The 57,671-nt window shown below is 64.2% G+C and carries 45 protein-coding genes and 2 tRNA genes (1 of these 47 running past the window's edge); 6 read left to right on the top strand and 41 right to left on the bottom strand.

The features are described 5' to 3' along the window. The 4 genes from VJ923_RS04180 to VJ923_RS04165 all read right to left on the bottom strand — a co-directional run. A protein-coding gene (locus VJ923_RS04180; RefSeq protein ID WP_326438862.1) for an AMP-binding protein crosses the window boundary here: on the bottom strand, positions 1-1,757 show its 5' portion. Its footprint begins 34 nt before the window's first position; 1,757 of the gene's 1,791 nt are visible here — the first part of the coding sequence; it begins with the start codon at positions 1,755-1,757; the stop codon falls past the left edge of the window. Between the two features lie 121 nt (positions 1,758-1,878). After that, positions 1,879-2,463, bottom strand: coding sequence for a helix-turn-helix domain-containing protein (locus VJ923_RS04175; RefSeq protein ID WP_326438860.1), 585 nt, complete (start codon positions 2,461-2,463; stop codon positions 1,879-1,881). Positions 2,464-3,011: 548 nt separating this feature from the next. Beyond that, positions 3,012-3,503 (bottom strand): hypothetical protein, encoded by a 492-nt coding sequence (locus tag VJ923_RS04170; protein ID WP_326438858.1) that lies wholly within the window; start codon positions 3,501-3,503, stop codon positions 3,012-3,014. 14 nt (positions 3,504-3,517) lie between these two features. Continuing rightward, positions 3,518-5,056, bottom strand: coding sequence for a molybdopterin-dependent oxidoreductase (locus tag VJ923_RS04165; RefSeq protein ID WP_326438857.1), 1,539 nt, complete (start codon positions 5,054-5,056; stop codon positions 3,518-3,520). A gap of 267 nt (positions 5,057-5,323) precedes the next feature. Here VJ923_RS04165 and VJ923_RS04160 point away from each other — a divergent pair, with 267 nt between their 5' ends. Beyond that, complete coding sequence (locus VJ923_RS04160; RefSeq protein ID WP_326438856.1) at positions 5,324-5,968, top strand: hypothetical protein; 645 nt, start codon at positions 5,324-5,326, stop codon at positions 5,966-5,968. Here VJ923_RS04160 and VJ923_RS04155 read toward each other — a convergent pair. The 5 genes from VJ923_RS04155 to dnaG form a co-directional block, all read right to left on the bottom strand. Then, a complete protein-coding gene (locus VJ923_RS04155; RefSeq protein ID WP_326438855.1) occupies positions 5,940-7,346 on the bottom strand; it encodes a helix-turn-helix transcriptional regulator in 1,407 nt (468 codons plus the stop codon). The genes VJ923_RS04160 and VJ923_RS04155 overlap by 29 nt on opposite strands. A gap of 48 nt (positions 7,347-7,394) precedes the next feature. Then, positions 7,395-9,140, bottom strand: a complete 1,746-nt coding sequence (locus VJ923_RS04150) for a transcription antitermination factor NusB (RefSeq protein ID WP_326438854.1) — start codon at positions 9,138-9,140, stop codon at positions 7,395-7,397. Then, a complete protein-coding gene (gene fmt, locus VJ923_RS04145; RefSeq protein ID WP_326438852.1) occupies positions 9,133-10,062 on the bottom strand; it encodes a methionyl-tRNA formyltransferase in 930 nt (309 codons plus the stop codon). The genes VJ923_RS04150 and fmt overlap by 8 nt, the downstream gene beginning before the upstream one ends. A gap of 1 nt (position 10,063) precedes the next feature. Continuing rightward, positions 10,064-10,606, bottom strand: a complete 543-nt coding sequence (gene def / locus VJ923_RS04140; RefSeq protein ID WP_326438850.1) for a peptide deformylase — start codon at positions 10,604-10,606, stop codon at positions 10,064-10,066. A gap of 103 nt (positions 10,607-10,709) precedes the next feature. After that, complete coding sequence (dnaG, locus tag VJ923_RS04135; RefSeq protein ID WP_326438848.1) at positions 10,710-12,584, bottom strand: DNA primase; 1,875 nt, start codon at positions 12,582-12,584, stop codon at positions 10,710-10,712. 112 nt (positions 12,585-12,696) lie between these two features. Here dnaG and VJ923_RS04130 point away from each other — a divergent pair, with 112 nt between their 5' ends. Beyond that, complete coding sequence (locus tag VJ923_RS04130) at positions 12,697-13,923, top strand: deoxyguanosinetriphosphate triphosphohydrolase family protein (protein WP_326438846.1); 1,227 nt, start codon at positions 12,697-12,699, stop codon at positions 13,921-13,923. A gap of 146 nt (positions 13,924-14,069) precedes the next feature. Here the strand turns inward: VJ923_RS04130 and rnhA are convergent, their stop codons facing one another. The 7 genes from rnhA to ilvD all read right to left on the bottom strand — a co-directional run bounded on the left by rnhA (position 14,070) and on the right by ilvD (position 22,104). Beyond that, positions 14,070-14,549 (bottom strand): ribonuclease HI, encoded by a 480-nt coding sequence (rnhA, locus tag VJ923_RS04125; protein WP_326439087.1) that lies wholly within the window; start codon positions 14,547-14,549, stop codon positions 14,070-14,072. Positions 14,550-14,643: 94 nt separating this feature from the next. Continuing rightward, a complete protein-coding gene (locus VJ923_RS04120) occupies positions 14,644-16,191 on the bottom strand; it encodes a helix-turn-helix transcriptional regulator (RefSeq protein WP_326438844.1) in 1,548 nt (515 codons plus the stop codon). 107 nt (positions 16,192-16,298) lie between these two features. After that, on the bottom strand, positions 16,299-16,574 hold the full coding sequence (gene tatA, locus VJ923_RS04115) for a twin-arginine translocase TatA/TatE family subunit (protein WP_326438842.1): 276 nt from the start codon (positions 16,572-16,574) through the stop codon (positions 16,299-16,301). A gap of 282 nt (positions 16,575-16,856) precedes the next feature. Continuing rightward, positions 16,857-17,852, bottom strand: a complete 996-nt coding sequence (gene ilvC / locus VJ923_RS04110; RefSeq protein ID WP_326438840.1) for a ketol-acid reductoisomerase — start codon at positions 17,850-17,852, stop codon at positions 16,857-16,859. A gap of 81 nt (positions 17,853-17,933) precedes the next feature. Next, complete coding sequence (ilvN, locus tag VJ923_RS04105; RefSeq protein ID WP_326438838.1) at positions 17,934-18,416, bottom strand: acetolactate synthase small subunit; 483 nt, start codon at positions 18,414-18,416, stop codon at positions 17,934-17,936. Beyond that, complete coding sequence (ilvB, locus tag VJ923_RS04100) at positions 18,416-20,434, bottom strand: biosynthetic-type acetolactate synthase large subunit (RefSeq protein ID WP_326438836.1); 2,019 nt, start codon at positions 20,432-20,434, stop codon at positions 18,416-18,418. Before ilvB ends, ilvN begins: the two co-directional genes overlap by 1 nt. Then, complete coding sequence (gene ilvD, locus VJ923_RS04095) at positions 20,431-22,104, bottom strand: dihydroxy-acid dehydratase (RefSeq protein ID WP_326438834.1); 1,674 nt, start codon at positions 22,102-22,104, stop codon at positions 20,431-20,433. The genes ilvB and ilvD overlap by 4 nt, the downstream gene beginning before the upstream one ends. Positions 22,105-22,646: 542 nt before the next feature. Here ilvD and VJ923_RS04090 point away from each other — a divergent pair. Together VJ923_RS04090 and VJ923_RS04085 are read left to right on the top strand one after the other, a co-directional pair. Continuing rightward, positions 22,647-23,582: a hypothetical protein gene (locus tag VJ923_RS04090; protein WP_326438832.1), complete on the top strand. Its 936-nt coding sequence runs from the start codon at positions 22,647-22,649 to the stop codon at positions 23,580-23,582. Positions 23,583-23,815: 233 nt separating this feature from the next. Further along, positions 23,816-24,370 carry a gamma carbonic anhydrase family protein gene (locus VJ923_RS04085; RefSeq protein ID WP_326438830.1) on the top strand — a complete coding sequence of 185 codons (555 nt, stop codon included), beginning with the start codon at positions 23,816-23,818 and terminating at the stop codon, positions 24,368-24,370. A gap of 46 nt (positions 24,371-24,416) precedes the next feature. On the opposite strand, the gene VJ923_RS04080 is transcribed toward VJ923_RS04085, so the two are convergent. The 4 genes from VJ923_RS04080 to VJ923_RS04065 form a co-directional block, all read right to left on the bottom strand. Further along, the gene (locus VJ923_RS04080) at positions 24,417-25,250 is read right to left on the bottom strand and encodes a purine-nucleoside phosphorylase (protein WP_326438828.1); all 834 of its coding nucleotides are present in this window, start codon (positions 25,248-25,250) and stop codon (positions 24,417-24,419) included. After that, positions 25,247-26,368 carry a N5-glutamine methyltransferase family protein gene (locus VJ923_RS04075; RefSeq protein WP_326438826.1) on the bottom strand — a complete coding sequence of 374 codons (1,122 nt, stop codon included), beginning with the start codon at positions 26,366-26,368 and terminating at the stop codon, positions 25,247-25,249. The genes VJ923_RS04080 and VJ923_RS04075 overlap by 4 nt, the downstream gene beginning before the upstream one ends. A gap of 210 nt (positions 26,369-26,578) precedes the next feature. Next, positions 26,579-27,652: a peptide chain release factor 1 gene (gene prfA, locus VJ923_RS04070; RefSeq protein ID WP_326438824.1), complete on the bottom strand. Its 1,074-nt coding sequence runs from the start codon at positions 27,650-27,652 to the stop codon at positions 26,579-26,581. 99 nt (positions 27,653-27,751) lie between these two features. Beyond that, complete coding sequence (locus tag VJ923_RS04065; RefSeq protein WP_326438822.1) at positions 27,752-29,140, bottom strand: cation:proton antiporter; 1,389 nt, start codon at positions 29,138-29,140, stop codon at positions 27,752-27,754. Between the two features lie 282 nt (positions 29,141-29,422). On the opposite strand from VJ923_RS04065, the gene trxA reads away from it, so the two are divergent. Both trxA and trxB read left to right on the top strand, forming a co-directional pair. Next, positions 29,423-29,731, top strand: coding sequence for a thioredoxin (gene trxA, locus VJ923_RS04060; protein WP_326438820.1), 309 nt, complete (start codon positions 29,423-29,425; stop codon positions 29,729-29,731). Between the two features lie 184 nt (positions 29,732-29,915). Further along, positions 29,916-30,926 (top strand): thioredoxin-disulfide reductase, encoded by a 1,011-nt coding sequence (trxB, locus tag VJ923_RS04055; RefSeq protein ID WP_326438818.1) that lies wholly within the window; start codon positions 29,916-29,918, stop codon positions 30,924-30,926. Positions 30,927-30,938: 12 nt separating this feature from the next. Here trxB and panF read toward each other — a convergent pair whose 3' ends face one another. The 21 genes from panF to VJ923_RS03950 form a co-directional block, all read right to left on the bottom strand. Beyond that, the gene (panF, locus tag VJ923_RS04050; RefSeq protein ID WP_326438816.1) at positions 30,939-32,423 is read right to left on the bottom strand and encodes a sodium/pantothenate symporter; all 1,485 of its coding nucleotides are present in this window, start codon (positions 32,421-32,423) and stop codon (positions 30,939-30,941) included. Next, the gene (locus VJ923_RS04045) at positions 32,416-32,715 is read right to left on the bottom strand and encodes a DUF997 family protein (protein ID WP_326438814.1); all 300 of its coding nucleotides are present in this window, start codon (positions 32,713-32,715) and stop codon (positions 32,416-32,418) included. Before VJ923_RS04045 ends, panF begins: the two co-directional genes overlap by 8 nt. Positions 32,716-32,880: 165 nt before the next feature. Next, complete coding sequence (gene thrS, locus VJ923_RS04040; protein ID WP_326438812.1) at positions 32,881-34,800, bottom strand: threonine--tRNA ligase; 1,920 nt, start codon at positions 34,798-34,800, stop codon at positions 32,881-32,883. Between the two features lie 165 nt (positions 34,801-34,965). Continuing rightward, positions 34,966-35,469 (bottom strand): zinc ribbon domain-containing protein, encoded by a 504-nt coding sequence (locus tag VJ923_RS04035; protein WP_326438810.1) that lies wholly within the window; start codon positions 35,467-35,469, stop codon positions 34,966-34,968. Positions 35,470-35,536: 67 nt separating this feature from the next. Beyond that, entirely contained in the window at positions 35,537-38,212 is a 2,676-nt protein-coding gene (locus VJ923_RS04030) for a valine--tRNA ligase (RefSeq protein WP_326438808.1), read from the bottom strand. Positions 38,213-38,325: 113 nt separating this feature from the next. Then, a complete protein-coding gene (clpX, locus tag VJ923_RS04025; protein WP_326438806.1) occupies positions 38,326-39,720 on the bottom strand; it encodes an ATP-dependent Clp protease ATP-binding subunit ClpX in 1,395 nt (464 codons plus the stop codon). 6 nt (positions 39,721-39,726) lie between these two features. Further along, positions 39,727-40,359 (bottom strand): ATP-dependent Clp endopeptidase proteolytic subunit ClpP, encoded by a 633-nt coding sequence (gene clpP / locus VJ923_RS04020; protein WP_326438804.1) that lies wholly within the window; start codon positions 40,357-40,359, stop codon positions 39,727-39,729. A 339-nt stretch (positions 40,360-40,698) separates the two neighbouring features. After that, on the bottom strand, positions 40,699-42,093 hold the full coding sequence (gene tig, locus VJ923_RS04015; protein WP_326438802.1) for a trigger factor: 1,395 nt from the start codon (positions 42,091-42,093) through the stop codon (positions 40,699-40,701). Positions 42,094-42,320: 227 nt separating this feature from the next. Further along, positions 42,321-43,598 carry a serine/threonine transporter SstT gene (gene sstT, locus VJ923_RS04010; protein ID WP_326438800.1) on the bottom strand — a complete coding sequence of 426 codons (1,278 nt, stop codon included), beginning with the start codon at positions 43,596-43,598 and terminating at the stop codon, positions 42,321-42,323. Positions 43,599-43,678: 80 nt separating this feature from the next. Continuing rightward, a tRNA-Leu gene (locus VJ923_RS04005) sits at positions 43,679-43,764 on the bottom strand. A gap of 155 nt (positions 43,765-43,919) precedes the next feature. Next, positions 43,920-43,994, bottom strand: a tRNA-Asn gene (locus VJ923_RS04000). Between the two features lie 92 nt (positions 43,995-44,086). Next, a complete protein-coding gene (locus tag VJ923_RS03995) occupies positions 44,087-46,261 on the bottom strand; it encodes a THUMP domain-containing protein (RefSeq protein ID WP_326438798.1) in 2,175 nt (724 codons plus the stop codon). Positions 46,262-46,283: 22 nt separating this feature from the next. Further along, positions 46,284-46,994: a response regulator transcription factor gene (locus VJ923_RS03990; RefSeq protein WP_326438796.1), complete on the bottom strand. Its 711-nt coding sequence runs from the start codon at positions 46,992-46,994 to the stop codon at positions 46,284-46,286. Further along, positions 46,987-48,798 carry an ATP-binding protein gene (locus tag VJ923_RS03985; RefSeq protein WP_326438794.1) on the bottom strand — a complete coding sequence of 604 codons (1,812 nt, stop codon included), beginning with the start codon at positions 48,796-48,798 and terminating at the stop codon, positions 46,987-46,989. Before VJ923_RS03985 ends, VJ923_RS03990 begins: the two co-directional genes overlap by 8 nt. A gap of 8 nt (positions 48,799-48,806) precedes the next feature. Beyond that, positions 48,807-49,475: a TorD/DmsD family molecular chaperone gene (locus VJ923_RS03980; protein ID WP_326438792.1), complete on the bottom strand. Its 669-nt coding sequence runs from the start codon at positions 49,473-49,475 to the stop codon at positions 48,807-48,809. 102 nt (positions 49,476-49,577) lie between these two features. Then, a complete protein-coding gene (locus VJ923_RS03975) occupies positions 49,578-50,195 on the bottom strand; it encodes a 4Fe-4S dicluster domain-containing protein (RefSeq protein WP_326438790.1) in 618 nt (205 codons plus the stop codon). Between the two features lie 14 nt (positions 50,196-50,209). Further along, a complete protein-coding gene (locus VJ923_RS03970) occupies positions 50,210-52,840 on the bottom strand; it encodes a DMSO/selenate family reductase complex A subunit (protein ID WP_326438788.1) in 2,631 nt (876 codons plus the stop codon). 203 nt (positions 52,841-53,043) lie between these two features. Next, entirely contained in the window at positions 53,044-54,309 is a 1,266-nt protein-coding gene (rpoD, locus tag VJ923_RS03965) for an RNA polymerase sigma factor RpoD (protein WP_326438786.1), read from the bottom strand. Positions 54,310-54,639: 330 nt separating this feature from the next. Continuing rightward, complete coding sequence (locus tag VJ923_RS03960) at positions 54,640-55,095, bottom strand: hypothetical protein (protein ID WP_326438784.1); 456 nt, start codon at positions 55,093-55,095, stop codon at positions 54,640-54,642. Then, positions 55,082-55,555 carry a DUF3990 domain-containing protein gene (locus tag VJ923_RS03955; RefSeq protein WP_326438782.1) on the bottom strand — a complete coding sequence of 158 codons (474 nt, stop codon included), beginning with the start codon at positions 55,553-55,555 and terminating at the stop codon, positions 55,082-55,084. Before VJ923_RS03955 ends, VJ923_RS03960 begins: the two co-directional genes overlap by 14 nt. Positions 55,556-55,696: 141 nt before the next feature. Continuing rightward, a partial coding sequence (locus VJ923_RS03950; RefSeq protein ID WP_326438780.1) for a BspA family leucine-rich repeat surface protein occupies positions 55,697-57,671 on the bottom strand: 1,975 nt, incomplete at its 5' end.

Genomic DNA, 57,671 nt, shown 5'->3' with positions numbered 1-57,671 from the left:
TGCTGGGTCTTGTCGGCCTCGCGGATGGCCGCGCGGCGGATCTTCCCGTTCACCGTGCGGGGCAGATCGTCGACGTACTCGATGATGCGCGGGTACTTGTAGGGGGCCGTCTGGCGCTTCACCCACTTCTGCAGCTCCTCGGTCAGCGCGTCGGTGCCCTTCCAGCCGTCGGCGAGCACCACGGTGGCCTTCACGGCGAAGCCCCGCACCGGGTCGGGCACGCCGGTGACGGCCACCTCGCGCACCGCGTCGTGCTCCAGCATGACCGACTCGATTTCGAAGGGGCCGATGCGGTAGCCGCTCGACTTGATGACGTCGTCGTTGCGGCCCACGTACCAGTAGTTGCCCTCCTCGTCGCGCCAGGCGGTGTCGCCGGTGTGGTACCAGCCGTCGTAGATGGCCTCGGCGGTCTTCTCGGGGTTGCGGTAGTACTCCACCATGATGCCCGCCGGATGCGGGTCGCAGCCGATGCAGATCTCGCCGGTCTCGCCGGTGTCGCACTCGGTGCCGTCGCCGCGCAGGATGGCCATCTTGTACAGCGGCACGGGCTTGCCCATGGAGCCGGGCCGCGGCGTGGAGTTGGTGAGGTTCGCCACCGTGAGGGGCGTTTCGGTCTGGCCGAAGCCCTCGTAGATGGTAAGGCCGGTGTGCTCGCGCCAGAAGTCGAACAGATCGGGGTTCAGCGCCTCGCCGGCCGTGGTGCAGTACTCCAGGCTGGACAGGTCGAAGGCGTCCACGTCCACCTCGGTCATGAGGCGGTACATCGTCGGCGGGCAGCAGAGCGTCGTCACGCCGTAGCGGCCTATGAGAGAGAGGATCTCCGCCGGGTCGTAGCGGTCGAAGTCGTAGGTGAGCACCGCGGCCTCCATGAGCCACTGGCCGAAGAACTTGCCCCAGACCGCCTTGCCCCAGCCGGTGTCGGCGATGGTGAAGTGCAGCCCCTCGGGGTTCACGTTGTGCCAGTGCTTGGCCGTGATGAGGTGCGAGAGCGCGTAGCCCGAGTCGTGGAGCACCATCTTGGGGTTGCCCGAGGTGCCCGACGAGAAGTACATGAGCATGGGGTCGGCGCCGGCGGTCTCGCGGCGGGCGAGGTCGGACGCGGCCGCGCGCACCTCGCTGTTGAAGTCGCGCCAGCCCTCGCGCACGGCGGGAGCGGCGCAGATGCCCTCGGGGCCCGAGAGCGCCTCGCCGACAAGCTCGCCGGCGGGGGCGACCCAGCTCCCGTTCTTGTCGCGCGGGGTGAGGCCGGCGCCGGCGGGGTTCACGAGGATGAGCGTCTCAACGCTCGGGCACTCGTCCACGACCGCATCGATGGTGGCGGCGATATCTCCGGCCGAGGTGGCGATGATGGCCTTGATGTCGGCCCCGTTCAGACGGTAGGTGAGGTCGTGCTCCTTCAGCATGAAGGTGGCGGGCACGGCCACGGCCCCCAGCTTCTCTAAGGCGAGCATGGTGAACCAGAACTGGTAGTGGCGGCGCAGGACGACCATGACGTAGTCGCCGCGGCCGATGCCGCAGGAGGTCAGGAAGTTGGCCGTCTTGTCCGACCACGTCTTCATGTCGGCGAAGGTGAAGGTGTGCTCCTCCCCCTCCGGGTTGCACCAGACCATGGCGATGCGCTCCGGGTCGTTCACGGCGATGTCGTCCACCACGTCGTAGGCGAAGTTGAAGTCCTCGGGCATGGTGACGTCGAATTTCGTGAGCAGGCCGTTCTCGTCGTAGGCCTCGTCCACGTAGCGCAGGTTGATGTTTCTCATGATGGTATCCTCGGTGAAGTCTCAGAAAGGGCGAACGATTATCTTCGGGGTTCGGCGACGCCGGATGCGCGGGCGCGGCGGGCCCATAGGGCGCTGGCCGCGCGGGTGCGAGTCGGGCCGCCTAGATAATCTTCTCCCCCTCGGGCTTCATCACGATGGCGAGGAACACGCAGGGCGCGCCGCCGGTGGCCACCATGCCGTGGCCGCGGCCGGAGTCGTACATGACCACGTCTCCCGGGTTCAAAATCTCCTCGTGGTCCTCGTAGGCGAAGCGCATCTGCCCGGAGATGATGAAGTCAAGCTCCTGGCCCTCGTGGCGCGACAGGTGCACCGGCACGTCCTGCTCCTCCTCCAGGTAGGGGGCCGTGACCACGAAGGGCTCGGCCAGCTTGTGGCGGAAGTGCGGCGCCTTGTGCAGGTACTCGAAGCCCGCGCGGCGCTTGATGGAAAGGCCCGCGCCCTCGCGGGTGAGCGAGTAGCCCGTCAGATGCGGGTTCTCGCCGGTGAGCAGCTCGATGACATCGACGCCGAACTTCTCGGCGCACTTGTACAGGAAGGTGAACGACAGGTCCTCTTCCCCGCTTTCCTGGGCGGCGTACTCGGCGGTGGTACGGCCCGTGGCCTCGGCCATCTCCTGCAGGGTAAGATCCATGTCCTCGCGCAGAGCGCGGATGCGCCCCGCCACCTCTTTGATATTCGGCTCCACGACCTGCGACCTCCTTATCGGTTATCGGAAATATCGGTGGCTAGCCATTTTACTGACATCGCGACGGTCAGTATTTCAAATCGATGAAAAAGTCGGTGATGCGCCCATAGTTTTTCCCATAACCCCGCCATAGCCAGATGCGAAAACGAGGGCATTCGCAAAAGAAGGTGGACGCAAAAACGAAGATGTGACGTTACATCTTCGTTTTCTTGGCCGCATTCGAACCCCAAAAGCCCGAAATCGCGCCCTCGTGGCCGCAAACGAGAGGTTTTGCCGTTACATCCTTCAATTCGCGGCCACTTTCGCTCGGCGCTGCGCCCGCCGGGGAGCGCCCATTCGGGGTACAGGGGAAAGAGCGAGTCAAGCGAGGCCGCTCCCGCTTCGGAGAGGGGCGAGTCAAGGAAGGCCGTTCCTCGCTTCGGAAAAGCGCGAGCCGGGGGAGGCCGCTCCCGCTTCGGAGAGGGGCGAGTCAAGGAGGGCCGCTCCTCGCATCGGAGAGGAGCGGCCCCAGCGTGGCTACTTCGCGTAGCGGAGAAGGGCGAGTGCGCTTACGCCATAGCCCCTGCCGCCTGAGCTATCGATTCCAGAGAAACGCCAGACGCGCCCACGTTGGCAACCGCTCCGCCGCCTGGGATGTTCGATGCGCAGGCGCAGGCCATCAGCGAGCCAACGGCGCCCTGTTCTTCGATCAAGTCGTCGATCGTGCCGTCAATCTTCGTGACCCCATTAACGGATACTGCAAGATCGGAGCAGCCATTAACGGCGTAATCCGGCAGAGATGCGCAAAGAGAGCTCGCTGCCTTGAGGAAAACTTGGGAGAATTCGCTCGTTGACGTGACGGCCGACTGGCTGAAGGAGAAGTCGCCCTCAACTTTCGCGGGAGCCTTCTCGGCATCGTTCTGATGTGCGGCTTCCTGTGCAACCATGACGAAATCGGTCGATTCCTGGGCGAGCAGCGGAGACGCGAGCGCAACGCCAGAAGTGGCGAGAACTGCTGCGCCAAGCACTGCAGATGAAGCCTTTACGATAGTGCATTTCACGATTTTCAACCCCCTTACTCTGTCACAGTGAGAATGACGCTGGCATTTTGAGGTTGCTCAGTGCCGCCTTCGTCGATGGCCTTGCTGTGCAGGATATAGGTGCCAGCCTCCTGGGGCGTCCACGTGGCATCGAAATAGACCCACTGGTCCCCGTCGTAATCGTCTGGTACATCGACATAGATCCAATTCACGCCATAGTCGGCACTGAAGGCGATCTGCTTGATATCATGCCCCTCATGCTTCCAGACATAGGCCCATCCATTCATTTCGATGGGTTCGCCGACCTTATACTCGAGACCATCCTTGTTCGGCGTAAACCAGCCAGAATAGACACCCTTTCCTTGCGCCTGCACGGCCGGCATGAGCATCCCTCGACCGAACATCGCAGGCACCTCAGAGCTGAAGTTCAGCTCAGTAACCCACTTGTTCCAGAAACCGCCGCCGACGCCGGGCAGCACATAGGTCGCCGGATAGCCCTGGTCGGCCGTCAGATCATGACCCCAGTACTCATAGGCAATCATCGCGTTCTGCTCAAGAACAAAGTCGGCGTACGTGCTTTCGCCGAAGGGCGAAGAGCACCAGCCGTCGGCACTTTCGGGACGCAGGGAAACCACATCGTCCTTCAGGCCGCCGCACGCCTCGACGATATCCTTCACAAGGACGCCCTTTACGGGAATGTTGCCGATTTGGACGCCATCGATGCCCTGGGCAAGGCAGGACTGAGTCACTACGCGCTCGGTCACCGGCAGCGCCTTCAGCTCGTCCATGGTGAACTCGCGCTCATTCACCACACCAGTGACTTTGAGGGTCCACGTGTCGGTCGACAGATCGGGAACCTCGTAGTTGTTGGCTACGAACATATCCTCCTCGTCGGAAACAGGCTGGGACAGCGTCACGTCGATATCGAAGTCAGCCAGAGACGTAACGCCTACCATGCTATTGGCAGGCTGCTGACGGCCCATGAGCCATTTCTGCACGTTCGGCTGAGCCGAGTTGTAGTAGCCGCCGAGCTGATCGGTGTACTTGTAGTCGTCCCACAACACGATGTTGTCATCGTTGTCAAGCGCATGGCAGCTCCAGCAGTTGCCCGCTTGCTCATTGACGAACGTCTCGTTGCTGTAGTGCGCGCTGTGCAGAAGATCGCCCAATTTCGGCCCCGCCAGCGGTACAGCGGACGTATGGCATTCAATGCAGTCGCGGATAGCGGTGCTCTGACCGTAACCCGGCTTCGCTGTCATCAAGTGCGGCATGGGACTCACGTCCTTTATGACGCTCCACAGGTCGGGATGGCACGAGTTGCACCCGCGATTGCCCTCGTTGACGTACACCTCGTTGAAGTGCGTGTCGGCAAGCACGCCGCTATCGTTGGTCAAAAAGTTTGCGAGCCCTGTCTCGGCCAGCTCGGGCTCGCTAGCTGCCGACTCCGCAACGGCCGGAGCGACCTGGGGCTGGCATCCGAAAAGTGCCAAGCCCGCCATGGCCGTCATCGCTGCTATGACAAGAAGCGCAACTGCCGCCTTCCGCATACGACGCGGCCTGTTCTCTTTCTTCACTTTCTCTCACCTCTCTTTCGCCTTCTTCCATAACTCAGGCCCCTCTTTCCTCCTTTCCCTCTCCATTCGATCCTCTCGTCGGACCGATCCAAGGGCCTGCTGCCGTCAGTGTGCGCATGGGAGCCTCAACGCGCATCGGCTTTTTCGATTGATTGTCATCTCCCTTGCTCTACGACAGGGGTAAACCATATCGACAGATTTTGTCGATGTGCTCCTAGCGGGGAATTGGTAGGCTTCCGATAAGATCGAGAGACCAGGAGGAATCCCATGAACCGCCCTTCAGAAAACATCCTGCGCCTGACAAAGAGGGCCTCGCTCCTCGCAATCGCCGCAGTCATATCCGTGCTCACCTGCGCATGCACGACTGCGGAGAGCATCGCTCGACCCCAACCCGCGCTCGGCGACGACTACGCCATAGCTCTGGAGGCTGCCCGCGAAACTCGAAGCGACGCGACGCTCGTTGGCGTGACTATGAAAGATGCTGCCTCGGACGCACCTGCATCATGGTGCTACGTGTTCGGCTCGGAAGAGGCCGGATGCTTCTACGTGGTGAACCTCGACACAGGCGATCCGACGGTGGTCCCCTCCATGGAGTCGCATTGGCGATCCGAGATATGGCAGCGGGTGGCCGAGGCCTCGCCCACTGTCGATGCGGACGAGGCTTACGGAAACGTATGCGACGAATATCTCGGCGGGCGCTGCAATCAGAGCTACCGGATGAGCTACTTCGCTTACGCGCCTGCCGACAACGATACCGCTGAGCTATCGAACGAGTGGATCATATCGGTGTTCGATCCGGATGAAGAGGGCGAAGATGCCGGAAGCGGGGAGGCGGCCGACGAGCAGTTGCCTCCCTCATCGCGGTCATTTTCCGTAGATGCGGTTACAGGCGCTGTTTCGCCTCTGCAATGAGCTTGCTCAGGTCATTGTAGGTGTGAATACCCATCTTCGTGTAGATGTGGTTTATATGGGTGCGCACCGTTGAGTAGGATATCGTGAAGGCATCCTGTATCTGGGCAACGCGGTAGCCCCGCGCAAGCATGGAGAACACCTCGCGCTCACGGTCGGTGAGTCCGTACTCGTCGCCGAGCTTTCCGAGCAGCTCCTCGAAAGGAGCGCGCCGCGACCGTTCGACCTTATCCTCATCGAAGGACAGCAGACCCCACAACGTGAGCATCTGGTGATTGTTGAGCAGAGTCAAACGCGTGGTGTAGAGAAGCGTGAAGGAAAGCGCCGTGGCGGCGGCAAGCCCTGCTGAGCCCAGAAACCCCTCCACGTGCTGGGCAAGCACCGTCGCGACGGCAAATCCCGCGCACGACGCAAGTTGCGAGACCGCCAAACCTTGGGCAGCCACGATGGAGAACAATTCGGGCACCTTCCAAGAAATCTCGAAATAGACCGTTGCCATAAAGAGCAGGAACACGTTGAACCCCGCCACGAATAGGACGTTGCTTGCGAACGGAATGCCTCCGACGGCCCAGGGCAACAAAAGCATCCCCACCACAAGGAAGGCCACCGAGCAATCGGAGGCCGTGATGGTAGCCTCAGATACATGGATGAGCTGCCTTACCAGGATAAGCAGCACCATCGAGGCCAAAGCAGTTCCGACGAACTCGGGTCCCACGCAGAGGACATCGCTGGCAGCCCTGCTCATAAACGATCCGGACACCCCCGCCATAAAGCCAAAGACGAAAAGAAAGCCAACCAATGCTCCGACTATGCTGCCCGGTATGAGATAGGGCTTCTGCTGTCTCGCAATTGCAGCCTCAGTGCGGTCTCCGCTACAGACCCTGCTGGTCTTGCGGTACAGGCAGAGTGACGCGAAAGATACCCCGACGAGAAGCAGGGGCGGCGCAGCGCTCCAGAGAAAGGACGACGCGAAGAGCCCCGCATCCACCACAGAACCGACCAATGCGCTTCCCGCCAGCAAATAGTAGGCATCACTCCGCGCGCAGGCCGCATAGCGCTCCCACCATGCGATGCAGGCGGCCCCGCTGGCGAAACCGCACAGAATCACCGCCGGCACCGTAGTGGAAGCAGCACTGCCGGGGGCGAGAAGGAGCATTGCGCCGAATGCGCATCCGAGAAAAGTCAGGGAGGTGACACGAGGTTGAGACGACAAGGGGCCCTTCAACCTCACAATCAGGGCCATCGAGAAGAACCCGGCAATAAGGCTCCCCGAGCAGATGGCCTGAAAGAGCAGGGGGTCGGAATGACCAGCGACTTCATTGAGATGCAGCAGATACATCTTGACGAAATTCAGAAAAGCAACGCTTAAGCCGCCTCCCACAAGATTGCATTTGTGCGTTCTCAGCCACTCCCCCACCCTCATGACAACCTAGGCCTTCCGGCGCAAGAGGGCAAGGAAGTGGGCGTCGGGGCCGGACGGGACGAGGGTGGTGGAGAAGAAGGGGGTTTGGATGCCCAGCTCCGGGTTGTCGTAGGGGACAAGCTCGAAGGCGGCGCCGGCATCGCTTTCGAGGAACTTCTCCACGGCATCGGCGTTCTCCTCGTGAGTGATGGTGCAGGTAGCGTAGGCCAGAATGCCGCCGGGGGCCACATGCGCCGCCGCCGAGGCGAGAAGCGCCCGGTCGAGCTCGGCCTGCTCGGCGATGGTGCCGCGGCGCAGGCGCCAGCGGATGTCGGCATGGCGGCGCAGCGTGCCCAGGCCCGTGCAGGGAGCGTCGATGAATACGACGTCGAAGGTGCGCTCGCCCACCACGGCCGCAAGGTCACTTCCGTCGCCGGTGAGCGCCTCGGCCACGTTCGCGCCGTACTGCTCGGCGCGCTCGCGCAGAAGCTTCGTCTTGAAGGCGTGGTTGTCCACGGTGACGTAATCGGGGATCTGCTCGCCGAAGCGGCGGCACGCGCAGCTCTGGTCGAGGATGGTCTTGGTGGCCCGCCCCGCGCCGACCTCGAGGAACGAATTCGGAAGGCGCTCTCCCACCACCAGGCTCGCCACGGCCTGGGAGGTGGCATCGGAGACGAGGAGCAGCCCCTGGTTGAGCATGCGGCGCACGCGGCCGTCGAGCAGCACCGTGCCCGAGGCGAGGCGGTAGCAGCCGGCCACGACGCGGCCGCCCACCACGACGGGCTCGGGCTCGCCGTGGGCATCGCGCAGCACGGAGACGACCTCATCGTCGGTCGCCTTCGCCGCGTTCACGGCCACAAAGACGGGGGCGGGCTCGTTGGAGGCCTTCATGAAGTCGTGGGCGCCCTCAGGCCCCAGCTCCTTCAGCAGCCGCTCGGCGAGCCATACCGGAAAGCCGTGCAGGCGCGCGTAGGCGGCCAGATCGGTGCGAGGGTCGCCGAAGGGGAAGGATTCCTTGGCGCGCACCACCCGGCGCAGCACCGCATTGGCCAGGCCACTCGCCCGCGGGGCCACGGAGCGCACGAGCTCCACCCCTTGGTCGACGGCGGCGTGGGGGCTTTTCTCCAGGTAGATGATCTCGTAGACCGATAGATCCAGGGCATCGCGCACCGCCGGCGAGACGTCGTCGGGGGAATCCATGCAGGAGTCGAGGATCTCATCGAGCGTGCCGCGCGTGGAGACGACGCCGAGCACAAGGCGGGTGGCGAAGGCGCGATCCTCGCGAGAGAGCCGCGACTCGTCGATGGTCTTGGCGATGACCTCCTGCGCGAAGGCGTCGCGCTCGCGCAGCTGATGGATGGCCGAGAGCGCCAGCTCGCGGGCGGAGGTGGCGCGCTTTCCATAGCTTTTGCCCTTGCGCTTATCGTGCTGGCGGCGGGCGTCCTCGGCGCGCGCGGGGCGCTCGTCGCGCCGTACGCTGTCGGGACGGGGAGCGCCGCCGGAACGGGGGCCGCTGTCGAGACGGGGACCGGCGGGACGGGAGGCGCTGTCGCGGCGGGGGCCGCCGGAACGGGGACCGCGATCCGGCTTGCCGCTCTTGCCCTCCTTCTGGTCCTTGCCGAAACGGGCGGGACGGCTCTTGTCGAAGGGGCGGTTCTTGTCGCCGCGCGTCGAACGGCTCTTATCGAAGGGGCGGCCCTGGGCGGTGCGGTCTCCCTGGGAGGCGCGGTCGTAGGCGCGGCGCTGATTGTGGGCGCGATGATCGTTACGCACAGGTCCACACCCCCTCGCCGGCGCGAAGGGCCGGCACACCGGCGGCAAACGCCGTGGCGGCCATGGCCTTCTTCCCATCCGGCTTCAGCTCGGTCACTTCCAGGGCACCGTCGGCAAAGCCGAGGTAGAGGCGCTTGGCGATGAGCGCGGCGGCGCCCTCGGGCACGGTCGCGCCTTCGGCCGGCGAGGCGGCGAGCACCGTCACCGTCTTGCCGGCGATGGAGCACTTGGCCGGATGGGCCTCGTTTGAGGCGCGCACCTTGCGCCAGGCTAGGCTGGCGCCCTCGGCCGGGTCGAGGTTCAGCTCGCCCTTGGCGATCTTCTCGGCGTAGGTGACCTGCGCCTCGTCCTGGGCAACCCAGCGGAGGTTTCCGGCCTCGGCCTGGGCGAGCGCCGTCAGAAGCGCGCTGGCGCCAAGGGCGGCCAGCTCGTCGGTGAGCTCGGCGGCGGTGAGCGCGCCGGCGGGCACCGAGCGGCACACGCAGAAGTCGCCCGTGTCGAGCCCCTCCTCCATGGCCATGATGCACACGCCGATCTCCTCGTCGCCGGCCAGGATCGCCCGCTCGATGGGGGCGGCCCCGCGCCAGCGCGGCAAAAGCGAGCCGTGCACGTTCAGACAGCCGTAGCGCGGCAGCTCGAGCACTTCCTTGGGAAGGATGGCCCCGTAGGCGGCCACGCAGATGGCATCGGGCTTAAAGGCGGCGAGCTCGGAGAGCGCCTCGGCGTCCCGCAGGGTGCGGGGGCACCGCACGGGCAGGCCGCGGCGTTCGGCCACCTCCTTCACCGGCGAGGGCACAAGCGCCCGGCCGCGGCCGCGCACGGCGTCCGGCCGGGTGTAGACGGCCACCACCTCGTGACATTCGGCCACTTCGTCTAAGATCTCGGCCGCGAACTGCGGCGTTCCCATGAAGACGACGCGCACGCTACTTCACCTCGATATCGGTGTCGCCGGGTCGCGCCCCGTTGGCCTTGGCCTCCTCGTAGGCGCGCAAAGCCTCGATGCGGGTCACCGGATCGCAGCTCTCGAAGAGCGTCTTGCCGTTCAAATGGTCGATCTCGTGCTGCAGGCAGCGGCCCAGCAGGCCGTCGCCCTCGATCTCCCACAACTCGCCGTCCAGATCGTAGTACTGGACGCGGGCAAAGGGCTGGCGCTTCACGGGAACGGTGACACCCGGGCACGACAGGCAGCCCTCGCCGCCCTCCTCCGGCTCGCCGGATAGCTCGACGATTTCGGGGTTCACGAGCACGATGGGGTTCTTCTCCCCCTTCTCGCCGTCCCAGTCAACATCGATGACGATGAGGCGCTTGGTGACGCCCACCTGGGGCGCGGCGATGCCGCAGCCGTAGTTCTTGTACATGGCGTGGGCCATCTGCTTGGAGAGACGCTTGAGAGACTTGTCGGTAAGGTCGCACGGCTCGCAGACCGTGGAGAGAATCGGATCGGGGGAAATGACGATGGGAAGCACGTTAGTCCTAACTCTTTAGGTTTTTGACTGCGGATATTCTGAAGCCACCTCGCCCCTCTGTCCAGATAGAGCGCGAAATCTACGGAACGAGGCGAGACGACAGCTAGCTGGCCGGCAAGGCCCGATGGGCGACGCGGCGGGTGGCGACGTCCATCTGCAGAGTAGTGACGGCGGCATGCAGAAGCTCGGCCTCCTCCCCTTCGGCGCCGGCGTTCATCTGGGCCGTGAGCGCGCCGATGGCGTCCTCTGCATCGCCTAAGGCCAGCTCCTCGGCCAAATAGGCGCCGATGGCCTCGGGGGTGCTCGACGGATAAGACGAGCCGGCCGTGAGCACGCGGGCGGCATGGGGCGTGGCAAGGGTCGCCTTGGTGACGATGTCCGCCGCTGACGCGGTGGGGTTTTCGGACAGCGTGGCCAGAATGCTCTCGGCCAGAAGACGGTGCACCTCCTCGTGCCACTGCACCTGGGCTAAGGCATCGGCGTGAATCAGGCCCACCAAGGGATGCTGGGCCGCAAGAGCGAGGAACTCGCGCTCGAAGCGCAGGCGGTTGAGCTCGGCCTGAGAGAGCGCTCGTCGCGGGGCGCGGGGCGCGGGCATCTCGGCGGCCGGGTCGCCGTCGTCGTGTTGGAAGGGTCGCGGCGCCTCAAGGGAGGCCAGTCGGTCGAGCACGTCGGCCTCCTCGATGCCGAGGCGCCCAAAGGCCCGCAAGCGCGACCAGGTGCGCACGGCGTAGTCCTTCGCCACGAGCGAGTCCTTGATGGGAGCGAGCACGGCCAGGCACTCGGCCAGGGCACGGTCGCGGCCTTGGGGCGTTTCCAAGTCGCAGCTTTCCAAACGCCGCTCGATGCCGTATTCCAAAAGGGGCTTGGCGCCATCGACAACCTCGCGCAGGGCATCGGCGCCCTTGGCCTGCACGAACTCCGCCGGGTCGAGGTTGTCCGGCAGGGTCACGGCCACCAGCTCCAGCTGGGACTTCCCGGCCTGCTCGGTCATGGACTTGTCAATGAAGGCCAAGGCACGGTCGGCAGCGCGCTGACCGGCGGCATCGCCGTCGAAGAGGTAGACGATGCGCTTGGAGGCATGGCGCGAGAGCACGCGGATGTGGCGCATGGTGAGCGCCGTGCCGAGCGTGGCCACGACGTTTTTCACACCCGCCTCATGCAGCGCGATGACATCGGTGTAGCCCTCGACCACAATGGCAGTGCCCGTTGAGGCCATGGCCGCTTTGGCGTGATCGAGGCCGTAGAGCACCTGGGACTTGTGGAACAGCGGCGTTTCCTGGGAGTTCAGATACTTCGGCTCGCCGGTGCCGATGACGCGGCCCCCGAAGGCGATGACGTCGCCCTGCACATCGCGAATGGGAAACATCACCCGGTTGTAGAAACGGTCGCGCAATCGCCCATCGCGTCCGTCGAGGGCCACGTTGGCGGCGATCATCTCGTCGGATTTGAAGCCGAGAGCCGAAAGATGGCGCACGAGCGCCCCGCGCCCGGGGGCAAACCCCAGATCCCACCGGTTGGGCACTTCCCCGCCGAACCCTCGGCTGCCCAGATAGGCCCGGGCCGCATCGGCTTCTTCGCCCCGGCCGCGCATGAGCTGGGTATGGTAGAACTCCGCCGTACGGGCGCAGATTTCCTTGAGGCGGGCCTTGCGGGAAGCGGGCATGGCGGCCCGTCCCCCTTCTTCCACGATATCGATATGAGCGCGCTCGGCCAAACGGCGCACTGCCTCGGGAAAGGTGAGGTCTTCGGTCTTCATGATGAAGGAGAACACGTCCCCGCCCTCGCCGCAGCCGAAGCAGTGCCACAGCTGGGTGGCGGGGTCGATCTTGAACGAGGGGGTCTTCTCCTGATGAAGCGGGCAGCAGCACCAAAAATCGCGGCCCTTTTGCTTGACCGGGGTGCGCTCGCCGATGACTGCCACAAGATCGCTCGCGTCGCGAACTTTCTGGATATCCTCGTCGCTAATGCCGGCCACGCGCCCCTCGCTTCTTCATCGTCGTTTTTTTGGAGAGTATAGCACCTCGTGCGCAAACAGATGTTCCGCGGCTACCATAGCGGCAAACAACGAAAGACGAAAGCGAGCACCCATGGCAGAGACCACGTCCCCCTACCTCACCTTAGACCCCGTCATTGAAGAGGCCATCATCGCCGACCGCGCCGCTGGGCGCACGAGCCCCTATCGGTTCAACGACAACGACGTGGTACGCCGCGAGGACTTTGTCCATGATAGAGCGACGCTCACGCGTCCGGCCTTCGTGCGCGACATCGAGAAGGTCCTGAACATCCCGGCCTATAATCGTTATGCCGACAAGACCCAGGTGTTCTCCTTCGCCGAGAACGACGAGATTTCCCGGCGCGGCCTGCACGTGCAGCTTGTGAGCCGCGTGGCCCGGGGCATCGGCAGCCTGCTCGGCCTCAATTGCGACCTCATTGAGGCCATCGCGCTGGGCCACGACGTGGGACACACCCCCTTCGGCCATGCGGGCGAGCGCTTCCTGTCCGATTGCTACCATGCCCGCACGGGGCGCTATTTCAATCACAACGTGCATTCGGTGCGCGTGCTCGATCGGCTCTACCGCCGCAACGTGTCGCTGCAGACCTTAGATGGAGTACTCTGCCACAACGGCGAGTTCGCCCAGCAGCGCCTTGCGCGCGGCACCTGCGGGTCCTTCGAGCAGCTCGACGAGATGGTGGAGGCCTGCAACGCCGATGAGACCACCATCAAGACGTTGCGCCCCTCCACGTTGGAAGGCTGCGTTGTGCGCGTGAGCGATATGATCGCCTACATCGGCAAGGACCGCCAGGATGCTCTGGCCATGGGGGTCATCGACTCGCTCGATGTCTTCGACGCCGACATCATCGGCGCCACCAACGCCAAGATCATCAACAACCTCACCGTGGACATCGTGAACAACTCCTACGGCAAGCCGGAGATCGCCATGAGCGAGGCAGTGTTCCAAGACCTCAAGCGGGCCAAGAGGCAGAACTACGAGGTGATCTACCTGAAAGAGGGCATGGTGGATGAGACGGATAACCTCGTCCAGGAGATGTTCGAGGAAATGTACGCGCGGCTTCTGCGCGATTTGGTGGAAGATCGTCGCACAAGCCCCATTTTCCAGCATCACGTGAAGCGCCTGTGCGCCGCCTCGCGTACCATCAAGCCCGAGGAGTACCTGGCCGGCGACCCGAACCAAGTAGTGGTGGACTACATGGCCTCCATGACCGACAGCTACTTCATGGCCATCTACGCGCACCTGTTCCCCGAAAGCCCGCGCCACATCCAAACCCGCGGCTACTGCGCCGACCTCGTTTGAAAAACCATGGCGAATTCGCTATAATGCGAGCCAGGCGGTCACCCGGGGCAACGGGCGGCTGCTTCACATAACTGCAGTTTATGTGTTTGAAAGAGCCGCTTTCCTAATGCTGGGTGGGCGGCTATTTCTTTACCCGCAAGGTGATTTTAATTATTGAATCCCGTGTCTTTTTTATGGCAGGAAGGATTATCAGCGGCGGTAGTGGCGAGTTCGTCGCAGCGTTCATTTTCGGGGTGGCCCGCATGGCCCTTCACCCAGACGAACTTCACGGTATGCGGCTCTTTGGCAGCAAGCAGACGCTTCCATAAATCCACGTTCTTCACCGGTTGTTTCTGAGCGTTCTTCCAACCGCGCTTGAGCCAACCTGCCACCCAGTTCTGGTTGAAGGCGTTCACGAGGTATTGCGAATCGGAATAAACCGTCACCGCACATGGGCGCTTAAGGGCTTCAAGACCCACGATGCAGCCGAGCAGCTCCATGCGATTGTTAGTGGTGCGGGAAAAGCCTTCAGAGAACTCCTTCTCATGCACCGCGCCCGAAGGAGCCTTGTAGCGTAAGATGGTGCCGTAACCTCCGGGGCCGGGGTTGCCTCGCGAAGACCCGTCAGAATACAGCGTCACTTCCAAAGCGGCACCTCCCCCGCGCCGGGTACGGCCCTCAGAAACCAGGCCGGCCTCGGTCAATTCATTGAAGCTCAATCCTTGTTGCACGGTCACGAGATCACAGCTCCGTTTCGGTCTTCTCGCCCAAATCGATGAGCTCCTGGCGCGTGTGCACGCCGCATTTGGCGTAGATACGGCGCAAATGAGTGTCCACGGTGTTCTTTGAGATGAAGAACTCGCCGGCGATGCGCTCGGCCGTGCGGCCGCGCAGGGCGAGGGGCAAAATCTCCGCCTCGCGCTTCGAGAGCTTGGCCGTCCGAGCGATGAGCTCGCAGGCCTCCTCGAAGCGGTCGGTCTGGGCGACGACCACCGAGAGCGCCGCCATGTCGCGGTCGGTGAACAGGAACAGGTACGCGTACATCACTGCCACGCCGGCCAGGGCCACGAGCGCCGCCGACGCGTCGAAGGTGCCGGGAAGCGCGCCCACGATGCCGCCGATGAGCACGCCGGTGATCTCGCCGGCGAACAGCGCCGCGAAGCCCCGGGCGATGGAGCGCACCGCGTCGCCGCCGCCGATGCGACCCATGATGAGGAAGAGCGACACGAGCACCGAGAACACGCCGAGGTAGCCGGCGAGCACCACGGCCACGCCGGAGACGCCGACGCTCTCCAGCAGCGGCACGGCGACGAAGCCGCCCACCATGAGCAGGATGGCGAGCCGGTAGGCACCCCCGAGCGGGCCCACTTCCTGGTCGGGGCCTGTGGGCAGCACGGCGCGCACGCCGAGCGAGCCCGGGCGGCCGCCGTAGAGCTGCAGCGCGGCGGCGCAGTACAGCACGAAGAGCACGAAGGTGACGGAAAGCGACGAAGTGCCGGCTCCCTCGGCGCTGGAGCCCAGGGCCTCTACGGCGCCCGTGGCCACGCCGTAGACGACGGTGCCGGCGACGATGCGGCCCGAGAGCTTGGCGGCCTCGTCGGTTGGGGCGTCGGCGGCCGTGGGCTCGGGGCCGCGGCCGCCGACGTTATCGCCATCACGGGAAGCGCGACGGCCCTCGGCCCGCTCCGCTGCGTCCGCAGGAGCCGCCCCGTCCGCGGCGCCCCCAGACTCGCCCAGCGCGCGCAGGGCCCAGGCGCTTCCCGCGGGCAGCACGTACAGCAGGATGTAGGCGCCCTCTACGGGAATGGCGACGACGAAGAAGCAGACGGCGGCGCCCAGGGCGCTCCCGATGAACACCTCGGGCACGGACTGGTCGATGGAGGCCTCCCCCAGCACCCGGCCCCACTGGCACAGAAGGAGCGCAAGCGAAACACCGGCGACGAGCCCCTCGGCGGCCGCGAGCGCAAGCCAAGGGATGCCGGGCATAAGGCCGTGCAGCGCAACGAGAAGGTACAGCGCTACCGCCAAGGGCAGCGCGTAGCAGCGAACCAGGCCGTCGGCGGCGGCCACGAGGCGCCGGCGCGAACGCTCGCGGGCCATCAGCGCGAAGGTGGCCGCCATGACGAGCAGCACGAAGAGAAGATCGGCCCGATCGATGAGAAAGCCGTGCTGGGCACTCTCGTTGAATGACCCCAGATACAGCATGGCGAAGAGGAAGGCCTGGTTGCAGCCGAACCCGACGATGGCCCGCCGCGCCTGCCGCACCCGCGGCACCAATGCGTGCGCCATGCCCCTCCCCTTTCGTCGCCATGGGTAAACAAGTCTCCCTATTCTAGCGCAAAAGAAAGGGAGCCGACGATGCGGCTCCCTTATCCATCAGGTATGCGGGGTTTCCCTTAGGCTTTCTTTTTCACAACCTTCTTGACCGTCTTCACCTCGGCCTCGCCGGCGGCGGCGTAGGCCGCCTCGGGCTCGTCCTCGACGATCTCGACGATCTCGACGATCTCCTCGGCCTCATCGTCCTTCTTGTCGAAGGCCATGCCCTCGCGCAGGCTCTTCACGGTCTTGCCGAGAGAGGCGCCGAGTTTGGGGAGGTTCTTCGGCCCAAAGATGAGCAGCACGACGACGAGGATGATAACGAGCTCAGGCACGCCCAGTCCGAGAATCTTCATAGCGGGTAATCTCCTTCTTTGCTTCGAAGCCGGCTGGGCTCATCCCCCTCGCCGCGCTTCACGGTTTCTTGCGTTTCGACGCTGCCCACTATGCCCCCTTCCGAGCCTCCTGCCTATCACGCAGACCCGTGATTTTGTCACGTTCCGAGGATATTTTCCTATCACACTTTTGCGTGACAAAGGGAGTTTTTGCTGGTCAAAAGCGTATAAAAAGGGCGGACCGAAATCCGCCCTATGGGTTCGAACGTGGAAGTCAGCCACGGAAATTAAAGCAAGAGCCCCCTACTCGTGGATCCAGGAGAACATGCCGCGGGTTTTCTCGCCGGTCTTCTCGATCTCGTGGCCGTTGATGGCCTCGCGCTGCTCGAGGAGCCACTTGTGGCCGCATCTGCAGTCGGCGACGAACTCCTCGGCAAACGAGCCGTCCTGGATGCGCGCCAGAATCTCGCGCATGGCCTCGCGGCTCTGCTCGTTGATGACCTTCGGCCCCGCGTAGTACTCGCCGTACTCGGCGGTGTTGGATATGGAGTAGTTCATGAAGTGAATGCCGCTCTCGTACATGAGATCGACGATCATCTTCATCTCGTGGTAGCACTCGAAATAGGCAAGCTCGGGCGGATAGCCCGCCTCCACCAGCGTCTCGAAGCCGGCCTTCACGAGCTCCACCAAACCGCCGCAGAGCACGGCCTGCTCACCGAAGAGGTCCTCTTCGGTCTCTTCCTTGAACGTGGCCTTGATAACGCCGGCGCGCGCGCCGCCCACGCCCCAGGCGTAGGACAAGGCGATATCCCAGGCATCTCCCGTGGCGTCCTGGGCCACGCAGATGAGATCGGGCACGCCGGAGCCCTCGGTATACTGGCGGCGCACGATGTGGCCGGGGCCCTTCGGGGCGCACATGATGACGTTCACGTCCTCGGGCGGCGTGATGTAGCCGTAGTGGATGTTGAAGCCGTGGGCGAAGGCGAGGGTGTCGCCGACCTTGAGGTGCGGGGCGATATAAGTTTCGTACACCTCGGGCTGCAGCTCGTCGGGCACGAGCACCATGATGAGATCGGCCTCTTCGGCGGCGGTGGCCATATCGGTGACCTTCAGACCCGCCTGTTCGGCGGCATCGATGGACGATGAGCCCTCGCGCAGGCCCACGCGCACATCGCAACCGGAATCTTTCAGGTTCAGCGCATGGGCATGGCCCTGGCTTCCGTAGCCGATGACGGCGATCTTCTTGTCCTTGATGATCTGCGGATTGCAATCCTCTTCGTGGTAGATGGTGACAGCCATGGTGTTCCTTTCCTTTTCGTGACTGAGTGCCTATGGGTTCAGGCGAAGCCTACGCCTGTTGTTTTTTCAGCGCGTTAACGCCTAGTCGTGACTTGAGCGGGAGAGCGCCACTTTGCCCGTGCGAACGATTTCCTTGATACCGTAGGCGCGGAACAGATCCTCGAGGCCCTGAAGCTTCGAGTCGTCGCCGGTAGCCTCCACGGTCAGCGTGCTCTTGCCCACATCGACGATTTTGGCGCGGAAGATATTGGCGATCTCGATTATTTCGCTTCGGCGCTCCGCCGGGGCGCACACCTTGAACAGCGCCAGCTCGCGCTGGATGGCGCCCTCGTCGGTGAGGTCGGTGATCTTGTGTACCGAGATGAGCTTGTGCAGCTGCTTGGTGATCTGCTCGAAGGCCACCTCGTCGGCAACGACGATGGCGGTCACCCGCGACTTAGTCGGGTCTTCGGTGGGGCCCACCGAAAGCGATTCAATGTTGAAGCCGCGGCGGGAGATGAGCCCCGTCACGCGGGAAAGCACGCCGGCCTTGTTCTCGACGAGCACCGAGAGAACATGCTTCATTATTCGCCCCCTTTCTTCTCATCGCTCTCGCGGAAAAGGGTTTTCCAATCTTCGGGACGCACATCAAAAGTGGAGCCGTCCTGGCCGAGGCGGGCGCCGGTGTCCTCGGGGTCCACTTCCCAGCGGCCGCCGAACTGGGCGTCGATCTTGGCGCAGGGGGATGCGGGCCCGGTGCTGGCCGGCATATCGGTTCGCACGGCGCCCACAGCCACGTCGATGGCCCCCATGACGTCATCCAAAGCAGCGCCCGGCGCCACCATGGGATACACGCTCTGATCGCGCGAGATGGCCACATCGAGCAGGTAGGGGCCTGTCGCCGCGAGCATGCGGCGGATGGCGTCGGCCACCTCGCTCGGCTTCTCCACGCGCTCCCCTTCCCAGCCATAGGCCGCGGCGAGCTTCACGAAATCCGGCACCGGCGCAAGCAGCGTCTCGGAGTAGCGCTTCTCGTAGAACAGCTTCTGCCACTGGCGCACCATGCCAAGACAGCGGTTGTCGAGAATCATGACCTTCACGGGGACGCCGTTGATGGCGACCGTGGCCATCTCCTGGGAGTTCATCTGGAACGACCCGTCGCCGGCGATGCAGACCACGGTCTTGCCCGGGTTCGCCACCGCAGCACCTATGGCCGCCGGGAACCCGAAGCCCATGGTGCCCAGACCGCCCGAGGAGAGGAACGTGCGCGGCAGCTTGCGGAACAAAAACTGATGGGCCCACATCTGGTGCTGGCCCACCTCGGTGGTGACGATGGATGCCGCCGGGTCCAGCTGACGCCCCAGTTCGGCGAGCACGAGCTCGGGAATGATCTCGCCGTCCCCCTCGTTTACCGCCATGTTCGGATGGTAGAACGGGTAGCGGGCGCGCCAGGCGTTGATGTCGGCGATCCACTGGGCGTCGCGCGGGCGGGCGCCGTCCTTCTCAAGCGTGGCCAGCATACCGGCGAGCACGCCCTTCAAATCGCCCACGATGGGCACGTCCGCATCGCGAATCTTGCCGATCTCTGCCGGGTCGATGTCGATGTGGACGATTTTCGCGTTGGGCGCGAACTCCGACACGCGCCCGGTGACGCGGTCGGAGAAGCGCGCGCCGGCCACGATGATGAGGTCGGCCTCGGTCATGGCCATGTTCGAGTACTTCGCCCCGTGCATGCCCACCGGTCCCAGATTCAGGGGGTGGTCCTCCGGGATACCGCCCTTGCCCATGAGGGTCACCACCGTGGGAATCTGCATCATATCCATAAGGGCCACGAGCTCTTCTGTGGCCTCGGAGGCGATGACGCCGCCGCCCGCGTAGAGCAGCGGCTGGTCGGCCTCTTCCAGAAGGCGGCAGGCCGCGCGAATCTGCTTGGCGTTGCCGCGGTAGGTGGGCTTGTAAGAGGGCAGGTTCACCTCGTCGGGGTATTCGAACACCATCTCGGCGCCGGCCAAATCGCTCGGCACGTCGATGAGCACGGGGCCGGGGCGGCCGGTGCTCGCGATGTGGAAGGCCTCGCGCACCGTGCGGGTGAGCTCGTCGGTGGACTGCAACAGGTAGGAGTGCTTCACCACGGGCATGGTGATGCCCACGATGTCGGACTCTTGGAACGAATCGGTGCCGATGACCCCGCGCCCCACCTGGCCGGTGATGACGACGAGCGGCACCGAGTCCATATAGGCGGTGGCAATACCGGTCACGGTGTTCGTGGCCCCGGGACCCGAAGTGACGACGACCACGCCGGGACGCCCCGTGGAACGCGCATAGCCGTCTGCCATGTGAACCGCCCCCTGCTCGTGGCGGGCGAGGATGTGGTGAATCTGGTCGGAATCGTAAAGCGCGTCGTAGATCTTGATGGCCTGGCCGCCCGGGTACCCGAAGACGGTATCGACGCCCTCGGCCTCAAGCGACGCGATGAGCGCCTCGGCGCCGAGCATGGCCTTGCCCTGCTTGGCCGTGTGCGAGCCGGCCCCGCGCGGCGCGCCCAGCGTTGCGGCGTTGCGGCGTTGCGGCGCGTCGTGCTTGCTCTCGTTGCTCTCGCTCACAGGATGATCGCCCCCTTATCGGCAGAAGAAACCAGTTTCGCGTACTTCGAAAGCACGCCGTAATCGTGCTTGGGTGCCGGCGGCTCCCATGCCTCGCGGCGGCGGGCCAGCTCCTCGTCGCTCACGTGCAGCGTCAAAGCGCCGCCCTCGATATCGACGGTGACGGTATCGCCCTCGCAGATGAGCGCGATGGGCCCGCCCGCCGCGGCCTCAGGACTCACATGTCCCACCGCCGGGCCCTTGGTTGCCCCCGAGAAGCGCCCGTCGGTGATGAGCGCCACCGAGGTGGAAAGCCCCCGGCCGCAGATGGCCGAGGTGGGCGTGAGCATCTCGCGCATGCCCGGGCCGCCCTTGGGGCCCTCGTAGCGGATGACCACCACGTCTCCGGCCACGATGCACCCGCCGTCGATGGCCGCACAGGCCTCTTCCTCGGAATCGAACACGCGGGCCGGGCCGGTGTGGCACAGCATAGAAGAATCGACGGCCGCTTTCTTCACAATGGCTCCATCCGGTGCGATGTTGCCGTGCAGCACCCGCAGGGCGCCCGCGGCCGAATAGGGGTTCTCGCCGGTGCGGCACACCTCGCCGTCGGCTTCGGGGCAGCAGTCGGCAAGGTAGGCGGGCAGAGGCCCCATGCAGGTAAGGGCGCTCTCGTCCAAAAGCCCGAGCTTGCCGAGCTCCCCCATGACCGCCGGCACGCCGCCGACGTGGTACAAGTCGATGAGCGGGCGCGGCCCGGCGGGCTGCAGCTTCACCAGATGCGGCGTGCGGGCGCTTGCGGCATCCCAGTCGTCCATGGCGATAGGGCAGCCGGCCGCGTGCGCGATGGCCGTCAGGTGCAGCACCGTGTTCGTCGACCCGCCGAAGGCCATGTCGCACTCCATGGCGTTGCTCACCGCCGCGCCGTTCACGATATCCTTGATACGCACGCCCTTCTGCACCAGTTCCATCACCTTCATGCCGGCGTGCTTGGCCAGGCGGATGCGCTCGGAATAGACCGCGGGGATCGTGCCGTTGCCGGGAAGGGCGATGCCCAAGGCCTCGCACAGGCAGTTCATGGAATTGGCCGTGAACATGCCCGAGCAGCTGCCGCAGGTAGGACAGGCCGTGTCCTCGAAATAGGCGAGCTCCTCTTCGGTCATAAGGCCCGCCGCCACCTTCCCCGCCCCGTCGAAGAGCGTGTTCAAATCGGTGGTGGGGCCGCACCCGCCGGGCTGAACGCCGGGAAGCATCGGGCCGCCGGAGACGAACACCGTGGGGATGTTCACCCGCAGCGCGCCCAAGATCATGCCCGGCACGATCTTGTCGCAGTTGGGGATGCAGACGAGCCCGTCGAAGGCGTGGCCCTGCACGGCGCATTCCAGCGAGTCGGCGATGGTCTCGCGCGAGACGAGCGAGTAGTGCATGCCCTCGTGGTTCATGGCGATGCCGTCGCACACGCCGATGGTGGATATCTCGAAGGGAACGCCGCCGGCCATATAAATGCCCGCTTTCACGGCCTCGGCGATCTTATCGAGGTTGGTATGGCCGGGGATGATGTCGTTGCGGGCATTGAACACCGCGATGAAGGGACGGCCCATCTCCTCATCGGTGATGCCATCGGCCTTCAAAAGGCTGCGGTGCGGCGCCCGGGCCACCCCCTGCTTGATCTGCTCGCTTCTCAGCTCCATAGGCCTCGCTTCCTCTCGCTTACCCCCGCATCCGTCCCGAAAAGGCCGATGCGGATCAATCCCAAAACGAAAAAACCCGCTGCAAGATGCACCGGGCCGGAAACGAGACGACCACGCGGGCGCGCCGCGCGGGAGAACTCTACGACAGATAACGGTGTCGCCGGTCCGACGCTACTTGCCCCCGGCCCGGCGGTAAGCCTGTCGACCGAGATGCCGTTCGCACCGAACTGCTCGAAGGTGGCTGCTCGGGTCGCCCATCGCCTGCTCGCACCAACCGCAGGCTCTCTTGAGATGGGTTCGCCCCCGCCGTTCCTCGTCAACGCATTTCATCGGTATTAACTTGGTTCGGGAGTCTAGCACTCCCCTGCACAAACGCAAGGCGTTTTGCTCATATTTCTACGGGAAGCTGACGAAACGGGCACAGGCGGTGACAAATGGGCCGCGCCCCCGTGACGGTTGACCGTTTGTCAATCCCGCCGAACGGGGCTTCCGTAGACTTACGATTGAAAAGGAGCAAGGTCTAGCCAGGAGAGGAGAAGGCCATGAGCACCACTGCCGCCGTCCACCGTCGCAAGCTAGCCGTCCCAAGCCCCGCTTCCCCCGCCTCCGACAACGCCGCGGTGCGCGCCGCCTCCCTGCACCCGCAGGCCACCGCTGCGGGCAACTTCGTGCCCGACCCGGTCACCCTCGAGCTCACCGAGCGCGCCGAGCACCCCATGCTCACGCCCTCGTGGAAGTCCTTCCGCGCCTACGCTTCCAACCATCCCGAATTCGCCGAGCTGAAGAGCCAGGGCCTCGTGCCCATGATGCGCGCCCACCAGGGGCTGCGCCTGGCCATCTACGCCGTGGCCGCCTCCCTCGTGCTGCTGCTCGCCGCCCTGCTCGCCTACTGGTGGCTCATGCCCGCCACCGCCGACGCCGATTCGCCCTACGCGACCGCCGACAGCGCCACCGCGACGAGCACGGCCGCGGCCCAGTGGGAGAAAGGGGTCGTCCCCTCGCTCTACCAAAACGACGCCTCCTGGGCTCACGTGCCCTACGGCCAGGCCGCCATGGGCAGCACCGGCGCGGCGCCCACGGCCCTTGCCATGGCCTACATCGCCACCACGGGCGACACGACCTACACGCCCGTGGAATTCGCCCAGTGGGCCACCGACCACGACATGACCGCGGCCGGGGTGGACACCGTCGCCGCCTACCTTCAGCAGGCGGGCGCCGAATTCGGGCTGGCGTTGGAGCCGCTGCCGGCCGATGCCCACGGACTGCGGTGCGCCATCGTGTCGAAAGTGCCGGTGCTCGTGGTCACGCAGCCGGGAACCTTCGCCCCGGCGGCCTCCGTTGTGGTGCTCGACGACATCGACAAGGACTCGCGCATCATCCTGCACGACCCCTCAAGCCCCAGCCGCTCTGCCAAAAGCTGGCCCTTCGACGACATCATCGATGCCACCGCCGCGGCATTCGAAGTTCATGCGGCCTAAAAGTGGCTTGAAAATCACGATTGTTTGACCTTCACTCACCTGATTTCACCCAAAGAGCGACTTTTCACCGCCATTTTCCCTGGTGGTGTATTACACGGGTGGCAATTCAAGTCAAAGAATCGTGATTTCTAAGCCACTTTTTCTCTGTTGAGCGAAATTGTCCCTTTCGGCTCCGCGATGAATTCCCTAAAGTGGACGAGAACCTAGCCGCAACAAACCCGAAGGGAACCATCGTGGATTATCGCCAAGTTACCGTGCACCCTGAATCGCGCATCGCCCCCAACGCCACGCTCGTCGGCAACGTCGAGGTGGGCAAGGACGCCACCATCTTGTTTAACGCCACCCTGCGCGGCGACTACGGAAGCAAGATCGTCGTCGGCGAGGGCACCAACGTGCAGGAGAACTGCTGCCTGCACCTCGATTACGACCAAGATTGCGTCATCGGAAGCGGCGTCACCATTGGCCACGGAGCGGTGGTACACGGTTGCACGGTGGGCGACAATGCGCTGCTCGGCATGGGATGCGTCATCATGAACGGCGCGGTCATCGGTGCGAACTCGCTGGTGGCGGCCGGCGCGCTCGTCACGGAGGGCACCATCGTGCCCGAGGGCTCTTTGGTGGTGGGCGCGCCCGCCAAGGTGCGCCGCCCGCTCACGCCCGAGGAAATCGAGGGCAACCGTCTGTCCGCCGAGGGCTATGCCGCCATCGGTCGCGAGCTGGCGGATGCCGGCATCATCTACGAGGGACGCGACCTTCCCCGCGATATCATGACCATCGCGTTGAAGTAGCACAGAACGAGGGGGGCGGCCTCGGCCGCCCCCCTCTTGCGGAAAGCTACATTTCCCGCAGAATGCCCTCGATGAGACGGCAGAAGTCGCGCTCGCGGGTTTGGGCCACTTCGTGGACTTCCTCATCGGAGGGATTGGCGCCCTCGACGCCGCAGGCCATGTTGCTCACAAGCGAGATGCCCAAAACGCGCAGGCCCACATGGCGGGCGGCGATAACCTCCTCGCACACGGACATGGCCACGGTATCGGCGCCCCAACGGCGGAACATCCGAATCTCCGCCGGCGTCTCGAACGAGGGGCCGAGAAGGCCGAGATAGACGCCCTCCTGCACCGAAATAGACAGATCGTCGGCCACACGATGCGCTAATGCACGCAAATCCGGGTCGTAGGCATCCAGCATAGAGAAGAACCGCGGCGCCATGGCGTCGGGCTCGGTGCCCGCGACAGGATTACGCCCGGTGAAGTTCAACTGATCGGTCATGAGGCAGAAATCGCCCACCGCATAGCTCTCATTGATGGCACCGGCCGCATTGGTGGTGACGAGCGCGTCGATACCGAGGCGCGCCATGAGCCATACCGGAAAGGCGACCTGCTGGGCGGTGTAGCCCTCGTAGCCGTGGAGGCGCCCCTGCATGGCGAGCACCGATTTGCCGCCGAGCGTGCCGGCCACGAAGCGACCCACATGGCCCGAGGCCGTGGACACTCCCATGCCGGGCACGTCCCCGAAGGGAATGAAGACGGGATCGGCGATCTGCTCGGCCAAAGGACCGAGCCCCGAGCCGAGAATGAGGCCCACCTCCGGCTGAAAGCCGTCCAAACGCTCCCGCATCGCCGTCTCAGCCGAGACGAGCGTCTCCTCAAGCGTACCGTTCGATGTCATAGCGTTTCCTTTCTCGCCAGAAGAATGCGGGGGCGGTCGGTCAGGTCGTTCACGATGCGGATGTCGGTGAAGCCATAGGCCTGGGCGACGGCCGCAGCAGCGTCCATATGGTCTTCGAACAGCTCGCAGGCCAGAAGGCCGCCGGGCTTGAGCGCCGAGGCGGCCCACTCGGCCAAGGGCAGAAACAGGGCCAAGCCGTCCTCGCCGCCATCGAGCGCCAGCGCAGGCTCGAAGTTGGCCACCTCGCGGGGAATCTCCGACAGCACGGAGGTGGGCACGTAGGGCGGGTTCGACACCACGGCGTCGAAGGTGCCCAGGCGCTTGGCGCCGATGCCCGAGCCCAAGCTGCACTGCAGCACCGCCACGCGGTCGGACAGCCCCAGCGCCTCGGCGTTCTCCTTGGCGAGCTCCACGGCTTCGGGGGCAATGTCGGTGGCGATAACGCGAATGGCGGGGTGCTCGTAGGCCAGCGAGCAGGCGATGCAGCCAGACCCCGTGCAGAGGTCGGCCACCAGCAGGTTTTTACCAGCTGGCTCGGCTTCTTCCGTAGGGGCGGACTTCAGTCCGACCTCATCTGCTGGGACCGACTCGCTTGAAGAGGGGCGACCGGAGTCGCCCCCTGCGGAATCGTCCGGCGAACGAACCTCATCGGCGCTCCTTTGATTTTCGGAGAGCGCCTCGGAGGCCTCTTCCACCGCCTTCTTGAGGGCCTCCACGGCCTCGCGCTCCTGGGCGGCGGCCTCGGTGTTCCACTGGGCCTCGCGCGGGCCGGGCGCCGGCAGGGCCGCGAGCACCTCGCTCACGAGCACTTCGGTCTCAGGTCTGGGAATGAGCACGCCGGGACGCACCTTCACGGTGATGTGCCGGAAGATCACCTCCCCCGTGATGTACTGCAGAGGCTCCCCCGCCCCGCGCCGCTTCACATAACCGCGCAGCAGCGCGCGCTCGTCCTCCGAGAGCGGTCGGTCGTAGTTGACGAACAGGTGCATGCGCGAGAGCCCCGTCGCCTCGGACAACAGCCACTGAGCCGACAGCCGCGGGTTCTCGTCCCCCTTATCGCCCAGATACCCCTCAGTCCACTCAAGAGCAGTTTTTATCGTCCACGTTTCGTTCGTCACCGTTCCACACCTTCCCCAACCATGGGAGAGTCAGGCTCGGATGGTCGGTGGAGGTCCGCGCGGAGTTCCGCAGCGAACGGAACAGTCCAGTGGACTGTTCCGCCGAGCGAGGACTGTCTGAGCACGGCGCCTCTACCGACCAGCCGAGCCGTCAAGTTCGTAAGGGCCGCAGCCGGCTCGTTCGTTCGCCCCACAAGGCCGAATGAACGGCTAGACAGCGGCCTCGAGTTTCTGAGCGCGGTCGGCGGCCTGGAGGGCCGTGATCACATCGCCCAGGTTGTCGCCCAGAAGCACGCCGTTGTAGGTGGAGTTGAAGCCGATGCGGTGGTCGGTCACGCGGTCCTGGGGGCCGTTGTAGGTGCGGATCTTCTCGGAGCGGTCGCCCGAGCCGATCTGGGCCAACCTCTCGGCGCCCTCGGCGGCCTGCTGCTCGGCGAGCATCTTCTCGTAGAGGCGGGCGCGCAGCACGGCCATGGCCGCGATCTTGTTCTGCAGCTGGGACTTCTGGTCCTGGGACTGCACCACCAAGCCGGACGGCAGGTGCGTGATGCGCACGGCCGAGTCGGTGGTGTTCACGCACTGGCCGCCCGGGCCGCCGGCGCGGTACACGTCGATGCGCAGGTCGTTCTCGTTGATCTCCACTTCCACCTCGTCGGCCTCGGGCAGCACGGCCACGGTGGCCGTGGAGGTGTGGATGCGGCCCTGGGACTCGGTCTTGGGAACGCGCTGGACGCGGTGCACGCCGGACTCGAACTTCATGACCGAGTACACGTGATCGCCCTTCACCTTGAACTGCACTTCCTTGAAGCCGCCGGCCTCGGAGGGCGAGGCGTCCATGGTCTCGGTCTTCCAGCCCTGGGCCGCGGCGAAGCGCTCGTACATCTTGTAGAGGTCGCCGGCGAAGATGGCGGCCTCATCACCGCCGGCCGCCGCGCGAATCTCCACGATGATATCCTTCTCGTCGGCCGGATCGGCCGGGATGAGCATGAACTTGATGTCCTCTTCCAGCTGGGGCAGCCTGGCCTCGATGCCGGCGATCTCCTCCTGGGCGAACTCCTTCATGTCGGCGTCGGCGAGCATCTCCTTGGCCGCCTCCAAGTCGTCCATGGCCGCTACGTACTCGGCGGCCTTCTTGGCAAGCGGGCCCTGGGAGGCGTACTCCTTGGCCAGGCGGTTGTACTCCTTCTGGTCGGCGAGAACCGCCGGGTCGCCCATCTTGGCCTGCAGCTCGTCGTAGGCCTCGATGATCTTGACGAGCTTCTCTTTCATATCAGTTTCCTGCATGGGTGCTTCCTTTGCGTGAAACGGTGTGGGTTAGAAGACGCCTTGAAGGCGCAACTTCGCATTGTAGCAGAAGGGGCCCATCCCCGCCTCTCCATCTCCCTAATGGCCGTCGTCCTCGGTTTCGGGGGCGCCGCACGCGCCGTTCGGGCAGCGCTCGGTGAGGTCGAAAGCGTCGGCATGACGCGCGCCCGCGGCGGCCAGGCGCGCCTTCAACTGGCGGTGCCGCTCGCGCTCGCGACGGCGGTGCGCGGCCAAGATGCTACCCACGGCGCGGGGCTGCTCGCGAATCTCGCGCAGCGCACCGCCCAGCTCGGCATTGACGGAATGGGCCATGGCCGAGGCCAAAAGCGGCATGAGGAGCACGGTGACGCCCCCTGCGGCCACGAGCACCGAGGCGGTCTGCTGACTCATGGCATCGGCGGAGACGGCCACACTGGTGACAGCCACGATGATGGGCAGCGCCGTCGTGCAGTAGAAGGCGACGGTCAGCCGCTCGCGCACGTCCATGGTGCGCGACTCCCGTCCCGTAGAGAGGCCCACGAAAATGGGCAGCGCCCGCACGAACAGCAGAAGCAGGACGAACAGCACGAGCAGCTCCGGCTCCGCGCCGATGGCCCGCAAATCCACCTTCGCGCCGGACACCACGAAGAACAGCGGCACGAGAAAGCCGTAGGCGATGGCATTGTGCTTCATCTCCATGGTCTGGTTTCCCTCGGGTATGAGGTAGCGCAGGATGAAGCCGGCGGCGAAGGCGCCGAGCACGATATCCAAGTCGAAGACGGCGGAGATGGCCGTCAGCCCGATGAGCAGCAGATTCACCGCGCGGATAACCATCTGGGAATTGGTGTTGGCGTTGGCGACGATGAACCGGTGCACGTAGCCGCCGATGCGCTCGGCGATCTTCGGCACGGCGGCCGCCGCCACGGCGATGGCGAGGAAGGCGAGCAGGATGGCCACGGTCTGCCAGGTGGCCCGCGCCGAGAGGAGCAGCGCCATGGCGATGATGGGCAAAAGCTCGCCCCAGGTGCCGTAGGCGATGATCTCGTCCCCCACCCGGGTGCCCAAGATGCCGCGTTCCTGCAAGATGGGCAGAAGCGTGCCCATGGCCGTGGTGGTGAGCGCGATGACCACGGCCAGGCCGTCCAGCTCGAAGGCCGACAGCGTCGGCCAGACGGCCACGACCAGAAACGCGATGGCGAAGGTGATGGCCCAGGTGGCGGCCCCGCGCCGCCCCTCGGTGCCCGTCAGGCTCTTCGGGGAGATCTCGTAGCCGGCAAGAAGGAACAGAAACGCGAGGCCCAAATCGGACAGCAGGTTGATGGCGTCGGTAGTCTGGATGGCGCCGAGAACATGGGGGCCCAGAAGCGATCCGGCCAGAAGGAGCAGCACCGTCTCGGGGATGGGCTTGCCCGGGATGAAGCCGGCAATGACGGGACAGGCGACGGACACCAGCGATATGAGGGCCAGCGAGACCAAATCGACGGCCACGGCGCACTCCTTCCTCTCTGCGTGAGCTCATGCTCACTATAGGCATTTTGGCGGCGCAGCGGAAGGCGCGGGCTTGGGCGATATCGTACCGTTGAAGATATGCGCACCCTTCGCGCAGGTTATCTACCGCAAACGCCACGGTTTCGTGTCAGTCCCTTGACGGGTGCCGCCATCGGTTGGTCCTTTGGCTAGAATAAATCATGGTATGCAGCGCAGGCCGAGGGGCCGCCAGTGCGCAGTTTCGGCCCCGCTCACCCGAACCCGAACCTTTAGGAGGACGCAATGGCAGAGGTAATCAAGACAACTGACGAGTTCCAGACCAAGGTGCTCGAGGCCACCACCCCCGTCCTGGTGGATTTCTTCGCCACGTGGTGCGGGCCGTGCCGCATGGTGGCTCCCGTCATCGACGAGATCGCGACCGAGAAAGCAGGGCAGCTGGCCGTCTACAAGGTGGACATCGACCAGAGCCCGGACTTGGCCTTCAAGTACCAGGTCTCCAGCGTGCCGACGCTCATCGTCTTCGAGAACGGCCAAATCAAAAACGAGCGCCTCGGGGCCCAGCCCAAGCAGAACATCCTCTCGATGCTGTAGCTGCGGCTCACCGGGGTCGGAACACGGGGTACCGCTCAGTCGCTCAGACAGTCCTCGCTCGGCGAAACAGGACATTGAGTCCTGTTTCGTTCGCTGCGGAACTCGCTTGGTGAGCAGCACCCCGTGTTCCTCTACGCTCCACCACTATTGTAACGTCTATTCATCACCCTATGAGAGGGCAACGATGGCTGAAAAGACAACCGACAACCGCATGGGTGCGCCGGTGGGGCCCGCCGAGGGCCAGGAGGTGTTCGACCTCGCCATCATCGGCGCCGGACCGGCCGGCCTCACGGCGGCGCTCTACGCGGCCCGCGCCGGGCTTACGACGGTGCTCTTCGAGCGCCTCTCCCCCGGCGGGCAATGCGCCCAGACCGAGCACTTGGAGAACTATCCGGGCTACACCCGCTCCACCAGCGGCTTCGAGCTTTCCATGGACATGTACGACCAGGCCCTGTCCTTCGGCGCGAAGGCCATCATGGAAGACGTCACCTCCGTCGACTTCTCCTCGGAGCCCAACAAACTCGTCACGCCGTTCAACACGTACTTCGCCCGCACGGTCATCGTGGCCACGGGCGCGGTGGCGGCCCAGCTCGGCCTGGCGCGGGAGGAGGAGCTGCGCGGGCGCGGCGTCTCTTACTGCGCCACCTGCGACGGCAACTTCTTCCGCGACAAGGACGTGGTGGTGGTCGGCGGCGGGAACACAGCGGCGGCCGACGTCATCTACCTGTCCCGCATCTGCCGCAAGGTGTACCTCGTGCACCGTCGCGACAAGCTGCGCGCCACGGCCATCTACCATGAGCGCCTGCGCGAGCTTCCCAACGTGGAGTTCTGCTGGGACTCCACCTCTGAAGAGTTCGTCGTCGGCGACGACGGGCGCGTGGCCGGTCTTAAGATCCGCAACCTCAAGACCGACGGAGAGCGAGTTCTTAATGCCTCGGCGGTGTTCATCGCCATCGGCATGAAGCCCTACACCGCGTTCTTGGAAGGCGAGCTTGATGTGGACGGTGGCGGCTACATCATCGCCGATGCCATGGGCAAGACCACCATGCCCGGCGTGTTCGCCGCCGGCGACGTGCGCACCAAGGAGCTGCGTCAGGTGGTCACGGCCGTGGCTGACGGCGCCAACTGCGCCCAGGCGGCCTCGGAGTTTTTAGAGGCGAAGGAAGCCATCGAAGAGGCTCCCCTCGCCCTCTAACCGCAAAAAGCTTTAATCGGCTGGGAAGAAGACGTCCATGCGGGCGTCTTCTTTTTGCTTGCTGGCCAGCGAGCCCACTGCCATGAGCACGCCCGCCACCACAACGCCGATGACGATCTGGTGCAAATCGGCCACCTTGAAGCCCGCGGCCATGGCAGCGCAGTAGGCCAGCGTGCCGCCCGCCAGGGAAAGCAGGGCGCCGGTCGCGGTGGCGCGCTTCCAGAACAGGCCTCCCACGAGCACGAACAAAAACGCCGTCTCAAGGCCGCCGAAGGCGAACATGTTGATCTTCCAGATGACATCGGGCGGCACGATGGAGAGCGCGAAGACGAGCATGCCCACGGCGAAAGTAACCGCCTGGCTGGAAAACGCGATGGAGCGCTCGGCGGGACGGGTGCCCTTGTCGTCGCACCAGTGCAGGTACACGTCCTTGATGATGGCCGAAGACGACGAGATGAGCAGCGAGGACACCGTGGAGATGGAAGCGGACAGCGGGCCGATGATGGCCACACCCGCAAGGGCCGGGGGAAGCGACTGCACGATGACCGTCGGGATAATGTTGTCCACGCTGCCGCCGTAGGCCGCCAGATCCTCGGTGAGCACGCCGGCCGAGAGCACGCCCAAGGCCGTGACGCCGATCATCATGGCGCCGATGATCACCGTGCCCCAGATCATCGCCTTATGCAGCGACTTCACGTCCTTGTAGCCCATGGTGCGCACGACGGACTGGGGCAGCACGAAGGTGAACACGCCCACGAGCAGCCACTGGGTGAAGTACAGCGAGGGCGGCATGGCGCCGCCGCCGAAAGGCTCGAGCATCTCGGGCGAGGTCTCCTTGATCGAGGTCATGATGGCCTCGTAGCCGCCGCCGGCGCTTAAGATGCCATAGGCGAGCACGCCGATGCCCACGAGCATCATGATGCCGCACAGCGCGTCGGTGACCGCCACGCCGCGAAAGCCGCCGATAGTGGTGAACAAAACGACGGCGATGCCGAACAGCACCAGGCCCACCAGATAGGAATAGCCCGTCACCGCCTCGAAGAGCTTCGCGCCGCCGACGAACTGGGCCACCATAGTGGCGGCGAAGAAGAGCACGATGACCAAGGCCGAGCAGTTCGCCAGGGCGTTTGAACCATAGCGGGCGCGCACCACATCCACCACGGTAACGGCGTTCAGCTTGCGCGAGACGAGCGCCATCTTCTTCCCGAAGATGCCGTAGAGCAGTACGAGCGCGGTCACCTGCACCACGGCCATGTACACCCAGCCGAAGCCGATCTGCCAGGCCTGGCCCGGGCCGCCCACAAACGAGCTCACCGACCCGTAGGTGGCGATGGTGGTCATGGCCAGTACGAACCCGCCCAAGGCGCGGTTGCCGATGAAGTAGCTCTTCACGAACCCGCCGCCAGCCGCAGCGGTGCGCCGGCGCACGACGACGCTCGCGCCCAGGGCGACGAGCAGAAACAAGACGAGAGGTGCAAGCGAGGCGATGCTAGCCATGATGCACCTCCTCGCCTTCGGATTCTTCGGATTCTTCCGGCTCATCGAGACTGAAATCGGCGAACACGCACTTGGCGAGCACCACAGCGCAGATAATGGCCGCTACCCACGGCCCCACGGTTCCGCCGATGATCCAGATAGGGGTCGAGAACACCTCGATACCGCATCCGGAAAGTCCGATGCCGCCGATGAACCATACGGCGACGATGACGACGAGAGCGATAACGGTAGCGACCGCCTCTCGGTTTGCCTGCCGCATCTTCGCGGCATAGCTGGTGAAGCTTGGCTTCATGGTTTTCTCCTCTCGCGGCCCGGGTCGGTGCGGCTCCCATTAGCCGTCACGCGCCCGATCCTTCGCGGGCGAGCAAAAAAGCTCTGAGGGCAGTGTACCCTCAGAGCTTTCAAATGCAAGAGGCCGAGACCGGAGTTCCCGGCTACGGTCGGAAGACGGCAGCGCCTAGAGCGCCGCGTCGCGAATCACATCGATGAACTTGGCGCGGTCCCACTGGCCCAAATCGCCCTCGGAGCGCTCGCGCACACTGACGAGCCTCTCCTCCACTTCCTTGTCGCCCATGACGATCATATAGGGGATCTTCTGGCTCTGGGCCTTGGCGATCTTCACCTTCATGGGCTCGTTGGCGTCCATCACCTCCACGCGCCCGCCTGCGGCCTTAAGCTCGCCGGCGAACTCGGCGGCCGCCTCCTTGTGGCGGTCGGCGATGGGAATGACGGCCACCTGCACGGGCGCCAGCCACAGCGGCAGCGCGCCGGCGTAGTGCTCGATCAAGATGCCGAGGAAGCGCTCGATGGAGCCGAAGATGGCGCGGTGCAGCATCCAGGGGGTCTCCTCGGTGTTGTCCTCGGTGCGGTAGGTGAGCCCGAAGCGCATGGGCATGTTGAAGTCGATCTGCACCGTGGAGCACTGCCAGGTGCGCCCGATGGCGTCCTTCACCTTGATGTCGATCTTCGGGCCGTAGAAGGCGCCGTCGCCCTCGTTGATGTCGTAAGCCAAACCGCGGCGCGCGCAGGCCTCCTTCAACGACTCGGTGGCATGCTCCCACATGTCGTCGGTGCCGATGGACTTGTCGGGACGCGTGGATATCTCGGCCTCGTAGGTGAAGCCGAAGGTGCCCATGATGTAGTCCACGAGCTCGAGGATGGCCACCACCTCGTCGACCACCTGTTCTTTGGTGCAGAAGATGTGCGCATCGTCCTGGGTGAAGCCGCGGGCGCGCAGAAGGCCGTGCACCACGCCGGACATCTCGTGGCGGTACACCGTGCCGAACTCGAAGTAGCGCAGCGGCAGGTCGCGGTAGGAGTGCAGGTCGTTCTTGTAGATGATCACGTGCCCCGGGCAGTTCATGGGCTTCACGCCGTACTCGGAGTAGCGCGGCTCCTCGTCGGTGCCCTCGTTGATCTGGAAGAAGTACATGTTCTCGTGGTAGAAGCCGTAGTGCCCCGAGGTCTTCCACACATCGGCGTTGTATATGTGCGGGGTGATGACCTCCTCGTAGCCGCGCTCGTACAGATCGCGGCGCAGCCACTCCTGCAGGGTGCGGATGACGCGGGCGCCCTTGGGAAGGTACAGCGGCAGGCCCACGCCGGCCATGGGCTCCATCATGTAGATGCCAAGCTCCCGACCCAGCTTGCGGTGGTCGCGCTTCTCGGCCTCCTCCAGGTTGCGCAGGTGCTCTTCCAAATCCTTCTTGGAGAAGAAGGCCGTGCCGTAGATGCGGGTGAGCATGTCGCGCTCGGAATCGCCCTTCCAATAGGCGCCGGCCACCTTGGTGAGCTTGAAGGCGCCGATCTTGCCCGTGTCGGGCACATGAGGGCCGCGGCACAGATCGGTGAAGTCGCCCAGCTGGTAGATGGAGATGGTCTCGTCCTCGCCCAGCTCGTCGATGAGCTCGAGCTTGAGCGGCTGGGCGGCGAAAATATCGCGGGCCTCATCGCGAGTCACCTCGCGGCGGACGATTTTAGCTTCGGACTTGGCGATCTCGGCCATGCGCGCCTCGATGGCGGCGAAGTCGTCCGGCGAGACGGAGGCGCCCTCGGGCAGCTCGATGTCGTAGTAGAAGCCGTTCTCGATGGCCGGCCCCACGCCGAACTTCACGCCCGGGTACAGATCGGTGAGCGCCGCCGCCAGAAGATGGGCCGCCGAATGGCGCATGAGATCGAGGCCCTCGTCGCTTTTCGCGGTGACGATGGCCACGGAATCGCCGTCTGAGACGACGGCGTCCAAATCGACGGGCGCATCGTTGACGATGCCGGCCAGGGCGGCGCGGGCCAGGCCCGCTCCGATAGAGGCGGCCACATCGGCAACGGTGGTGCCGTCCTCGAGCTCCTTGGCCGATCCGTCGGGCAGTACGATGTTCATAGAAGAACTCCTTTCCTCGCGCCGGGTGCACACAGAGCACCTGCGCGGTTTCAGCCGAGGCGTTGACTACCTCGGCCCCGTATCGAAGCGCCGGGGTTCCGGCGCTCCCCTATTAAAACAGAGCCGCCGAAGCGACTCTGTTTGAAAGGCAACTTGTTACAAAGCCTAGCCTTGGCTGGAAGGTCGGCTCTGACGAGCGGCGCCGGAGGAGCGACGAGGCCGCGAGGCCTGAGGTGCCGGGGCGCCCACGGGCGTGGCGCAGTAGGGGCACACCGTCCAGGAGGGCTCGAGCGCATGGTTGCAGCGCATGCAGAGGTTCTTCAGCTGCGTGTGGCAGTTCGGGCACAGCACGAAGTCGGCCTCGACCGGATACCCGCAGTTGGCGCACTCGCCGTACTTCATGAGCTGACGCTGCTTGAGCGCAATCTCCAGCTCCTGCTCGTCGCGGTCGAGCTGCAAAAGCGGCGGGCGCAGCAGGCAGTAGGCCACAAGACCCAGCACCGGCACCAGGGCCACCACGGCCCAGATGTACCAGGCCGTGCCGCGCAGGTAGGCGTCGCGCACGACCCATACGATAGACAGCACGTACAGGATAACCAGCAGGACCAAAACCACGGTGAAGGCCGCCTGCATCTCGGGCGTCCACAGCTGGGCTAAAAGCTCGCTCATATCAACCTCTTCTGATTCGAGTGCAATTGATGACGTGTCGGCACATTATAGCAAACTCTGCCCCGGCCTATCCCAGCTCCGCGATTTGTGCATCCAAACGCTGCAGCTTGTCGGTGAGGTCGGCAAGCTTGGCCTTGTCCTTCTCGACGATCTCGGGCGCGGCCTTGGCGAGGAAGCCGGGGTTGGCGAGCTTCTTCTCGAACTTGGCGGCGTCTTTGGCCACCGCGTCGCGCTCCTTTGCCAGGCGGGCCTTCTCAGCCGCGAAATCCACATGGCCGGCGAGCACGATGTAGACCTCGAGACCCGCCCCCAGCACCACGGCTGACTCGGCGGGCTTCACGGCCTCCACGGCCACGTCGAGCTCTTCCACGTTGGCGAGCTGGCCGATGAGGTGGGCCTGGGCGGTAAGCAGGGCGGCATCGTTTTCCGTGGCCACCTTCACGGCCACGGGCAGCGCCGTCTTCGGCGAGATGCCGTAGCGGGAACGGGTAGAGCGAATGGCGCCCACCGCCTCGCACACCATGGCGATGGCGCGCTCGGCGTCCTCGTCCACGTACGGCGCGAGAGAGGCGGCATCGGGCCAAGAGGCCACGATGAGCATGGGCGCGCCCTCCTCCTTCACCGGCATCTCGCCGTACACCTCTTCGGTGATGAACGGCATGATGGGATGCAGAAGACGCAGAATCTGGCCGAGCACGAACACGAGGTTGCGCTGGCAGGCCAGACGGTCGGCCGGATCGGCCCCCTCGGCCAAGCGCGCCTTGGAGAACTCGATGTACCAGTCGCAGAACTCGTTCCACACGAATCCGTAGAGCTCGCGGGTGATGTCGCCGAACTCGAAGTTGTTAAAGCCGGCATCCACCGTCGCCACGATCTTCGCCAGACGCGAGAAGATCCAGCGGTCGGCCGGCGTAATCGGCTCAGGGTCGCCGGGCGTGAAGCCGTCGAGGTTCATGAGCACGAAGCGGCTCGCGTTCTTCACCTTGTTGGCGAAGTTGCGGGAGCTTTCCAGCTTGGCCTCGTTGAAGCGCATGTCCTGGGCGCCGGTCACCTGCATGAGCAGGCCGAACCTCATGCCGTCGGCGCCGTAGTCCTCCATGAGGCGCAACGGGTCCACGCCGTTGCCGCGGCTCTTCGACATGGGCTTGCCGTCGGCGGCCATCACGGTCGGGTGGATGATGACGTCCTCGAAGGGAATGGTCTCGTCGCAGCAGTACATGGAGGCCATGACCATGCGGGCGACCCAAAGCCCCATGATGTCGCGGGCCGTGGAGAGCACCTGCGTGGGGTAGGCGGCGCGCATCTCGAGCGCGTCCATGCCCTCTTCGGTCCAGCCCATGGTGGCAAAGGGCCACAGCTGGCTGGAGAACCAGGTGTCCAGCACGTCCTCGTCCTGGCGCACCGGCGCCCCGCAGACGGGGCACACCTCGATCTCGTCCACCGAGGCGTCCTCCCAGCCGCAGGCGTCGCAGTAGAACATGGGGATACGATGGCCCCACCACAGCTGGCGGGAGATGCACCAGTCCTTCAGGTTGGCGAGCCAGTCCAGGTACACTTGACGCCACCGCGCGGGATGGAACTGCACCGAGCCGTCCTCCACCACGCGGGCCGCGGGCTCCTTCAGGGCGTCCACGGCCACGAACCACTGCTCGGACTCCCAGGGCTCGAGCTTGGTGTGGCAGCGGTAGCAGGTCATGACGGAGTGGTCGTGGTCTTCCACGTGATCGAGCAGGCCGAGCTCGTCGAAGGCGGCAACGACCGCCTCGCGGGCCTCGTTGCGGTCCATGCCGGAGAACTTGCCGTAGCCTTCCACCACGTGCGCGGTCTCGTCGAAGATGTTGATGCGGAAAAGGCCGGCGCGCTCCCCCATGGCCCAGTCGTTGGGGTCGTGGGACGGGGTCACCTTCACGCAGCCGGTGCCGAATTCGGTGTCCACGTGCCAGTCGGCGAAGATGGGAATTTCGCGGTCCACGAGCGGCAGCTTCACCGTCTTGCCCACGAGGTGCCCGAAGCGCTCGTCCTTGGGGTTCACGGCAACACCGGTGTCGCCCAGCATGGTCTCGGGGCGCGTGGTGGCGACAATGAGGTACTCCAGCCCGTCCACGGGCTCGGCGAGCGGGTAGCGCAGGTACCACAAGTGTCCGGACTCGTCCACGTACTCGGCCTCGTCGTCGGCGATGGCCGTGGTGCAGCTGGGGCACCAGTTCACGATGCGCTTGCCGCGGTAGATGATGCCCGCGTGGTACCAGTCGGTGAACAGCTTGCGCACGGCGCGCACGTAGGCCGGCTCTAACGTGAAGTGCTCGTCGTCGTAATCGCAGGAGCAGCCCATGCCCTTGATCTGGTTCACGATGGTGGTGCCGTACTCGTCGCGCCACTTGTAGCATTCCTCGATGAAGGCCTCGCGCCCGATTTCCAGGCGGGAGATGCCCCGCTCGGCCAAGCGCTTGTCCACCTTGGTCTGGGTGGAGATGCCCGCATGGTCGGTGCCGATGATCCAGCGCGTTTGGAACCCGCGCATGCGGGCGCGGCGGATGCAGGCATCCTGGATGGTGTCGTTCAAGGCATGGCCCATGTGCAGCACGCCGGTGATGTTCGGCGGCGGGATGACGATGGTGTAGGACTCGCCGCCGTGCTCGCCGCGACCGGGCGTGCGGCGGAAGTAGCCGGCCTCTTTCCAAGCCTCGAAGATGGGGCGCTCCATGGCGGCGTAGTCGGTGGACTTCTTCTTGTCCTCGGACATGGGGCTCAAACCTCGCTTTCCCTGTTAACTGCTTGATATAGCAAGGCGGACGGCGCGCTTTTGCCGTCCGCCTTCATTGCCTTGGGCGATTATCGCACATGTGGCCCTGCTCGTTAGGCAGAAAGGGCCGCCTGCTCGCGCTTGTCGGCCCGCGCGACGATTTCCGGACGGGTGTCGCCGGTAATATCGCTCGCGCGCACGGTAACGGCCGTGGCGTCCTTGTGCTCGGGCAGATCGTACATGACGTCCATGAGCACGCGCTCGCAGATGGAGCGCAGGCCGCGGGCGCCGGTGCCGTGCTCCACCGCCTCATGGGCGATGGCGGTGAGGGCCTCAGGCTCGAAGGTGAGCGCGGAGTTCTCGAACTCGAACATGCGCGTGTACTGCTTCACGAGCGCGTTCTTCGGCTCGACGAGGATGCGGACCAAGTCTTCCTCGGACAACTCGTTCAACGACGTGATGACCGGGATGCGGCCCACGAACTCGGGAATCATGCCGTACTTGTTCAAGTCCTCGGGAAGGACCTTCTTCAGAAGCTCGGCCTCGGACTCCTTCTTGGAGGCGGGAAGCTCGCTGCCAAAGCCGAGGGACGTGGTGCCCACGCGCTGGGCCACGATATCGGCCAGGCCCACGAAGGCGCCGCCCAAGATGAACAGGATGTTCGTGGTATCGATGGGGATGAGCTCCTGCTGGGGGTGCTTGCGGCCGCCTTGGGGCGGCACGGAGGCCTCGCAGCCCTCGACGATCTTCAGAAGCGCCTGCTGCACGCCCTCGCCGGATACGTCGCGGGTGATGGAGAGGTTCTCGGCCTTGCGGGCGATCTTGTCGATCTCGTCGATGTAGATGATGCCGATCTCGGCCCGGGGCACCTCGAAATCAGCCGCCGTGATGAGCTTGAGCAGGATGTTCTCCACATCCTCGCCCACGTACCCCGCCTCGGTGAGCGTGGTGGCATCGGCGATGGCGAAGGGCACCTTCAGCGTGCGGGCCAAGGTTTGGGCCAGAAGGGTCTTGCCCGAGCCCGTGGGGCCGATGAGCATGATATTGCTCTTGGCGAGCTCCACGTCGCCCTCTTGGGCGGCGGCGCCCATGGAGATGCGCTTGTAGTGGTTGTAGACGGCTACCGACAGGGCGCGCTTGGCCTCTTCCTGGCCGACGACATGCTCGGACAGGCGGGCGTACAGCTCGTGGGGCGTGGGCAGATCTCCCAGCACCTCGGCCGGCGTGGGGGCGTCGTCCACCACGGGGCTCGCGTCGCGCTCCGCCTGGGCGGCGGGCGGGTTCATCCAGCCCATGCGGCGCGGGTCTTCCTCGAGCATCTCCACTTCCTGGGCCATGGCATAGCCCATGTCCCGCATCATGGCGTCGGCACATACCGAGATGCACTCGTCGCAGATGTAGATGCCGTTGGGACCGGAGATCATGGCGTTGACCTGGTCTCCGGTCTTGCCGCAGAAGGCGCAGAAATAGTTGTCGGTGGGGCCGAAGTTTTCGTGACGGTGGTTCATGGGGTCCTATTCGCTCTTCTTCTCGCCGGGCATGGCGCCGTGGTGGTAAATGATTTCGTCGACAAGACCGTAGGCCTTGGCCTCTTCGGCGGTCATGTAGTTGTCGCGCTCGGTGTCCAGCTGGATTTTCTCGATGTCCTGGCCGGTGTTCTCGGACAGGATCTTATTCAGGCGCTTGCGGGTCTTCAGCATGAAGTCGGCCACGATGGCGATCTCGGTCTGCTGGCCCTGGGCGCCGCCCAAAGGCTGGTGGATGAGCACCATGGAGTTCGGCAGCACGAAGCGCTTGCCCTTGGTGCCCGAGGACAAGAGCACCGCGGCCATGGAGGCGCACTCGCCGATGCAGATGGTGGACACGTCGCACTTGATGAAGTTCATGGTGTCCAGGATGCCGAGGCCGGCCGTGACCGAGCCGCCCGGCGAGTTGATGTACAGGGAGATGTCCTTGTCCGGATCGGTGGCCTCCAGGTGCAGAAGCTGCGCCACGACGGAGTTGGCCACATGGTCGTCGATCTGCTCGCCGAGGAAAATGATGCGGTCGTTGAGCAGGCGGCTGTAGATGTCGTAGCTGCGCTCGCCCCGCGGCGACTGCTCAATGACGTAGGGAATGAGGGCGTTGCTCACGCGTTCGATGCCCATGGGTGCCTCTCTTTCGCAAATAGGGCCGCGCTCAGGCGGCCTGTCCATAGTTCAGAATCATATTGCTATACATCCGTTCGCAATGCAAGCGAAACGCGCAAATGAACACAGCAGAGACCGCTTGAGGTCAAAGAAGTGCTCAACCACAGTTGACGGTAGGGAGACACGAGGTGTTCTGACCGAGCGAGTTCCGCAGCGACTGAAACAGTCCAGTGGACTGTTTCACCAAGCGAGGACTGTCTGAGCGAATCAGAATGCCGCGTGGCTCCCCCACAGGCGTGTCCCAACAAGAAGGGCGGGATACCCCGCCCTTCCAAAAAAGCACAAGAACCAGAAAGGTTACTCAGCGGCCTCTTCGTCCTTCTTGGCAGCCTTCTTCTTAGCGGTCTTCTTGGCCGACTTCTTCTCCTCAGCGGCCTTAGCGGCGAAGTCCACCTCGGTCACGCTCGCGTTCTCCATGAGGTCCTCGATGGCCTTGCTCCGGAGCAGACCGGTGCGGATGAGGTGCAGACGCCCCGCCTCGCGCCACTCCTGCTCGAGGGCCGCGGGATCCTCGGCGCCGCTCTTGGCGAACTCGGCGGAGATGTCCTCGTCAGTGACCTCCATGTTGTTGTGGCGGGCCCAGGCCTCAAGAGCGAGCTCTTCCTTCACATGGTCGGCGGACTGGGCCTTCAGGTCGGCCTTGAACTGGTCGGGGGTGATGCCCTGGCTGCCCAGGTACGCGTCGAAGGTCATGCCGGCCTGCTGCAGCTGGCCGAAGAAGTCCTGGAGCAGCGAGGTCTCGGCCTCTTCCACCATGGCCTCGGGCACGTCGCCCTCGACGCGCTCACGCAGCTCCACCATGATGTTGTTCTCCTTGATGCGGGGCATCATGTTGCCCTTCTGCATCTCGAGGGACTCCTTGATGCGCTCGCGCATATCCTCGACGGACTCAAAGCCCATGGTCTCTTTGGCCCACTCGTCGGTGATCTCGGGGGTGGCCTTCTTCTTCACCACGTTGCAGGTGACCTCGAAGGTGACCGTCTTGCCGGCCTGGCCGGCCAGGAGCACGGCCTGCTCGTCGGCGGGGACATCCAGGGTGAACTCCTTGGTCTGGCCCTTCTTCATGCCGAGAATCTCGGCGTCGAAGGCCTCGGAGAACATGCCGGTGCCCGGGCCGAACAGACGGGACTCGCTCGTGAGGGAGGCGATCTCGTTGCCCTCGGCATCGGTGGCCTTCATGGTGAGGTCGGCGTAGTTCTCCGGCTTCATCTTCGTGGCGGCAGAGGCGTCCTCGTAATCGGTGTAGTGCTCGGCCATGGCCTGCATCTGCTCATCGATCTCGGCCTCGGTGGCCTCGGCGAAGGGCATCTCGATGGCCACCGGCTCGTAGCTGGAAAGCTCCACCTCGGGGCGCGTCTCAATGGTGAAGGCGTACTCGTAGGGCTCGCCGGCGCGCACAAGATCGGTGTCCTCCATGGAAGGACCGCCCACCGGGGACAGCTTCGCTTCGTCGATGGCGGCGGCCCAGGTGCTGTTGAGCAGCTCGTCGGTGACGGTGGCCGCCACGGCCTCGGCGCCGAGCGCGTTGTCGATAACCGGGCGCGGGGCCTTGCCCTTGCGGAATCCCGGGAAGTTGTACTTGCGAGCGAAGTCCTTGTAGGTTTTCTTGATGCGGCCGTCGATATCGGCGGCGTCAACGGTGACGGTGACCTTGACCTTGTTGCCCTCCAGGGACTCAACCTTAGTTTCCACGAATAGTTCCTCCATCGTACTCTTACGGGGGCGCGGGCGAAAAAAGCGCCTCGCGCTGTCACTTCTCTCGGCGACTCTTCAGGCGAATCGCCCGCAGAAGCGCACGGCTCGCTATTATGACACAACCCCCGACCCTCGGCTACCGTTTGCCGGGAGCCTATCGGCAATTTCACACAAGAAGGCCCGCCGAAGCGGGCCTTCCACAGCAAGCGGGGCTCTCGGCTCCCTTAGCTGAGCTCGTGGTAGGCGAAGGAATCCTTGCCGAGCTGCACTTCCTTGCCCTCCTTGATGAGCTGGCGGTACTCGGCCGTGGCCGTGAACAGCACGTCGGACGAGGAGTTCAGGCCGGTCTCGCAGGAGTCCTGGATAACACCGATGATAAAGCCGATGGCCACGACCTGCATGGCGACGGAGTTGTCGATGCCGAACAGCGCGCAGCACATGGGGATGAGCAGAAGGGACCCGCCGGCCACGCCGGAGGCGCCGCAAGCGGACACCGCGGCGAGCACGCAGAGGATGACGGCGGTGATGGGGTCGGGCATGATGCCGAGGGTCTGGCAGGCGGCCATGGTCATGACCGTGATGGTGACCGCAGCACCCGCCATGTTGATGGTGGCGCCGAGCGGGATGGACACCGAGTAGTTGTCCTTGTTCAGGCCCAGCTTGCGGCACAGCTCCATGTTAACGGGAATGTTGGCGGCAGAGCTGCGGGTGAAGAACGCCGTGAGGCCGGAGTCCTTCAGGCAGCGCAGCACCAGCGGGTAGGGGTTCTTGCGGGTGCAGATCCACACGATGAGCGGGTTGGTGCCCAAAGCGATGATGGCCATGCAGGCCACGAGCACGAGGATGAGGTGGCCGTACTCGGTGAAGATCTCCAGGCCCGACGTGCTCACCGAGGTGTACACCAAGCCGAGAATGCCGAAGGGCGCCATGTTGATGACCCAGCGGACCACCTTGGAGACGGCGTCGGACACGGCCGAGAACACGTCTTTGACCTGCTGGCTCGTCGCGCGCAGAGCGATGCCGATCATGACGGCCCAGGCGAGGATGCCGATGTAGTTGGCGTTGGCCAGGGCATCCACCGGGTTCGACACGACGTTCATGAGCAGGGTGGTGAGCACCTCCCCGATGCCCTCGGGCGCCGCCTGCTCCACCATGGAGGAGGTGTCAAGCGTAAGGGCCGTGGGGAACAGCTCGCTGCCGATAAGGGCCACGATAGCGGCCACGAGCGTGCTGATCACGTACAAGATGATGACCATCTTCATGTTGCCGGCGCCCTTGGCGTTGCAAAGCGCGCTGATAACGAGGAAGAACACGAGGATGGGGGCCACAGCCTTCAGGGCGCCGACGAACAGGGAGCCGAGAAGGATGACAACCTCGCCGAAGGCGCTCTCGGCGCTGCCGGGGAATGCGACGGCGAGCACCACGCCGATGGCCAGGCCAACGAGAATGCGCTTGATGAGGCTGACCTCGTTGTACTTCTTGATAATACCGGGAACTGCCAAGGCACTTCTCCTTTCATCGCGCACAGCGCAAGACGCTGCGCCTGTTCACGGGGAAAGGGCCTCAAGTCCCATGAACTGGATGGTGCGGGCGAAAGGACTTGAACCTTCACGGGGGTTGCCCACCAGAACCTAAATCTGGCGCGTCTGCCAATTCCGCCACGCCCGCATTCCTACAGAAAACGGTGAGTCGAACCTCACCAGATTCGTTAATGATAGCAAAGAAACGAGGGCGGCACGTTCACAATCCGGATAGGCGATTTGGAGCGGACGAGTGGTATGGAGAAGAAAAAAGAGCCCGCCGAAGCGGACTCTTCAAAAGTCTGGCTCCCCGGGTAGGATTCGAACCTACAACCCTCCGGTTAACAGCCGGATGCTCTGCCGTTGAGCTACCGAGGAATAATGGCTTCGGGCCTTTGCCCTTACGCGCAAGATAGCATTATAACGAAGGGGAACGTCTTTGCAAGACCCAATTTTCCCCGACGGCAAAATTAATTGCGGCGCACAAGGTAGCAGCAGTGTATGCGGGGGTTCCGCTCGAAATCGTGCGGGATGGTGCTCGCCGTGATGTCCTCGAGCGCAACGCCGTAACGGGCCAGGGCCTCGATATCGGGCTTGAAGGTGCGCAGATTGCAGGAGAACACCGCCACACCGTCCTCGGCCAGAAGCCGCGTAACGCCGATGAGCAGCTCCACGTGGTCGCGCTGCACGTCCCAGGTGCGCCGGCCCATGGCCTTGGAGTTCGAGAAGGTCGGCGGGTCCACGAAGATGAGGTCGTAGCGCTCGTTGGCCCTGCGCGCCTCGGATATCCAGCGAATCACGTCGGCGCGCACCAGGCGGTTGGAGGCCGCCGCTTGGGGACGTCGGCCCTTCGGGGCGCCTCTCCCCTCGCGGTGCTTGGCTCCCAGCGTGCCGGCCATCTCCCACGTAAAGCCATTGGCCTCAAGATTGCGCGCGGCCCAGTCGAGGTAGGTTTGGGAAAGATCGACCGTGGTCGTCTCGGTCGCGCCTCCGGCAAGAGCGTGCAGCGTGGCCACACCGGTATAGGCGAACAGGTTCAAGAAGCGCTTGCCCGCAGCCATCTTCCCCACCAGCTCGCGGGTGACGCGATGGTCGAGGAAGATGCCGGTGTCCAGATACCCGCCGAGGTCTATCTCGCAGAGAAGGCCGTCCTCGGTGGTGCGCGTCACGAAGCTGCGATGGCCCGCATCGCGGTACTGGCCGCCGCCCCGAGCGCGCTTGCGGGCCTTCGAGAACACGTTGTCCGGCAAGATGCCCAGCACGACAGGAACAAGGGCGAGCACGTCCTCGAAGCGGGCGCGGGCCGTGGCCTCGTCCACGGATTTCGGCGCCTGGTACTCGGCCACATGGGCGAACAGCGCTCCCCTATCGGCACCGGCGCCCTCGTACAGGTCGATGGCGCAGGCGTACTCAGGCAGATCGGCGTCGTAGAGCCGATAGCAGCGAACAGCTTCCCGGGCCGCCCATTTGCGGCGCTCGCGGAAGACCTTGCGCAGACGCGCGGCGAACTGGGCGGCGTTGGCGTCGTTCACCTCGACGCTCACATCGGTGCCGCCAGCCGGGTTGGCCACCGCAATGGTCACCGGCTCGCGGGGCGGCAGATCGAACACTTCGATGATCGTCTCCGAGCGACCGCGTCCGACATTGAGGACGGTGGCGGGCGCCTCCTTGAACTTCGACGCCATGTCCCCCAGGCCGGCGAAGGCGAAGCGCGAGCCGGCCGGTGCTGTGCGCGACGCGCTCACGCAGGCCGTACGGGCCGCTATCGCCTCGGCGTCGCCGTCGGCGCGAAACGCCGAGGCCACGCTCGCAACGCGCAGCGGGGCGTCCGGCGCCTCGGCGGCCCGGGCCCGCTCGCGCGCCCGGGCCTCGCAGCGCGCATCGGCCTCGTCCAGAAGATGGGCCCACGCGCTCTCGGGAAAGGCCGCCCAGCCCGTGAAGCCCCAGCGCTCGCGCAGAAGCCCCGGCGCCCGGTCCTCGCGGACCTCGGCGGCCTCGCGGGCCAGGATGCCGTCGTCTTCCACGGGGTCGCAGAACCGAAAGCCCTCGCCGAAGCGCTCGGCGGCGCCGGAAAGGGCCAGAAGCGCCGCCGCCTGGGCCACCACCGAGGGCGCCTCCTCGCTCGCCGCGCCTTCCAAGTAGCCCCGCCGCGTCAGCGAGCGCCCGGAAAGGTCGAGGGAGAGCGTCGCCCTGCCCTCGCGCACGCGCACCTCCACCAGCGCATCGGGGCGGTGCGTGTCCACATCGGGCCGTAAGCCGCGCTTCTCGCTCAGGCGGTCGCACAGGGCGTCTTTCACCTTCAAGGAGGTGAACTGGGTGTTGCGCAGCTCGCCGTTGGTGCCGCTCGCCCGCACGGCGATGCTCGCCGCAGGCGCGATCACCTCCTCCCAGGGCAGCGCCCGCACCCCGGCGTACAGCGCATCGGCGCTCGCTGCGTCCACGCGCCCCACGGCAACATTGACGCGTCCCGAAAGACGCGACCAGAGGCACACCTTAAGGGCGCGCTCGGCACTTCCGTAAAAGGCCACCCCGCCCTTGAGGGGGCGCACCTTGCGCACCCCCAGCGCGCGCAGCTCATCGGCGAGCAGCGACTCAGCCCCCGGCAAGCAGGTGGCGAAAAACTCATAGGATTCAAATGTGCCCAAAGGGGACTCCCGTCTCAGCCGACTATATGCGATCGGCCAGCTTGTAGCCGATGCGCCAAACGGTAATAAGATAGCACGGCTTGGAGGGGTCATCTTCTATCTTCTCGCGAATCTTGCGCACCATGACGGTAATGGAGTTGGGGTCGGCGGCATCCTTGCTGCCCCAGAGAGCCTCGAGAATCTGGTCGCGCGTGAACACACCGCCGGCATCGGAGGCAAGCACTTCCAAAAGCTCGATCTCGCGCGAGGAGAGGGCCACCGACTCGCCCCGAAGGCGCACGTCGTACTTGCCGGGATGAATCTCCAGGTCGCCCACGCGGAACACCTCGGGATGCGCGCCGCGCTCCGCCCCCTCGTGCCCGCTGTACCTCTTGCGGCTGCGCAGATGGGCGTTCAGGCGCAGCAGCAGCTCTTCTGGCTGGAAGGGCTTCACCAGGTAATCGTCGGCACCGGCCTTAAAGCCGATGGACTTGTCCACGATGTCGCCTTTGGCCGTGAGGAACATGATGGGTATCCTGCGTCCCTCGGCGCGAAGCGTCTCGCAGATCTCGAACCCGTTGGTATCGGGGAGCATGACGTCCAGAATGAGAAAATCGGGACGCTCGGCACGGAGCATCTCCAGGCCGTCTTTTCCATTTCCGGCACAGCAGTAGTCGTAGTTGCCCCGCAGGGCTATCTGCTCGATGAGCACCTGCATCGATTCATCGTCGTCGATAAGCATGACCTTAGTCATCGATTCCCCCCTCAAAGGCAACGGGCACGTAGAGCGAAAACGTCGAGCCCTCGCCCGGCGCGCTCCTCAGCGTAACACAGCCCTCCAACATCGCGACCAGATCTCGCACAAGAGAAAGGCCCAGGCCGCTTCCGCCGTATCGTCTCACGGTACTCATATTCTCCTGCCTGAAGCGCTCGAACACGAGAACATGCTTGTCAGCGGGAATTCCAATGCCCGAATCGGTTACCGTGATGGCGACCACGCCGCCGCCCGACGGGACTTCGCCGCCGATGAAGGTAGCGCTGCGCCACCGATCGCTTCGGAGCAGCTGGGCCGGGCTCTCGTATTCCACCTCCAGCGTCACGCGCCCTCCCGACGGCGTGAACTTCACCGCGTTGCTCACCAGGTTGACGATGGCGCGGCGCAGCTTCTCCCAATCGCTTTCAATGAGCGGAACCGCCGCTGAGACGCGGGTCTCGAACAAGACGCCCTTCTTTACCGCCACGGGGCTCATGGCCGCCTCGATCATGCCGACGATATCGTTCAGGTCGATGAGCTCAAGGTTGACCGACTCGGATCCCGCTTGAATGCGCGCGCATTCAAGGACGTTGTCCACCATCTCCAGCAAAAGCGCGCCGTTCTTGTCGATCTCGTCGAGCTGCTTGACCGCCGCCTCGTTATCGGGAGATATCTCCTGCTCCAGCAAATCGGTGAAGGCGAGAATGGAGGTGAGCGGCGTGCGCAGCTCATGGCTGACAATGGCCAGAAAGTCGGATTTGTACCGGCTGTCGCGCTGGAGCCGCTCGTTGATTTCCTCGACGCGCTTGCGCTGCTGCTCGAGCTCGTCGTTGGCGCGCTGAAGCTGCTCGGTGCGCTCGGCCACCTGCGACTCGAGGCTGTCATAGAGGGTGTTCAGGCGCTCGGCCATGGACCGGTACTGCTCGACCAGGCCGTCTATCTCGCGTGTGGTGAAAAGCGGGGAGGAGTCCAACGACCCCGCGATCAGCGGAGCCTCCTCGCCCGCGGGCCCCAGACTCCCCTTCGTCCCGCTCGGGGACGACTGGTCGGCCACGCGGGAGAAGGCGGAGCGAAGCGCCGTGAGCGGCTCGGTCACCATGCGGCTGATGACGACGTAGATGATGACGACCATAGCGGTGGCGACCAGCAGGAAGAACACGACGTTGGTCGCCACGGCGGCCCTCATGCTCTCCAAAGCCGATTCGGCGGGAACAACCACCGAGACCGCTCCGGCCACGTCGCCCACGTCCCAGCCCTCTTTCATATAGCCCGTCTCGTCGATCTCGCCGGCGGGCCGTCCGTGGCAGTCCACGCATGCGTCAGAGACCTTCATGACCTCGACGTAGCGAAAGACAGGCTTTCCGCCCTCCTCTTCGAATCCCCACATCTCGCTTGCCGAGCTATCCCGGAGAAAGGTCTCGAGGGCTGCGGTTTCGTAAGTATCGGGGCGGTTGTAGATGTTGCGCGGGTTCAGATTGGTGAAGCGGATGGAGTACTCGCTTCGCTCGGAGAACAGCGCCGCGACGGACTTGCCCGCAATGGCGCAGTGAATGCCCTTATAGTCGTAGGCGCCGTCCGAATCGTAGTTGATGGTGTTCTGGTTCAACGAGATGAAATCCCAAACGGCATCCATCTCCGCCACGAGCACACGCGATTCCTCGAGCAGCTCGCGCTCGGCGCGCTGCCGCTGGTCCTCGTAGGCGTAGAAGAGGAAGACGACGGTGATGAGGACGAGCACGGCCGTCAAAAGGCCGATGAGCTTCGTGCGAAGGCCCGTCTTCCTGCCGACTCCCTCGAGACTCACATCAGTTCCTAGCGCTCGACGGCGTAGCGCGTCACATCAATCTGCTCGACGGCCTCGGCCTTAAGCACAACCGCCAAGCGCGCGAGCGCATCGGCGCATATCGCTGCCACAGCGCGATAGTAGTCGGTCTGGGCGCGCCGCCTCAGGTTCTCAAGATACACCGGCGCGAACACGAGAAGGTGCTCCGAGGCAAAGGCGCGCGCCTCGTCGACGGCGCCTCGACCCATGAGCGTGCCTACGAGCATGAACTCAAGGCCCGCATGGTCCTCGGGTTCGTTGAGGTCGGAATCAACACGCAGGCCCGCGTCGGCCAGGCGCGTGCGCACATCGAACAAGGTATCGCCGAACATAATGGCCTCGTCGGTGCGGTACACCGACTCGTAGGGGGACGTCTTGCTCTGCCCCGTCATTCTGAAGAGATAAGTGTGGTCGAGGTGGATCGCACGGGCCAAATCGGCCGCGCCGTCCTCCGCTTCGCCGGCCCGGACGAGCACCTGCTCAAGCTCTCGCGAGCCCGCAGGCGCTATCTCGGTGAAGGGCGGCTCGGCGAACACCGCCCTCTCGGCTACCAAATTCGCGACATCGTCCGCGGACGGGGTGTGGTAGAGGGCCCATCCGCACCAATTCAGGAGAGCCTCCCACGCCTGGGCCTCCTCGGAAGTCATCGTGCTCTGCATTTCCTCCCCTTTCGAAAAGGCGGCTGGCAAGGTTGCACCCTACCAGCCGCGTTTCTGCTAGACACGTGGAGCGCCCTTGCGCTCATGCGAGCCAGAAGCCCCTTACTCTTCGGAGGAAACTTCCGCCGGGTTCATCAGCGTTCCGCCCTTCGAGGCATCGCGATGAAGGGAGAATACCACATTCGGGCTCGTCTCGTCGGGAAGCTCGCCGATCTTGTTGGCGCCATCGGGATGCTTCTCGCGCAGCTCGTCGATGGGGCCGAACTCGAGGCAGCGCATGGGACAGGCCTTCGCGCACGCCGGATCGGGCGTGGCATCGGGGCTCTCGTCGGTGCACATGACGCACTTCCAGGAAAGCCCGTCGGCGAACTGCTGGGGATGATGATAGGGGCAGGACTTCTGGCAGGTCATGCACCCGATGCAGAGGCTCTTGTCGTTGTTCACCAAGCCCAGTTCCTCATCCTTTTGCATAGCGCCCGTGGGGCAGTTGGCCACGCAGGCCGGATTGTCGCACTGGCCGCACGTCATGGATGCGTAGTAGGTGAACGACGTGGTCGTGAAGGCGCCGGCATCGTCTTGCTCCCACTCGCCGCCGCCGAACTCGTACACCTTGCGGAACCTCAGGGGCACTTCGAGGTTCTGGCGATCGAAGCAGGCGGTCATGCACGCCTTGCACCCGATGCAGATGTCAGTGTTTACATAGAAGCCATATTGAGTCATTGCGGGTCCCCCTCTTAGGCCTTCTCGATCTTGCACAGGTTAGAATGGACGCCGTTGCCCTTGGCGATAGGCGTCGGGCGCATGGAGGTGAGCACCGAGATGCAGCCTCCCTTGTCGAGCACCGACGGGTCGCCCAAGGTGGCGGCGTCGCGGCTCTCGGGATCGTACCAGGCACCCTGCGGGATGCTCACCACACCGGGCATCATGCGATTGGTCACCTTCGCGGTCATCTGGGAGCGGCCGCGCACTGTGGACACGATGACGACATCGTCCTGCTCGATGCCCAAGTTGGCGGCATCCTGCTCGCTGATCCAGCACTGCTGCGGCGCGACCTCGCTCATCCACGCCACGTTGCCATAGGAAGAATGGGTGCGCGTCTTGTAGTGGTGGCCGATGAGCTGGAACGGGTAGTCCTTGCGCAGCGGGTCGCCGTAGCCCTCGAAGCTGTCGTAGTAGATGGGAAGCGGCGTGATCTGGTCGAGCCCGTCGTCGGGCACGAAGCCGTCGCCGGTGAGGTCCCACTGCTTCGAGAGGTTGAAGGCCTGCTTCGAGAACACCTCGTACTTGCCGGAGGGCGTGGCGAGCTCGTCGGGCATGGGGGCGATGCTCGGCTCGTGGTCGTCGGTCTGCTTAAAGAGGCCCGTGCTCCGGAACTCCTCGAAGGTGGCGGGCAGGGCGGCTCCGGCCTCCATGCCCTGGTCATAGCACCACTCGAGCCAGTCGAGCTGGGTCTTGCCCTCGGTGAACTCGTCTTTGAGGCCGAGCTTGTCGGCGATGAGCGTCACGATCTCGTAAATGGGCTTTGCCTCGAACATCGGCTCGATGGCCGCGGTCTCGATGCAGACGAAGCCCGTCCAGCCGGTGCCGCCGGAGGTGATGTCGTCCTCCTCGAAGGGGGTGGTGCCCGGCAGGATGATGTCGGAGATCATGGCCGTGGGCGTCAGCCACGGATCGACGGTCACGATCATGCGCACGCCGAAATCCTTCTCATCGGGCAAGTTGCAGATATTGAGCATCTCGTTGATGTCGGCATGCTGGCCCATCATGACGTTGGAGCCGTAGTTCCAAATGAACTTGATCGGGGCCTTCAGCTTGATGGTGCCCGGCTCTTCGGCGTAGCTGGTAACACCGTTCTCATCGATATGGCGAATGCCCCAGGTGGCGTCGTTCATCGACTGGTAGTCGACGATGGCCTGGTACCAATCGAAGAACGACACGCACACGTCCACCGTGTTCTTCTCGGGGAAGCACGGGATGGCCGTGGGCACCGGATAGGGCACGCCGCCTACCGCCTCGCGGGCACCGGTACCGCCTCCGGACAGGCCCACATTGCCCGTAATGGCCGCGATAAGGCCGATGGCGCGCGTGTTGTTGCCGCCGTTGGAGTGGCGCTGCGGGCCCCAGCCCTGGATGGTCGCCGTCGGATGGTCCATGAAGATATCGGCAAGCTCGCGAATGGTGTCGGCGGGGATGCCGGTGATGGCAGCGGCCCATTCGGGCGTCTTCTCGCCGGTTCCCTCGTAGGCGCCCGTGCCCTTCAGGTACGCCTCGTAGGACATGTCCTTGTCGGGCATGAGCGTGCCGGACTTGTCGAGGCCCATGAATGCCGTGCTCTTCGGCTCGGCGAGCTTCACGTCCTCCACGAACGTATCGGAGAAAAAGCCCACGAACTTGTCGCGGATGAGCTGCTCGTCGAGCTTGTTCTCGGTGAACAGATAGTGAATCATGCCCGCTACCAACGCCATGTCCGTGCCGGGGCGGATGGGGATCCAGCGATTGGCGATGCCCACGGCGGTGTCGGACAGGTGCGGGTCCACCACGATGATGTTGGCCTCGGGGTTCTCCAGGCGCACCTGGGTAATGAGGTACTGCATGGCAGAGCCGGACATGCGCGTGTTGGCCGGGTTGTTGCCGAACAAGATGATGTTCTTGGAGTTCACGAGGTTCATGACGTCGTTGTTCGACCAAGCATCCCCGTTGAGCAGCGGCAGATCCCAGGTGATCTGACCGGTGGAGTAGTCGGCGTACTGGCGCAGGTAGCCGCCCCATAGGTTCATGAGGCGCGCGAACACCGTCTGGTCGGGATGCCACGATTTGGAAACGGTGCCGCCGAGCACGCCGGTGCCGTACTGGATGTAGAAGGCGTCGTTGCCGTACTCTTCCTTGATCTGCTTCATGGTCGTCGCGATCAGGTCGATGGCCTCGTCCCAGGAGATTTCCTCGTACTTGCCCTCGCCGCGCTTGGTGCCCTCGACGCGCTTGAGCGGCGTCTGGATACGCGTGTCGTTGTAGATGCGCTGGCGGTTGGTGCGCCCGCGCACACAGGAGCGGAGCTGCTGGATTTTATTCGGGCCGACCTCGTCCTCGCCCTCGTTGTCCACCGAGATGCGAATGACGGTTCCGTCCTTGGCGTACACCTTGAGCGGGCAGCGACTTCCGCAGTTCACATGGCAGCCGGACCACGTCATCGTGTCGTAGTCCAAAGGCTCGCCACCAAGCTCGAGCTTAGCGGCCTCGTCGCCTTGCGAGTCCTTTGCCTCGTTAGGGCTGCAGGCAGTAAGGGCCAGCCCGGCCCCCATCAAGCCAGACAGCGCCATGAAGGACCGACGGCTGATGCGGGCAGTTGCGGATGCAGTCTTTTCCATAGACTCCCCTTTCTTTGTTTCGATGAGAGTCCGAAAGGGACCCTCCCTCGAGGCAAGAGTCTAGCGCTCAATGTATGGAACCTCCATGAGTGTTCGCTGCATCTTTTCTTATCCAATTCTTATCAAGATATTGCGTCCCAGCTCAAAGCCGCGCCCACGACGCAAGAAAGAAGAAGGCCGGCGCAGGGCCGGCCTTCTCATTGTTAGTCTTCCAGATAGTCCTTGAGCTTGCTGGAGCGCGAGGGGTGCCGCAGCTTCGCCAGGGTCTTGGACTCGATCTGGCGGATGCGCTCGCGGGTAACGCCGAACTCGCGGCCCACTTCCTCCAGCGTGCGCGGGTGGCCGTCTTCCAAGCCGAAGCGCAGGCTGATGACCTTGCGCTCGCGCTCGGCCAGGCCCTCGAGCACCTTTGCCAGCTGCTCCTGCAGCATGCTGAAGCTGGCGGCATCGGGCGGCACCACGGCGGCGTCGTCCTCGATGAAGTCGCCGAGCTGGGAATCCTCCTCCTCGCCGATGGGAGTTTCCAGGCTCACCGGCTCCTGGGAGATCTTCTGAATCTCGCGCACGCGCTCGGCCGTGAGGCCCATCTCCTCGCCGATCTCCTCCGGGGTTGGCTCGCGGCCAAGCTCCTGGAGCAGCTGGCGCTGGATGCGCACGAGCTTGTTGATGGTCTCCACCATGTGCACGGGAATGCGGATGGTGCGGGCCTGGTCGGCGATGGCGCGGGTGATGGCCTGGCGAATCCACCAGGTGGCGTAGGTGGAGAACTTGAAGCCCTTGGTGTAGTCGAACTTCTCCACCGCGCGGATGAGGCCCAGGTTGCCCTCCTGAATGAGATCGAGGAAGAGCATACCGCGACCCACGTAGCGCTTGGCGATGGACACGACCAGGCGCAGGTTCGCCTCGATGAGTTGCTGCTTGGCGTCCAGGCCCACCTGCTCGATGCGGGAGAGGCGGCGCTTCTCGCGGCGATCCAGCTCGATGCCGTCGTCCTCGGCCTTCTCCAGCTCTTCGGTGGCGGCCACGCCGGCCTCGATCTTCATGGCCAGGTCGATCTCCTCGGCGGCGGTGAGCAGCGGGACCTTGCCAATCTCCTTCAGGTACATGCGCACCGGGTCGCCCGTGAGCATGGTCACGCCGGCATCGGGATTGCGCTTTGCACGATTGCGGGCGCGGGCCTTGGTGCGGGGCGTCACCTTGGGAAGGGCGCCGGCCTCCACCGTGGCCTTCAGCTCTTCCTCAGGGATTCCGTCGAGCAGGTCCTCTTCGGAATCGATGCCCGCCTCGATCTTGTCTTCCGTGAGGTTGTCGGAAGACGAGTCGTTCGCGGCGGTCGCCGGCGGCTCGGCGTTTTCCATATCGTCGTCGTCCAGGTCGTCCTCAATCTCCTCGGCCACGGCCTCGGTCAGGATCTCCTCGACAATCGCTTCGTTTTCTTGCTCAGGATTCTTCTTTGCAGCATTTGCCACGCGATGGTCCTTTCTCTGGCGTCTGCACCTGATTTTGGGCATGAGAATGCAATTCTGGCGCAGAGATACAGCAGAGAAGAATACTACAAACGCGAAGGCCCTTCAAGGGAAAACCGGCGAGAAGTTCGCATCTTACAGCTATGCGAGATTTCGGTTGAATTTTATGTTCATCCGTACACCGCCTTCTTTTCTCAAGACTCAGCTGAACACGTTCGGCTGAGTTCGGTAGCAACCTTCCCCGGGAGCGGCGCCGAGGCGACGCCGCGCGAGCGGAAGGAGCCCCCCGAGTCCGGGAAGAGAAGGCGGAGAAGGTACTCCCTGGACCGACTGTTACTCCAGCTCTCCCGTTGCATAGGCATCGTAGATGGCCTCAGGGGAATCGTAATAGAAGCTGCCGTTGTAGTCGTCGATGAGGGTACTGACGGGCGACCGGTAGGCCCGTAGCAGAGCCTCAGGCAGATCGACGCCCTCGCGATCGGCGATGGCTAAAACAAGGCGCTTGTACACCTTCCCCACATCCCAATGGGAGGGAACGGCGTAGCGGGCCGCGGCCACGTTGTCGAAAGACCCCTCGCCAATGGCTGCCTCTTCGATAAAGCCATCGCTTACGGCATCAATATTGTCGCTGTGGTACACATCGGCCAACTCGATAATGCGGCCCAATCGCGAGGAACCGAGGGCCTCTGCCACATCCACGCGGCGGTTCTTCGTCTTCCGCGCAATGTAGTCGATGAGGCTGCACGCGAAGAACACGTCGTTTGCCTGGCGACTCTCACGCCCTGCCATGGCCGACCTCCTCGCATCTGACGAACTCCAACGATTGCAGCGCCGCCTCCGTGCAGAAGGCAATCTGGTGCGTGGGGTATTTGAACTTGGCAAGGGACCAGAACTGCTCTCGCGTGAGAGCCCCCTCGATGTAGTCGGAAACATAGTTGTACACCTGATCGTCGGCCATGGCTCCGATGACCACATCATGGCCATGGGGCTCGCCGTGGCGACAGGCGACGATAAAGTCGAGCCATTCCTCAGTCATCTCGCGAAACTCAAGAATGTCGAGACCTTCAGCGAAGCGCACGGTATAGGTGTTAACGCGCGGCACCGGCATGCGAAGCGCCCAGCGCTCAGCCTGCTCGCGCATGACCGTGCAGTAGAACCCTGGGCCGAAATCCTTGGTGTAGCGCCCAATGCGCACCTCCGGGCATTCGACCACGTCCCCGCTGCCGTGGTACACCGTCATGAGAGCCATGGAAACCGTGCTCCTTTCTGAGAAAGAACTCATTATACCGCACCGCCAACGCCAAAAATGGCCGAGGCCCGAAGCGTCAGGCCTCGGGCCTCGGATGAGAGGCGGGTTGTACTCGTTGAAGCAGCCGCAAGATCGGCAGTGCTACCCGCGGGCGCGGCGGCGCGCTGCCATGGCGGCGGCCAGGGCGCACGCGGCGAGGGCGGCGGTGGCCGCGGGCACGGCGGCCGGGGCGCCGTCGCCTGTCTGGGCCAGGCGGGTCGTGGACTTGGCCGCGCCCTTCGCCGGGGCCTTCGCCGTCGGGTCGGCCACGGTGTAGGTGGCCTCGATCACGCGCTCGGTGCCGTCGGGCATGGAGTACACGGCCGTCACCTCGTAGGCCCCGGCGCGGCGGGGGTCGATGGCGTCAACTTCCTTATCGCCGTGCATGATGGTGACTGCCACGCTGCTGGCGTCGGCCGGGAAGCCCTTGCGGGAGCCGAAGCGCTTGGCCAGGTCGCGGACGATGTCGTCCTTGTCCATGGCCACGCCCGTCGCGTCCAGCGGCAGGGCCACGGCCTCGGAGAATGCCACCGTGCGCTTCGGGGCCGGGCTGGCGGTGCCGCCGTTGGAGCCGCCGTTGCCGGAGCCAGAGCCGCTCCCGTTGCCGGCGCCGTTGTTGGAGCCGGAGTTGCCCGCACCAGAGCCATTCCCGTCGTCGGGCCGAGAAGCGGACGCATCCGCAATGGAGAACTCCAGGACCTTCTCACCTTGATACTTGCCTTTGCCCGTCACGACGACAGAGGCCTTTCCTGGACGCACATTATCTCGATAGGACACGGTGTAATCACGCCCCTCTTCAAGATCCTCGACGGCGAGCGGATGGTCAATGTGGCAATTTGCGCAGTTGAGATTGGACGACACCTCGACCGCCGGGCGAATCGGCTCCCCTGTGTACTCCCACTTCGCCCCAGACTTTGGATCGGCATATTCCACATCACATGCGGCGATGGGCCAGCATTGAATTCTCGCGAGCTCGTACACAGCAGCAGTCCGCGCCGGAATCTCGTCGGATCGGTATTTCGCGCCCGTGGCCTTATCCACCCAGCGCCACGTCTCCGCCACGCCGGAAAAACCACCATGCTGGCCAACGTAGATGTCGTCAGGAAGCGAACCGGCCCAGTCACCCTTCTCCCCCACTTTGACCGTTTTAAGGGAATAACACGCCTTCAACATGTTGTTGCTATTCTTCACGTTGGTCATATCGAACTTCGATACATCGAGAGAGGCCAACGAGGAGCACGCAAAGAACATGCCGCCCATGTTCGTCACTTTGGAGGTGTCGAACTTTGAAACGTCGATGGCCTGCAGCGAACGACAGCCCGAGAACATGCTGCTCATACTTCTCACTTGCGCGGTATTGAACCTTGAGAGGTCCACAGATCTCAGCGAGGAGCATCCCGAGAACAAAGACCCCATGTCGGTCACATTTGCGGTATTGAACACGGAGCCGTCAACGGACTTCAGGGAAGCGCAGTTCAGGAACAGGCCATTCATGTTGGTTACGGCATCTGTCTTGAACGAACCGGGGAACACGACCGATGACAGCGAAGAGCAGTCCCGGAACATTTTCTCCATGTTCGTCAGCTTGCTCGACTCAAAACGGGGCAAGCTCACATTCGTGAGCGAAACGCAGCCCGAGAACATATAGCTCGCGTCGGCAACCTGGGAAACATCCAGTCCCGACAGGTCGATGCTCTTCACCTTTGACATCCCGAAAAACCAACTCCCAAGAGAATGCGGTGCCACACCAGGCTCGATTACCACCTCGGTCACATAGGCAGCACGCTCTACCGCCACAGAGTCGCCGCACCTACAACCCGAGCCTCCATTCGTGCAGATGGCCACCACCTGATCTTTGGACGGCTCTGGATAGCTGGGGTCAAGAGCGTCTCCGTTCTGAATCACCAGGGTGTAAGACTTTTCATGGGGATTGTCGTAGAAGATGGCGTAAATCCCTTGGGCTGCCACTCCTTCATCATCCACCGCTAGCGCCGCCGGCACCAGTGCCATCGAAACCGCGAGCGTGACGGCCGTCGCCATCGCTGTCGCGCCAACGATCTTCAGGGCCCTGGCCCTA

The sequence above is a fragment of the Adlercreutzia shanghongiae genome, assembly GCF_035830635.1.
Taxonomy (GTDB): Bacteria; Actinomycetota; Coriobacteriia; order Coriobacteriales; family Eggerthellaceae; genus Adlercreutzia; species Adlercreutzia shanghongiae.
This window is presented reverse-complemented; position numbering and strand designations above follow the sequence as displayed.

Coding starts and splice junctions, on each gene's coding strand:
- VJ923_RS04045 (WP_326438814.1), bottom strand. CDS start 32,715: ATGAAGCCAAGCTTCACCAGCTATGCCGCGAAGATGCGGCAGGCAAAC.
- ilvN (WP_326438838.1), bottom strand. CDS start 18,416: ATGAAGCATGTTCTCTCGGTGCTCGTCGAGAACAAGGCCGGCGTGCTT.
- VJ923_RS04090 (WP_326438832.1), top strand. CDS start 22,647: ATGAGCACCACTGCCGCCGTCCACCGTCGCAAGCTAGCCGTCCCAAGC.
- VJ923_RS04120 (WP_326438844.1), bottom strand. CDS start 16,191: ATGGCGCACGCATTGGTGCCGCGGGTGCGGCAGGCGCGGCGGGCCATC.
- clpP (WP_326438804.1), bottom strand. CDS start 40,359: ATGGGCATCGAACGCGTGAGCAACGCCCTCATTCCCTACGTCATTGAG.
- VJ923_RS04080 (WP_326438828.1), bottom strand. CDS start 25,250: ATGACATCGAACGGTACGCTTGAGGAGACGCTCGTCTCGGCTGAGACG.
- ilvD (WP_326438834.1), bottom strand. CDS start 22,104: ATGGAGCTGAGAAGCGAGCAGATCAAGCAGGGGGTGGCCCGGGCGCCG.
- VJ923_RS03975 (WP_326438790.1), bottom strand. CDS start 50,195: ATGACTCAATATGGCTTCTATGTAAACACTGACATCTGCATCGGGTGC.
- VJ923_RS04030 (WP_326438808.1), bottom strand. CDS start 38,212: ATGTCCGAGGACAAGAAGAAGTCCACCGACTACGCCGCCATGGAGCGC.
- tatA (WP_326438842.1), bottom strand. CDS start 16,574: ATGAAGATTCTCGGACTGGGCGTGCCTGAGCTCGTTATCATCCTCGTC.
- VJ923_RS03980 (WP_326438792.1), bottom strand. CDS start 49,475: ATGCAGAGCACGATGACTTCCGAGGAGGCCCAGGCGTGGGAGGCTCTC.
- prfA (WP_326438824.1), bottom strand. CDS start 27,652: ATGCAGGAAACTGATATGAAAGAGAAGCTCGTCAAGATCATCGAGGCC.
- trxB (WP_326438818.1), top strand. CDS start 29,916: ATGGCTGAAAAGACAACCGACAACCGCATGGGTGCGCCGGTGGGGCCC.
- clpX (WP_326438806.1), bottom strand. CDS start 39,720: ATGAACCACCGTCACGAAAACTTCGGCCCCACCGACAACTATTTCTGC.
- VJ923_RS04130 (WP_326438846.1), top strand. CDS start 12,697: ATGGCAGAGACCACGTCCCCCTACCTCACCTTAGACCCCGTCATTGAA.
- VJ923_RS03990 (WP_326438796.1), bottom strand. CDS start 46,994: ATGACTAAGGTCATGCTTATCGACGACGATGAATCGATGCAGGTGCTC.
- VJ923_RS04160 (WP_326438856.1), top strand. CDS start 5,324: ATGAACCGCCCTTCAGAAAACATCCTGCGCCTGACAAAGAGGGCCTCG.
- panF (WP_326438816.1), bottom strand. CDS start 32,423: ATGGCTAGCATCGCCTCGCTTGCACCTCTCGTCTTGTTTCTGCTCGTC.
- ilvC (WP_326438840.1), bottom strand. CDS start 17,852: ATGGCTGTCACCATCTACCACGAAGAGGATTGCAATCCGCAGATCATC.
- VJ923_RS04035 (WP_326438810.1), bottom strand. CDS start 35,469: ATGAGCGAGCTTTTAGCCCAGCTGTGGACGCCCGAGATGCAGGCGGCC.
- VJ923_RS03970 (WP_326438788.1), bottom strand. CDS start 52,840: ATGGAAAAGACTGCATCCGCAACTGCCCGCATCAGCCGTCGGTCCTTC.
- thrS (WP_326438812.1), bottom strand. CDS start 34,800: ATGAACATCGTACTGCCCGACGGATCGGCCAAGGAGCTCGAGGACGGC.
- VJ923_RS03960 (WP_326438784.1), bottom strand. CDS start 55,095: ATGGCAGGGCGTGAGAGTCGCCAGGCAAACGACGTGTTCTTCGCGTGC.
- trxA (WP_326438820.1), top strand. CDS start 29,423: ATGGCAGAGGTAATCAAGACAACTGACGAGTTCCAGACCAAGGTGCTC.
- VJ923_RS03955 (WP_326438782.1), bottom strand. CDS start 55,555: ATGGCTCTCATGACGGTGTACCACGGCAGCGGGGACGTGGTCGAATGC.